48 protein-coding genes (2 of these 48 running past the window's edge) are annotated in these 57,671 nt (G+C 54.1%); 26 read left to right on the forward strand and 22 right to left on the reverse strand.

Annotated features, from left to right (window positions below):
* On the forward strand, nucleotides 1-49 hold the end of the coding sequence (gene rimO / locus HV213_RS19015) for a 30S ribosomal protein S12 methylthiotransferase RimO (RefSeq protein WP_181482894.1). Its footprint begins 1,277 nt before the window's first position; 49 of the gene's 1,326 nt are visible here — the last part of the coding sequence; its start codon lies off the left edge, out of view; its stop codon occupies nucleotides 47-49.
* Nucleotides 50-120: 71 nt separating this feature from the next.
* Here rimO and gsiD read toward each other — a convergent pair whose 3' ends face one another.
* Genes gsiD through iaaA form a run of 5 tightly spaced genes read right to left on the reverse strand, consistent with a single transcriptional unit; the run spans nucleotide 121 to nucleotide 6,390 of the window.
* Complete coding sequence (gene gsiD, locus HV213_RS19020; protein ID WP_110275315.1) at nucleotides 121-1,032, reverse strand: glutathione ABC transporter permease GsiD; 912 nt, start codon at nucleotides 1,030-1,032, stop codon at nucleotides 121-123.
* Between the two features lies 1 nt (nucleotide 1,033).
* Nucleotides 1,034-1,954 (reverse strand): glutathione ABC transporter permease GsiC, encoded by a 921-nt coding sequence (gene gsiC / locus HV213_RS19025; RefSeq protein ID WP_110275317.1) that lies wholly within the window; start codon nucleotides 1,952-1,954, stop codon nucleotides 1,034-1,036.
* 52 nt (nucleotides 1,955-2,006) lie between these two features.
* Complete coding sequence (gsiB, locus tag HV213_RS19030) at nucleotides 2,007-3,545, reverse strand: glutathione ABC transporter substrate-binding protein GsiB (RefSeq protein WP_181482895.1); 1,539 nt, start codon at nucleotides 3,543-3,545, stop codon at nucleotides 2,007-2,009.
* A 37-nt stretch (nucleotides 3,546-3,582) separates the two neighbouring features.
* Nucleotides 3,583-5,436, reverse strand: a complete 1,854-nt coding sequence (gsiA, locus tag HV213_RS19035) for a glutathione ABC transporter ATP-binding protein GsiA (RefSeq protein WP_181482896.1) — start codon at nucleotides 5,434-5,436, stop codon at nucleotides 3,583-3,585.
* Nucleotides 5,437-5,448: 12 nt separating this feature from the next.
* Nucleotides 5,449-6,390, reverse strand: a complete 942-nt coding sequence (gene iaaA / locus HV213_RS19040) for a beta-aspartyl-peptidase (RefSeq protein WP_181482897.1) — start codon at nucleotides 6,388-6,390, stop codon at nucleotides 5,449-5,451.
* Between the two features lie 373 nt (nucleotides 6,391-6,763).
* On the opposite strand from iaaA, the gene moeA reads away from it, so the two are divergent.
* The 6 genes from moeA to HV213_RS19070 all read left to right on the forward strand — a co-directional run bounded on the left by moeA (nucleotide 6,764) and on the right by HV213_RS19070 (nucleotide 14,670).
* Nucleotides 6,764-7,999, forward strand: coding sequence for a molybdopterin molybdotransferase MoeA (gene moeA, locus HV213_RS19045; RefSeq protein ID WP_181482898.1), 1,236 nt, complete (start codon nucleotides 6,764-6,766; stop codon nucleotides 7,997-7,999).
* Nucleotides 7,999-8,754, forward strand: coding sequence for a molybdopterin-synthase adenylyltransferase MoeB (gene moeB / locus HV213_RS19050; protein ID WP_181482899.1), 756 nt, complete (start codon nucleotides 7,999-8,001; stop codon nucleotides 8,752-8,754). Before moeA ends, moeB begins: the two co-directional genes overlap by 1 nt.
* Nucleotides 8,755-8,907: 153 nt before the next feature.
* Nucleotides 8,908-9,807 carry a glycyl-radical enzyme activating protein gene (locus HV213_RS19055; RefSeq protein WP_181482900.1) on the forward strand — a complete coding sequence of 300 codons (900 nt, stop codon included), beginning with the start codon at nucleotides 8,908-8,910 and terminating at the stop codon, nucleotides 9,805-9,807.
* Between the two features lie 4 nt (nucleotides 9,808-9,811).
* On the forward strand, nucleotides 9,812-12,244 hold the full coding sequence (locus HV213_RS19060; protein WP_112214704.1) for a formate C-acetyltransferase/glycerol dehydratase family glycyl radical enzyme: 2,433 nt from the start codon (nucleotides 9,812-9,814) through the stop codon (nucleotides 12,242-12,244).
* A gap of 210 nt (nucleotides 12,245-12,454) precedes the next feature.
* Nucleotides 12,455-13,270 (forward strand): Cof-type HAD-IIB family hydrolase, encoded by an 816-nt coding sequence (locus tag HV213_RS19065; RefSeq protein ID WP_181482901.1) that lies wholly within the window; start codon nucleotides 12,455-12,457, stop codon nucleotides 13,268-13,270.
* A 137-nt stretch (nucleotides 13,271-13,407) separates the two neighbouring features.
* Complete coding sequence (locus tag HV213_RS19070; protein ID WP_181482902.1) at nucleotides 13,408-14,670, forward strand: DUF1479 domain-containing protein; 1,263 nt, start codon at nucleotides 13,408-13,410, stop codon at nucleotides 14,668-14,670.
* Nucleotides 14,671-14,888: 218 nt separating this feature from the next.
* Here the strand turns inward: HV213_RS19070 and HV213_RS19075 are convergent, their stop codons facing one another.
* Entirely contained in the window at nucleotides 14,889-16,481 is a 1,593-nt protein-coding gene (locus tag HV213_RS19075; protein WP_181482903.1) for an ABC-F family ATPase, read from the reverse strand.
* A gap of 179 nt (nucleotides 16,482-16,660) precedes the next feature.
* On the opposite strand from HV213_RS19075, the gene HV213_RS19080 reads away from it, so the two are divergent.
* Both HV213_RS19080 and ldtB read left to right on the forward strand, forming a co-directional pair.
* Nucleotides 16,661-17,443: a tyrosine-protein phosphatase gene (locus tag HV213_RS19080; protein ID WP_181482904.1), complete on the forward strand. Its 783-nt coding sequence runs from the start codon at nucleotides 16,661-16,663 to the stop codon at nucleotides 17,441-17,443.
* 203 nt (nucleotides 17,444-17,646) lie between these two features.
* On the forward strand, nucleotides 17,647-18,561 hold the full coding sequence (ldtB, locus tag HV213_RS19085; protein WP_110275345.1) for a L,D-transpeptidase: 915 nt from the start codon (nucleotides 17,647-17,649) through the stop codon (nucleotides 18,559-18,561).
* A gap of 45 nt (nucleotides 18,562-18,606) precedes the next feature.
* On the opposite strand, the gene HV213_RS19090 is transcribed toward ldtB, so the two are convergent.
* The 5 genes from HV213_RS19090 to mntR form a co-directional block, all read right to left on the reverse strand.
* Nucleotides 18,607-19,323: a GntR family transcriptional regulator gene (locus tag HV213_RS19090; RefSeq protein WP_112214709.1), complete on the reverse strand. Its 717-nt coding sequence runs from the start codon at nucleotides 19,321-19,323 to the stop codon at nucleotides 18,607-18,609.
* Between the two features lie 70 nt (nucleotides 19,324-19,393).
* The gene (locus HV213_RS19095; protein ID WP_181482905.1) at nucleotides 19,394-20,770 is read right to left on the reverse strand and encodes a glycoside hydrolase family 1 protein; all 1,377 of its coding nucleotides are present in this window, start codon (nucleotides 20,768-20,770) and stop codon (nucleotides 19,394-19,396) included.
* 162 nt (nucleotides 20,771-20,932) lie between these two features.
* Entirely contained in the window at nucleotides 20,933-21,973 is a 1,041-nt protein-coding gene (locus HV213_RS19100) for an aldo/keto reductase (protein WP_181482906.1), read from the reverse strand.
* Between the two features lie 107 nt (nucleotides 21,974-22,080).
* The gene (locus HV213_RS19105; protein ID WP_181482907.1) at nucleotides 22,081-23,187 is read right to left on the reverse strand and encodes an anion transporter; all 1,107 of its coding nucleotides are present in this window, start codon (nucleotides 23,185-23,187) and stop codon (nucleotides 22,081-22,083) included.
* Nucleotides 23,184-23,657: a manganese-binding transcriptional regulator MntR gene (gene mntR / locus HV213_RS19110; protein WP_181482908.1), complete on the reverse strand. Its 474-nt coding sequence runs from the start codon at nucleotides 23,655-23,657 to the stop codon at nucleotides 23,184-23,186. The genes HV213_RS19105 and mntR overlap by 4 nt, the downstream gene beginning before the upstream one ends.
* Nucleotides 23,658-23,839: 182 nt before the next feature.
* Between mntR and mntS the strand changes: the two genes are divergently transcribed.
* Nucleotides 23,840-23,965, forward strand: a complete 126-nt coding sequence (gene mntS / locus HV213_RS19115; protein ID WP_110275355.1) for a manganase accumulation protein MntS — start codon at nucleotides 23,840-23,842, stop codon at nucleotides 23,963-23,965.
* 268 nt (nucleotides 23,966-24,233) lie between these two features.
* Entirely contained in the window at nucleotides 24,234-25,811 is a 1,578-nt protein-coding gene (locus HV213_RS19120; RefSeq protein ID WP_181486456.1) for a phosphoethanolamine transferase, read from the forward strand.
* Between the two features lie 71 nt (nucleotides 25,812-25,882).
* Here the strand turns inward: HV213_RS19120 and ompX are convergent, their stop codons facing one another.
* Nucleotides 25,883-26,395 (reverse strand): outer membrane protein OmpX, encoded by a 513-nt coding sequence (gene ompX / locus HV213_RS19125; RefSeq protein WP_110275359.1) that lies wholly within the window; start codon nucleotides 26,393-26,395, stop codon nucleotides 25,883-25,885.
* A gap of 353 nt (nucleotides 26,396-26,748) precedes the next feature.
* Between ompX and rhtA the strand changes: the two genes are divergently transcribed.
* From rhtA to ybiO, 6 genes are all read left to right on the forward strand, one after another.
* A complete protein-coding gene (gene rhtA, locus HV213_RS19130; protein ID WP_142513193.1) occupies nucleotides 26,749-27,636 on the forward strand; it encodes a threonine/homoserine exporter RhtA in 888 nt (295 codons plus the stop codon).
* A 227-nt stretch (nucleotides 27,637-27,863) separates the two neighbouring features.
* Nucleotides 27,864-28,367, forward strand: a complete 504-nt coding sequence (gene dps / locus HV213_RS19135; RefSeq protein ID WP_181482909.1) for a DNA starvation/stationary phase protection protein Dps — start codon at nucleotides 27,864-27,866, stop codon at nucleotides 28,365-28,367.
* Between the two features lie 377 nt (nucleotides 28,368-28,744).
* Nucleotides 28,745-29,488 (forward strand): glutamine ABC transporter substrate-binding protein GlnH, encoded by a 744-nt coding sequence (gene glnH, locus HV213_RS19140; protein WP_110275365.1) that lies wholly within the window; start codon nucleotides 28,745-28,747, stop codon nucleotides 29,486-29,488.
* A 98-nt stretch (nucleotides 29,489-29,586) separates the two neighbouring features.
* Nucleotides 29,587-30,246: a glutamine ABC transporter permease GlnP gene (gene glnP, locus HV213_RS19145; RefSeq protein WP_110275367.1), complete on the forward strand. Its 660-nt coding sequence runs from the start codon at nucleotides 29,587-29,589 to the stop codon at nucleotides 30,244-30,246.
* Nucleotides 30,243-30,965, forward strand: coding sequence for a glutamine ABC transporter ATP-binding protein GlnQ (gene glnQ, locus HV213_RS19150; protein WP_112214715.1), 723 nt, complete (start codon nucleotides 30,243-30,245; stop codon nucleotides 30,963-30,965). Before glnP ends, glnQ begins: the two co-directional genes overlap by 4 nt.
* A 100-nt stretch (nucleotides 30,966-31,065) precedes the next feature.
* Nucleotides 31,066-33,288 carry a mechanosensitive channel protein gene (ybiO, locus tag HV213_RS19155; protein ID WP_442788114.1) on the forward strand — a complete coding sequence of 741 codons (2,223 nt, stop codon included), beginning with the start codon at nucleotides 31,066-31,068 and terminating at the stop codon, nucleotides 33,286-33,288.
* Between the two features lie 4 nt (nucleotides 33,289-33,292).
* Here the strand turns inward: ybiO and rlmF are convergent, their stop codons facing one another.
* Nucleotides 33,293-34,207, reverse strand: a complete 915-nt coding sequence (gene rlmF, locus HV213_RS19160; RefSeq protein ID WP_181482911.1) for a 23S rRNA (adenine(1618)-N(6))-methyltransferase RlmF — start codon at nucleotides 34,205-34,207, stop codon at nucleotides 33,293-33,295.
* A 95-nt stretch (nucleotides 34,208-34,302) separates the two neighbouring features.
* Between rlmF and HV213_RS19165 the strand changes: the two genes are divergently transcribed.
* The 6 genes from HV213_RS19165 to HV213_RS19190 all read left to right on the forward strand — a co-directional run bounded on the left by HV213_RS19165 (nucleotide 34,303) and on the right by HV213_RS19190 (nucleotide 40,600).
* Nucleotides 34,303-34,917, forward strand: coding sequence for a flavin reductase family protein (locus tag HV213_RS19165; protein ID WP_110275375.1), 615 nt, complete (start codon nucleotides 34,303-34,305; stop codon nucleotides 34,915-34,917).
* A 300-nt stretch (nucleotides 34,918-35,217) separates the two neighbouring features.
* Complete coding sequence (locus HV213_RS19170; protein ID WP_181482912.1) at nucleotides 35,218-37,506, forward strand: catecholate siderophore receptor Fiu; 2,289 nt, start codon at nucleotides 35,218-35,220, stop codon at nucleotides 37,504-37,506.
* Nucleotides 37,507-37,551: 45 nt separating this feature from the next.
* On the forward strand, nucleotides 37,552-38,229 hold the full coding sequence (ybiX, locus tag HV213_RS19175) for a PKHD-type hydroxylase YbiX (protein ID WP_181482913.1): 678 nt from the start codon (nucleotides 37,552-37,554) through the stop codon (nucleotides 38,227-38,229).
* Between the two features lie 68 nt (nucleotides 38,230-38,297).
* The gene (locus tag HV213_RS19180) at nucleotides 38,298-38,564 is read left to right on the forward strand and encodes a DksA/TraR family C4-type zinc finger protein (RefSeq protein WP_112214722.1); all 267 of its coding nucleotides are present in this window, start codon (nucleotides 38,298-38,300) and stop codon (nucleotides 38,562-38,564) included.
* Nucleotides 38,565-38,849: 285 nt separating this feature from the next.
* Nucleotides 38,850-39,110: a DUF1471 family protein YbiJ gene (gene ybiJ, locus HV213_RS19185; RefSeq protein ID WP_181482914.1), complete on the forward strand. Its 261-nt coding sequence runs from the start codon at nucleotides 38,850-38,852 to the stop codon at nucleotides 39,108-39,110.
* Nucleotides 39,111-39,496: 386 nt separating this feature from the next.
* Nucleotides 39,497-40,600 (forward strand): endonuclease/exonuclease/phosphatase family protein, encoded by a 1,104-nt coding sequence (locus HV213_RS19190; RefSeq protein WP_181482915.1) that lies wholly within the window; start codon nucleotides 39,497-39,499, stop codon nucleotides 40,598-40,600.
* A 252-nt stretch (nucleotides 40,601-40,852) separates the two neighbouring features.
* Here the strand turns inward: HV213_RS19190 and HV213_RS19195 are convergent, their stop codons facing one another.
* Nucleotides 40,853-42,187, reverse strand: a complete 1,335-nt coding sequence (locus HV213_RS19195; protein ID WP_181482916.1) for an NCS2 family permease — start codon at nucleotides 42,185-42,187, stop codon at nucleotides 40,853-40,855.
* A gap of 194 nt (nucleotides 42,188-42,381) precedes the next feature.
* Here HV213_RS19195 and adeD point away from each other — a divergent pair, with 194 nt between their 5' ends.
* On the forward strand, nucleotides 42,382-44,148 hold the full coding sequence (gene adeD / locus HV213_RS19200) for an adenine deaminase (RefSeq protein ID WP_181482917.1): 1,767 nt from the start codon (nucleotides 42,382-42,384) through the stop codon (nucleotides 44,146-44,148).
* Nucleotides 44,149-44,177: 29 nt separating this feature from the next.
* Here the strand turns inward: adeD and ybiB are convergent, their stop codons facing one another.
* From ybiB to HV213_RS19240, 8 genes are all read right to left on the reverse strand, one after another.
* Nucleotides 44,178-45,146, reverse strand: a complete 969-nt coding sequence (ybiB, locus tag HV213_RS19205; protein WP_181482918.1) for a DNA-binding protein YbiB — start codon at nucleotides 45,144-45,146, stop codon at nucleotides 44,178-44,180.
* Between the two features lie 42 nt (nucleotides 45,147-45,188).
* Nucleotides 45,189-47,333 (reverse strand): ATP-dependent DNA helicase DinG, encoded by a 2,145-nt coding sequence (gene dinG, locus HV213_RS19210; protein WP_181482919.1) that lies wholly within the window; start codon nucleotides 47,331-47,333, stop codon nucleotides 45,189-45,191.
* Nucleotides 47,334-47,496: 163 nt separating this feature from the next.
* Nucleotides 47,497-48,867 (reverse strand): ATP-dependent RNA helicase RhlE, encoded by a 1,371-nt coding sequence (rhlE, locus tag HV213_RS19215; RefSeq protein WP_181482920.1) that lies wholly within the window; start codon nucleotides 48,865-48,867, stop codon nucleotides 47,497-47,499.
* A gap of 193 nt (nucleotides 48,868-49,060) precedes the next feature.
* On the reverse strand, nucleotides 49,061-51,673 hold the full coding sequence (gene adhE, locus HV213_RS19220) for a bifunctional acetaldehyde-CoA/alcohol dehydrogenase (protein WP_181482921.1): 2,613 nt from the start codon (nucleotides 51,671-51,673) through the stop codon (nucleotides 49,061-49,063).
* A gap of 56 nt (nucleotides 51,674-51,729) precedes the next feature.
* Nucleotides 51,730-52,728: a transketolase family protein gene (locus HV213_RS19225; protein WP_181482922.1), complete on the reverse strand. Its 999-nt coding sequence runs from the start codon at nucleotides 52,726-52,728 to the stop codon at nucleotides 51,730-51,732.
* Nucleotides 52,728-53,573, reverse strand: coding sequence for a transketolase (locus HV213_RS19230; protein ID WP_181482923.1), 846 nt, complete (start codon nucleotides 53,571-53,573; stop codon nucleotides 52,728-52,730). Before HV213_RS19230 ends, HV213_RS19225 begins: the two co-directional genes overlap by 1 nt.
* Before the next feature lie 13 nt (nucleotides 53,574-53,586).
* Entirely contained in the window at nucleotides 53,587-54,336 is a 750-nt protein-coding gene (locus tag HV213_RS19235; protein WP_181482924.1) for an SDR family NAD(P)-dependent oxidoreductase, read from the reverse strand.
* Between the two features lie 50 nt (nucleotides 54,337-54,386).
* Nucleotides 54,387-55,718 carry an MFS transporter gene (locus HV213_RS19240; protein WP_181482925.1) on the reverse strand — a complete coding sequence of 444 codons (1,332 nt, stop codon included), beginning with the start codon at nucleotides 55,716-55,718 and terminating at the stop codon, nucleotides 54,387-54,389.
* A gap of 330 nt (nucleotides 55,719-56,048) precedes the next feature.
* Between HV213_RS19240 and HV213_RS19245 the strand changes: the two genes are divergently transcribed.
* Both HV213_RS19245 and cecR read left to right on the forward strand, forming a co-directional pair.
* Complete coding sequence (locus tag HV213_RS19245) at nucleotides 56,049-56,972, forward strand: LysR substrate-binding domain-containing protein (protein ID WP_181482926.1); 924 nt, start codon at nucleotides 56,049-56,051, stop codon at nucleotides 56,970-56,972.
* Nucleotides 56,973-57,043: 71 nt separating this feature from the next.
* Nucleotides 57,044-57,671 carry the 5' portion of a transcriptional regulator CecR gene (gene cecR / locus HV213_RS19250; protein WP_197975045.1) on the forward strand. It continues 50 nt past the right edge of the window, so 628 of the gene's 678 nt are visible here — the first part of the coding sequence; the start codon lies at nucleotides 57,044-57,046; its stop codon lies off the right edge, out of view.

Below are 57,671 nucleotides of genomic sequence, written 5' to 3' on the forward strand. Positions count from 1 at the left end.
GAAAGTCGAACACGCCGATGAATACGACCTGTGGGGTAGCCGGGTTTAATTCCTTCCTCTAAACGTGTCCCGGATTGCGGCGCCAACGCGCCTTATCCGGGCTACAAAATCCTCGAACGCCTACCCCTTTATCTTCGGATCCAGCGCATCGCGCAGGCCGTCCCCTAGCAGATTAAACGCCAGCACCGTCAGAAAAATGGCAATCGCCGGGAACAGCGCCACGTGCGGAGCCATCACCATATCCGCTCGCGCCTCGTTCAGCATCGCGCCCCACTCAGGGGTCGGCGGCTGCGCACCCAGACCGAGGAACGACAGGCTGGCGGCGGAGATAATGGATACCCCGATGCGCATGGTGAAATAGACCACAATCGACGATACCGTGCCGGGCAAGATATGGCTAAACAGGATATTAGCGTCGCTGGCGCCGATACTGCGCGCCGACTCGATAAAGGTCTGCTGCTTGAGCACCAGCGTATTGCCGCGCACCAGACGGGCAAATGCCGGGATTGAAAAGATCGCCACCGCGATAATCACATTCGACATCCCGCTGCCCATGACCGCTACCACGGCAATCGCCAGCAGAATACCGGGGAACGCAAACAGCACGTCGCAGATGCGCATAATGATGCGATCCCACCAGCCTTCGTAATATCCCGCCAGCAGCCCGAGCACGGTGCCAATAACCGCGCCGATTAATACCGCGAACACCCCGGCAGCCAACGAGATCTGCGCCCCCACCAGCACCCGGCTAAAGATATCCCGCCCTAATGAATCGACACCGAACCAGTGCATCATTGACGGGCCGTCGTTAAGCCGATCGTAGTCAAAGTAGTTTTCCGCGTCGAACGGCGCAATCCACGGCGCAACGACCGCAACCGCAATCAGCAGCAGCACAAATATCCCCGCTCCCATCGCCACCGGCTGGCGACGAAAACGTCGCCAGAACTCATGCCACGGCGTGCGTATCTGCCCGGGTTTAATCCCCGGCATCGCGTTGATAACCGCTTGTCTTCTCCAGTTGAGCAATCGCACCTTACTTGTACCTGATAGCTGGGTTAATGGCGGCATAGAGTACGTCCACCACTAAATTGATAAGAATAAACTCCAGCGAAAACAGCAGCACTTCCGCCTGAATCACCGGATAGTCGCGCATCTCGACGGAGTCCACCAGCAGACGCCCAAGCCCAGGCCAGTTAAAGACTTTCTCCACCACGATAGACCCACCGAGCAGAAAGCCAAACTGTAACCCCATCATGGTGACCACCGGGATCATCGCATTGCGCAGGCCGTGCTTAAGCACCACCAGCGTCTCGCTAACCCCTTTCGCCCGGGCAGTGCGCATGTAGTCTTCATGCAGAACATCGACGAACGAGGCGCGGGTAAAGCGCGCCATCACCGCCGCCACCGCCGCTCCGAGCGTCAACGAAGGCAGAATATAGTGCCGCCAGCTGTCGGCGCCCACCGTCGGCAGCCAGCCCAGCTCAACGGAAAACACCTGCATCAGCAACATGCCAAGCGCGAACGCCGGGAACGAGATCCCGGTCACCGCCAGCGCCATGCCTAAACGATCCGGCCAGCGATTGCGCCAGACTGCCGCCACAATTCCCGCCGCCATACCAAACACCACCGCCCAACTCATGCTGGCGAGCGTTAGCCAGAACGTCGGCATAAACCGGCTGGCGATTTCGCTGCTTACCGGACGGCGCGAAGCCATCGAGGTGCCGAAATCTCCCTGCAAAATATTGGTGATATAGTGCCAGAACTGCACGTATAGCGGCTGATCGAGCCCCAGTTGCTGGCGGACCATTCCAACCACCTGCGCATCGGCTTCCGGCCCGGCAATTAGCCGCGCCGGATCGCCGGGCAGCATATGCACGAACAGAAACACCAACACCGCCACAATCAGCAGCGTAGGGATCAGCCCCAGCAGGCGTTTAATCACATAATTGAGCATGCTTCTCCTTGCGTGAAGTCCCCGCGGCCTGCGCCCGGGGAACCGCAGCTATCTACTTTAGATCCGCCTGTTCAAAGCTAAACCCGGTATCCGGTTGGATATAAAAACCAGTCAGGTTTTTACTGTGCGCTGAGACCAGTTTTTCCACCACCAACGGCACCCACGGAGACTCTTTCCAGATAGTATCCTGCGCGTCTTTATACAGCCGCGTTTTCTCCTTCACGTCGGTCGTTTTCAACGCCTCGTTGAGGTCTTTATCGACCTGAGGATTGCTGTAGAAAGCCGTGTTGAACAGGGTCGGCGGCCAATTTTGCGAAGCGAACAGCGGCGACAGCGCCCAGTCGGCTTCACCCGTCGAGGCCGTCCAGCCGGTATAGAACATCCGCACGCCGCTCTCTTTCTGCCCTTTACCTTCCACTTCCGCTGCGCGCTGGCCCGCATCCATCGCCGTCAACTGCGCCTTGATGCCCACCTGCGCCAGCTGCTGCTGGGTAAATTGCAGCACTTTCTGCGCCGTGCTGTGATTATGCGACGACCACAGCGTGGTGTTGAAACCGTTAGGATATCCCGCTTCTTTCAGCAGCTCACGCGCTTTAGCCGGGTCATACGGCCACGCGGTGTAGCTTTCAGCATAGGCAATAGAGGGCGGCACCACGCCAGTCGCGGGGGTGGCATAGCCCGCAAAGGCCACTTTCACCAGCGCCTGGCGGTTGATGGCGTAGTTAATCGCCTCGCGCACTTTAGGATTATCAAACGGTTTTTGCGTCACGTTCATGCTGATATAGCGCTGCATAATTGACGGGCTGGCCACCAGCTCCAGCTTGCTGTTTTTCTCCAGCAGCGGCGCCTGCTCGTAAGGGATCGGGAAAGCAAATTGCGCTTCACCGGTCTGCAACATTGCCGCACGGGTATTGTTATCCACCACCGGACGCCAGGTAATGGAATCCAGCTTCGGCAACCCCTGCTGCCAGTAACCGGCGAACTTCGTCACTTTAACAAAATCGGTCTGGTTCCAGGTATCAAGCTGATAAGGCCCGGTACCCACCGGATGAAAACCAATCTCTTTACCGTATTTCTTCAGCGCTGCCGGGGAAATCATCGCCGTCGCCGGGTGGGCCAGGATATTAATAAACGCCGAGAAGGGCTGCGTGAGGGTGATTTTCACCGTTGTCGGATCTACCGCTTCGGTGCTGGCGATATTTTTATACAGGTTATAGCGCTTGAGATGATTTTCCGGATTGCTGGCACGATCGAGGTTAGCCTTCACCGCTTCGGCATTAAACTCGGTACCGTCCTGGAACTTCACGCCCGGATGCAGCTTAACGGTATACACCAGCCCGTCCGGGGAAACGGTATAGCTCTCCGCCAGCACATTCTGCAATTTCATCTCTTTATCAAGGCCAAATAGCCCTTGATAGAAGGACTTAGCCACCGCCTGCGACAGCGTGTCGTTAGCATCGTATGGGTCGAGGGTCGTGAAGTTAGAACCGACCGCTACCACTATATCTTTTGCGGCAAAGGCCGGAGTTGTCGCCAGCGCCGAAGCGACGCCCAGCGCCAACAGCCATTTGCCTGAAACGCGTTGAGTCATGTTGTTCTCCTGAAATGCTGCGTTATTGGTGTCGTTGTTATCGTGCCAGTACGTCAGCGGCGGGTTCTCTGGCGACAAAATGTCCCGGGCCTACCTGTTGTAACGGCGTACTGATCCCCTCTTCTCCCCGCTTGTAGATATTGCCCGGCAGCTCGTCAGAGAGCAGCACGCGCTGCGGGTGACGATGTGCCGGGTCGGCAACCGGTACGGCAGCCATCAATTTACGGGTATAGGGGTGCTGCGGGTTTTCGAACACGGCGCGCCGCGGGCCAATCTCGACAATCCGCCCGCGATACATCACCGCCACGCGGTGGCTGATGCGCTCAACCACCGCCATGTCGTGGGAAATAAACAGAAACGCGATGCCCATTTCGCGCTGTAAATCGAGCATCAGGTTGATGATTTGCGCGCGAATCGACACGTCCAGCGCCGATACCGATTCGTCGGCGATAACCACCTTTGGATTGAGCGCCAGCGCGCGGGCAATACAGATGCGCTGCCGCTGGCCGCCAGAAAACTCGTGTGGATAGCGCCATGCGTGCTCCGGCTCCAGCCCGACGCGCTCCAGCAGCCAGGCCACTCGCTCACGCGCGGCATCACCTTCCAGCAGCCGATGCACGCGCAGCGGCTCCATAATCGAATACCCCACCGTTTGCCGTGGGTCGAGAGAAGCGTAAGGATCCTGGAAGATAAACTGAATATCACGGCGCAGCGCCTGAAGCTTGCTGCCTGCCAGAGTATCAATACGCTGACCGTTAAACGTAATACTCCCACCCTGGGTTTCCACTAGCCGCAGCAGCGCCCGGCCGGTGGTTGATTTACCACAACCGGACTCGCCCACCAGGCTTAAGGTTTCACCAGGCCATAAATCAAAGCTGACTTTTTCCACCGCATGTACCTCGCGGGTAACGCGGTTGAGAATGCCGCTGCGTAGCGGAAAGCGCGCCACCAGATCGCGGACTTTAAGAATGGGTTCTCCAGCAACAACGGTATTCTGACCCTCTTCCGGCGCGCTTTGGTTGAAGAGTGGGAAGCGACGCGGCAAATCGCTGCCGCTCATCGCGCCCAATCGCGGTACCGCTGCCAGCAGCGCCTGGGTATAGGGGTGTTTTGGCGCACGGAAAATCTCTTCGACGCTGCCCGTTTCCACCGCTTCACCGCGATACATCACCAGCACCCGATCGGCAATATCGGCGACCACGCCCATATCGTGGGTAATAAAGATAACGCCCATCGCCATCTCTTTTTGCAGGACGGCAATCAGCTGTAAAATCTGCGCCTGGATAGTCACATCCAGCGCGGTCGTGGGTTCGTCGGCAATCAGCACCGCCGGACGGCACGACAGCGCCATGGCGATCATCACGCGCTGACGCATCCCACCGGAAAGCTGATGCGGATAACGCGACAGCATCGCTTCAGCTTCCGGGATCCGCACCTGATCGAGCATCTTTTTGGCCTCACGCAGCGCCTCATCATGCTTTAACCCCTGATGCAATCGTATTGATTCAGCGATCTGCTCACCGATGGTGAACACCGGGTTCAGCGAGGTCATCGGCTCCTGAAAGATCATCGCCATATCCGCACCGCGCACGCTGCGCATCTCGGATGCGGATTGTTCACTGAGCGAAATGACCTGTCGGTTACGACGACGTAGCAGCAGCTGATCGCTGCGCACTTCGCTGGTCGCCGAATCAAGCAGACGCATCAGCGCCAGCGACGTTACCGATTTACCCGATCCAGACTCACCGACAATCGCCAGCGTCTCGCCGCGCCGTAGGGTGAACGAGAGGTGACGAACGGCAGAAAAAGCCTGCTGCTGCTGAGTAAACGAAACGTTCAGATCGCGTACCAGCAGAACATCATTAGCATCGATTTCCAGACTATGCGGCAACGCCCTTTCCTCTTATTCGCGATAAATTCCAATCGTGGGCGTATCGCCCGCGTAACACCAGGCACGGTACATACCTTCGCTATTAAATGGCAATACTACGTTGCCTTCTCTGTCGACCGCAATCAGGCCGCCGCTGCCGCCCAGCGCCGGGAGTTTCTCCATCACCACCCGCTCGCACGCGTCGTGCAAACTGAGATTGCTGTACTCCATCAGCGCCGAAATATCATAGGCTGCTAGCGTTCGCATAAACACCTCGCCGGTACCGGTACAGGAGACGGCAACGCTGGCGTTATTGGCATAGCAACCAGCTCCCGGCAGCGGGCTATCGCCGACGCGTCCCGGCAGCTTATTGGTCATACCACCGGTGGAGGTTGCCGCCGCGAGATTGCCCGCCAGATCCAGCGCCACCGCGCCGACGGTGCCCATTTTATGCCGCTCATCCAACGGGGCAGCATGGTGGTCGAGCACGATATCATCGCCCTCCTGCGCCTGACGTAGCTGCAACAGGCGCTCAGGCGTCGAAAACAGGGCGTTATCCACCCGCCTCATACCGTGGGAAGCGGCAAAAACTTCTGCGCCCTCACCAATCATCAGCACATGCGGACTTTGCTCCAGCACCAGACGCGCCGCCAGCACCGGATTACGTAAATGCTTAACTCCGGCCACTGCTCCCACCTGTAAACTGTAACCATCCATGACGCAGGCATCGAGTTCATGAGTGGTATCGCGGGTAAATACGGAGCCTATACCGGCGTTAAATAACGGACACTCCTCCAGCAGTCGCACCGCTTCGGTTACCGCATCCAGCGCGCTGGCCCCGGCCGCCAGCATTTTTTGCCCGCTATCGACAATCGCCGACAGCGCCGCCACGTACTCCCGCTCGCGTTCCGGCGTCAACTGCGTGCGGGTAATTGCCCCAGCACCGCCATGAATTGCTATAACCGCCTTGCCCATTACGCCATTCCTTAACGATAAAGTGTATATACACACCATCATTCGAGATGCATCGAGGCGGCAAGAGAACGACAAATTCGTCGGGAACGAATTTGTACAGCCGCAGGCTGCCCTCGGAGAGAGGCATGGATGCCTCTCATACAATCCCCGGGAGCATAGATAACTATGTGACTGGGGTTTCTGAGCACAGCCAACAAAGAGGCAGCTTGAAGGATAACGTGTATAAATATCATTATCTTGCTGACTGTCCTATACCATTTTTGAATATAGAAAGAGCAGGCGGTGATGTAAAGCTTGTACCCTGGTGGGATATAGCCTGCTTCTCTTTTCTGCCATAATAGGCGTTTTCGATGTTTGCCCGCAGGAGAAACCCATGGATTTTACCGCCGGACTGATGCCACTCGACACAGCCCTGACCCAGATGCTCAATCGCATTACGCCGCTGAATGCGACGGAAACCGTACCGCTGTTGCAGGCCTTTTCGCGCGTGACCGCCCATGATCTCGTTTCGCCTCTCGACGTTCCTGGTTTTGATAACTCGGCGATGGACGGTTATGCCGTTCGCCTGGCTGAACTCACCGATGGCACGGTGCTGCCGGTGGCAGGCAAGGCTTTTGCCGGTCAGCCTTTTAACGACGTCTGGCCCGCAGGCACCTGTATCCGCATTATGACCGGCGCGCCGGTACCGGAAGGCTGCGATGCGGTGGTGATGCAGGAGCAAACCGAACAAAGCGACGGCGGAGTGCGCTTTATCGCTCAGGTAAAAAGTGGGCAAAATATTCGTCGTCGTGGCGAAGATATTGCCAACGGCGCGGTCGTCTTCCCTGCGGGAACCCGCCTGACCGTCGCCGAAGTGCCGGTGCTGGCTTCGCTGGGGATTGCGGAAGTCGACGTGGTGCGTAAAGTGCGCGTTGCGGTGTTCTCCACCGGCGATGAGCTTCAGCTTCCAGGACAACCGCTTGCCGACGGGCAGATTTACGACACCAACCGCCTGGCGGTACACCTGATGCTGCAAGAGCTGGGCTGTGAGGTCGTTAACCTCGGCATTATTCCCGACGACCCGGCTAAACTGCGCGAAGTCTTTATTCAGGCTGACCAGCAGGCCGATGTGGTGATTAGCTCCGGCGGCGTCTCCGTCGGCGAAGCAGATTACACCAAAGAGATCCTCGAAGAGCTGGGTGAAATCGGCTTCTGGAAGCTGGCTATCAAGCCGGGCAAACCTTTCGCTTTCGGCAAGCTCAACCACAGCTGGTTCTGCGGCCTGCCGGGCAACCCGGTTTCCGCTGCGCTGACTTTTTATCAGTTGGTGCAGCCGCTGCTGGCGAAACTCTCCGGCAACGTCGGACAAACCCAGCCTATGCGCCTGCGCGTACGCGCCGCTTCACGGCTGAAAAAATCGCCGGGCCGCCTCGATTTTCAGCGCGGCGTGCTGCAACGCAACCCGGACGGTGAACTGGTCGTTAGCAGCACCGGTCATCAGGGTTCGCACATCTTCAGTTCATTCAGCCTCGGCAACTGTTTTATCGTGCTGGAACGCGAGCGCGATAACGTTGAAGCGGGTGAATGGGTAGAGGTTGAGCCCTTTAACCATCTTTTCGGGGGGCTGTAATGGGCGTGGAGCTGAGCGATGCAGAGATGCTGCGCTACAACCGGCAAATCATCCTGCGCGATTTCGATTTTGACGGCCAGGAGCAGCTAAAAGCCTCCAGAGTGCTGGTGGTTGGCCTTGGCGGATTGGGCTGCGCCGCCGCGCAGTATCTGGCGGCTGCAGGCGTCGGCCTGCTTACCCTGCTTGATTTCGACACCGTGTCGCTCTCTAACCTCCAGCGCCAGACTCTGCACAGCGATGCCACCATCGGCCAGCCGAAGGTCGACTCCGCCCGCGCTACGCTTGCACGCATTAACCCCAACGTTCAGCTCATGCCACTAAACGCACTGCTGGAAGAAGAGGCGCTGTGGGCGCAAATCGCCGCCCACGATCTGGTGCTCGACTGTACCGACAACGTCGCCATTCGCAACCAGCTCAATGCCGGGTGTTTCCGGCATAAAACCCCGTTGGTCTCCGGCGCGGCGATTCGTATGGAAGGGCAAATCAGCGTCTTTACATATCAGGAAGATGAGCCCTGCTACCGCTGCCTGAGCCGTCTGTTTGGCGAAAACGCCCTTACCTGCGTCGAAGCCGGAGTGATGGCGCCGCTGGTCGGTACCATCGGTTCGCTTCAGGCAATGGAAGCCATCAAGGTTCTGACCCGTTACGGCAGCCCTGCTACGGGTAAAATAGTTATGTACGACGCCATGCGCTGCCAGTTTCGCGAAATGAAACTGATGCGTAATCCACAGTGTGAGGTGTGTGGTACACCTTAACCCTTCTCCGGCGGGCCTTGCCGCCGGATTATTTGTGACCGCTCGCAACTTTTTTGCTCCCGCTTTTATCCCCCACTCTGCTTGTTGATTTATATCAATACAACTTTCATTCGAAAGTAATTTAATCTTCATATGCAAAGAAGAGGGTAAATCATGATCTTCAACATTCAGCGTTACTCCACCCATGACGGCCCAGGGATCCGCACCGTCGTATTCCTTAAAGGGTGTTCATTGGGCTGCCGCTGGTGTCAGAACCCGGAAAGCCGCGCCCGCACGGCGGATCTGCTGTATGACGCGCGCTTGTGTCTTGACGGCTGCGACCTCTGCCAGCAGGCGGCGCCGGACGTTATTACCCGCAAACTGGATGGCCTGATAATCCATCGAGAAAAGCTCACCGATGCACATATCAGCAAGCTGCGCGACTGCTGTCCGACTACGGCGTTGACGGTCTGCGGCGAAGAGAAAAACGTCGAAGAGATTATGGCGAAGGTATTGCGCGATAAACCGTTCTACGATCGCAGCGGTGGCGGCGTCACTCTCTCCGGCGGCGAACCGTTTATGAACCCGGAGCTGGCCCGCCAGCTGTTTGAAGCCAGCCACAACGCAGGGATTCATACCGCCGTCGAAACCTGTCTGCACGTCCCATGGAAATACGTCGAGCCTTCTTTACCCTTTATCGACCTGTTCCTCGCCGACCTTAAGCACGTCAATGAGGCTATTTTCCAGCAGTGGACCGACGGCAGCGCTCGCCGGGTGCTGGATAATCTGCAACGCGTGGCGCAGGCCGGGAAAAAAATCATTATTCGCGTGCCGCTGATTCAGGGCTTTAACGCCAATGAAAGCGATATTACCGCCATAACCGATTTTGCCGCTGACCGCTTAAAGGTCGGCGAGATCCACTTCCTGCCGTATCACACGCTGGGAATGAACAAATACCAATTACTCAGTCAGCCCTATACCGCTCCGGACAAACCGCTTGCTGCCCCCGAGCTGCTCGCCTTCGCGCAGCACTACGCTCAGAGCAAAGGTTTAACGGCGACTCTACGAGGATAACCTTATGACAACGTTGAAACTGGATACCCTAAGCCCGCGCATTCAGGCACATAAAATGGCGCTGGTGCATATCGTCAAGCCGCCGGTCTGTACCGAGCGCGCCCAGCACTACACTGAAGCCTATCAGCAGCATCTGGATAAACCGATTCCGGTACGCCGCGCGCTGGCGCTGGCCCATCACCTGGCAGAACGCACTATCTGGATCAAACATGACGAACTGGTTGTCGGTAACCAGGCAAGCGAAGTCCGCGCCGCGCCAATCTTCCCGGAGTATACGGTTAGCTGGATCGAAAAAGAGATCGATGACCTGGCCGATCGCCCCGGCGCAGGCTTTGCGGTCAGCGAAGAGAACAAACGCGTACTGCACGAAGTGTGTCCGTGGTGGCGTGGCCAGACCGTACAGGATCGCTGCTACGGCATGTTTACCGATGAGCAAAAAGCGCTGCTCGCAACCGGGATTATTAAAGCCGAAGGTAATATGACCTCCGGTGATGCGCACCTGGCGGTCAACTACCCGCTGCTGCTGGAAAAAGGCCTTGACGGAATGCGCGCTAAAGTCGCCGAGCGCCGTTCGCGCATCAACCTGACGGTACTGGAAGACCTGCACGGCGAGCAGTTCCTGAAAGCCATTGATATCGTGCTGGAAGCAGTGAGCGAGCACAGCAAGCGCTTCGCTGAGCTGGCGCGCAGCATGGCGGCAACGGAGACCCGTGAATCCCGTCGCGACGAGCTGTTGGCCATTGCCGAGAACTGCGACATTATCGCCCACGAACCGCCGAAGACCTTCTGGCAGGCGCTGCAGCTGTGCTATTTCATTCAGCTGATTCTGCAGGTCGAATCCAACGGTCACTCGGTCTCTTTTGGCCGCATGGACCAGTATCTCTACCCGTACTACCGCCGCGACGTCGAGCTTGAGCAGTCTCTGGACCGCGAGCACGCCATTGAGTTGCTGCACTGCTGCTGGCTGAAGCTGCTGGAAGTGAACAAAATTCGCTCCGGCTCGCACTCTAAAGCCTCCGCCGGTAGCCCGCTGTATCAGAACGTCACCATCGGCGGTCAAAATCTGGTAGACGGCGTCGCGCAAGATGCAGTGAACCCGCTCTCCTACGCGATTCTAGAATCCTGCGGTCGCCTGCGTTCTACGCAGCCAAACCTCAGCGTGCGTTACCACGCGGGCATGAGCAACGACTTCCTCGACGCCTGCGTGCAGGTGATTCGCTGCGGCTTCGGGATGCCGGCGTTCAACAACGACGAAATCGTTATTCCGGAATTTATCAAGCTCGGCATTGAGCCGCAGGACGCCTACGATTATGCCGCTATCGGCTGCATCGAAACCGCGGTCGGCGGCAAGTGGGGCTATCGCTGCACCGGGATGAGTTTTATCAACTTTGCTCGCGTAATGCTGGCGACGCTGGAAGGCGGCCGTGATGCCACCAGCGGTGAAGTTTTCCTGCCGCAAACGCACGCGCTGTCGAAAGGTAACTTTGATAACTTCGACCAGGTGCTGGCCGACTGGGATACGCAGATCCGCTATTACACACGCAAATCTATCGAGATTGAGTATGTGGTCGACACCATGCTGGAAGAGAACGTGCACGATATTCTCTGCTCGGCGCTGGTCGATGACTGTATCGAGCGCGCGAAGAGTATCAAGCAGGGCGGCGCTAAATATGACTGGGTTTCCGGTCTGCAGGTCGGTATCGCTAACCTCGGCAACAGCCTGGTAGCGGTGAAGAAACTGGTGTTCGATCAGGGCGTCATTGGACAACAAGAGCTGGCAAAAGCGCTGGCTGAAGACTTTGAAGGCCTGACCCACGAGCAGTTGCGCCAGCGCTTAATCAACGGCGCGCCGAAATACGGCAACGACGAAGATAGCGTTGATATCCTGCTGGCCCGCGCTTACCAGACCTATATCGATGAGCTGAAGCAGTATCACAACCCGCGCTATGGTCGCGGCCCGATTGGCGGCAACTATTACGCCGGGACCTCCTCCATCTCCGCTAACGTCCCATTTGGTGCGCAGACCATGGCGACGCCGGATGGCCGCAAAGCGCATTCACCGCTGGCGGAAGGAGCAAGCCCGGCTTCCGGTACCGACCATCTGGGGCCGACCGCGGTTATCAGTTCGGTGGGTAAGCTGCCTACCGGTTCAATTCTTGGCGGCGTGCTGCTGAACCAGAAGCTGAATCCGGCAACGCTGGATAACGAGTCCGATAAGCAGAAACTGATGGTGCTGCTGCGCACGTTCTTCGAGGTGCATAAAGGCTGGCATATTCAGTACAACATCGTGTCGCGCGAGACGCTGCTGGAAGCGAAGAAACACCCTGACCAGTATCGCGATTTGGTGGTCCGCGTAGCCGGATACTCGGCATTCTTTACCGCCCTGTCGCCAGATGCGCAGGACGATATTATCGCCCGTACCGAGCATACGCTGTAAGTTAAGTCCCCCGGCTTGCGCTGCGCTTCGCCGGGCTACTGGTTCACCACCGTTTGCGGACCGGTAGCCCGGGTAAGGCGTTTACGCCGCAACCCGGGGATTTTCCTCTGCACATCGGTGAACGCAAACTTTCATTCGAAATAAATTTGTGCTCCACATCACATTGTAATTAGAATGTTGCTGGTCGAAGTTAAGCCAGGAGCATTTGTTATGATTGTTAAAGTTATCGTCACCGATATGGACGGAACTTTTCTCAATGACGCCAAGCAGTATGACCGCTCGCGTTTTCTCGCGCAGTTCGCGCAACTCCAACAGCAGGGTATCGAATTCGTTGTCGCCAGCGGCAACCAGTACTACCAGCTGATCTCATTTTTCCCGGAAATCCGCGAGCAGATCTCCTTCGTTGCCGAAAACGGCGCGCTGGTATATGAACACGGTCAACAGCTGTTTCACGGCGAGCTCACCCGCCACGAATCCCAGATAGTGATTGGTGAATTGCTCAAAGACCCGCAGCTCAACTTCGTCGCCTGTGGCCTTGAAAGCGCTTACGTCAGCGACCGCGCGCCCGACGCCTTTGTCGCGCTGATGTCAAAGCACTACCATCGCCTGCAGCGCATCAGCAACTACCACGATATTGACGATAAGCTGTTTAAGTTTTCGCTTAACCTGCCGGATAGCGAAATCCCGCTGCTTATCGACAAACTGCACGTCTCGCTGGACGGCATCATGAAGCCGGTCACCAGCGGCTTTGGCTTCGTCGATTTGATTATCCCTGGCCTGCATAAAGCCAACGGCATCAGCCGCCTGCTTAAGCGCTGGAACATCTCGCCGCAGGCGTGTGTCGCCATCGGCGACAGCGCGAACGATACGGAGATGTTAAAGCTGGTGAAATACTCCTTTGCCATGGATAACGCCGCTGAGAGCATTAAAGCGATATCGCGTTTCGCCACCGATGACAACAACCATGACGGCGCGCTAAATGTTATTCAGGCCGTCCTCGACCACGCTGCCCCTTTCAACGAATGATCTCTCACCGGAGCATTTCTGCTCCGGTTTTCCGTTTTGTGCTCCTCCGCATAATTTTAAACTTGCATTAACTTAATTTTAACTTAAATTAACGTTTGTAAGATTTATTACTTTCGAATGAAAGATGAGAGGTCATCATGGCTGTTACCCATACCTGTGAAACACTACCCGCCGACCATAAAGCGGCAATCCGCCAGATTAAGCAGGAGCTGCGCGCGCAGATCGGTGACGTGCAGGCGGTGTTCGATCGGCTGACGGCGCGCATCACCGCACGCCTGGAGGAAATTGACGCCCTCAAAGCCAACGGTCAGGATGTCTGGCCGGTCATTCCGTTCAGCGATATTGCGCAGGGCCAGGTAACGGATGCCCAGCGCGAAGCTATCAAGCGTCGTGGCTGCGCGGTCATCAAAGGTCATTTCTCTCGCGATCGGGCGCTGGCGTGGGATAACTCAATGCTGGAGTATCTCGACCTCAACCATTTCGACGACGTCTATAAAGGCCCCGGCGACACCTTTTTCGGCTCGCTGGACGCTTCACGCCCGGAGATTTATCCGATTTACTGGTCGCAGGCGCAAATGCAGGCCCGCCAGAGCAGCGAAATGGCTGCCGTGCAATCTTTCCTCAACCGCCTGTGGACTTTTAACCGCGACGGTAAGCAGTGGTTCGACCCGGATGTGAGCGTGATTTATCCGGACCGCATTCGCCGCCGCCCGCCGGGAACCACGTCGAAAGGTCTTGGCGCACATACCGATTCCGGCGCGCTGGAGCGTTGGCTGCTGCCGGCTTATCAGCAAGTCTTTGCTGACGTCTTTAACGGCAATATCGATGCTTACGACCCGTGGGATGCGGCGCATCGTACTGAGGTGGAGGAGTATACCGTCGATAACACCACCAAATGCTCAGTGTTCCGTACCTTCCAGGGCTGGACCGCGCTCTCCGATATGATCCCCGATCAGGGCCTGCTGCACGTGGTGCCAATTCCTGAAGCGATGGCTTACGTGCTGCTGCGCCCTCTGCTCGACGATGTGCCGGATGATGAACTGTGCGGCGTTGCGCCGGGCAAGGTACTGCCGATTTCAGAGAAATGGCATCCGCTGCTGATTAAAGCCTTAAGCTCTATTCCAGCGTTAAATGCGGGCGATTCGGTGTGGTGGCACTGCGACGTCATCCACTCGGTCGCGCCGGTGGATAACCAGCAGGGCTGGGGCAACGTGATGTACATCCCCGCCGCGCCAATGTGCGAGAAAAACCTCGCCTATGCGCATAAGGTCAAAGTGGCGCTGGAGAAAGGTGTTTCGCCGGGAGATTTCCCGCGTGAAGATTATGAAGCCGACTGGAAAGACCGCTTTACCCTGGATGATTTAAATATCCACGGTAAGCGTGCTTTGGGAATAGTGTAACGAGGCGGCATTCTCCCCGGCTTGCGGCGTGAACGCCTTAGCCGGGCTACAGATCCGGGAGAGTCGATTGACCATTGCAAATCGTAGATTATTTTCCCTAAGTATTTCGCGCTACAGAAAGGCGGCCAACCTGTAAATCCCCGGGAGCTTACATCAGTAAGTGACCGGGGTGAGCAGGTGCAGCCAACGCATCTGTAGCGTGAAAGACAACGGGAAAATTATTCGACGCCTTTGCTGCGCAGATAATCTTCGTAGTTACCGGTGAAGTCCACCACGCGCTCAGGTGTAATTTCGATCACGCGGGTTGCCAGCGAACTGACGAATTCGCGGTCGTGGGAAACGAAGATCAGGGTGCCCTGATACATCTCCAGCGCCATGTTCAGCGATTCAATCGATTCCATATCCAGGTGGTTGGTCGGTTCATCCATGACCAGGATGTTCGGCTTCTGCATCATCAGCTTACCGAACAGCATACGGCCCTTCTCACCACCGGAAAGTACTTTTGCAGGCTTCTTGATATCGTCCTGGCTGAACAGCAGACGGCCGAGGAAGCTGCGCACCACTTGCTCGTCATCGCCTTCCTGTTTCCACTGGCTCATCCAGTCAAATACCGTCAGGTCATTTTCAAATTCGTATTCATGATCCTGCGCGTAGTAACCAATCTGCGCGTTTTCGGACCATTTAACGGTACCGTTATCCGGCGCCAGCTCACCGACCAGCGTTTTCAGCATAGTAGATTTACCCACGCCGTTGGCGCCAAGAATGGCAATCTTCTCGCCCACTTCCAGCAGCAGATTGAATTTTTTAAACAGCAGGTTGTTATCAAAACCTTTCGCCAGCTCTTCGACTGCCAACGCGTTACGGAACAGTTTCTTGTCCTGCTCAAAGCGAATGAACGGGTTTTGACGGCTGGAGGCTTTCACTTCATCAAGTTTGATTTTATCAATCTGACGGGCGCGAGAAGTCGCCTGACGTGATTTAGAGGCGTTGGCGCTAAAGCGGCTGACGAAGGATTGCAGATCGGCAATCTGCGCTTTTTTCTTAGCGTTATCAGACAACAGACGCTCGCGGGCCTGAGTAGCGGCAGTCATGTATTCATCATAGTTACCGGCGTACACGCGCAGCTCGCCGTAGTCGAGATCCGCCATGTGGGTACAAACCATGTTGAGGAAGTGACGGTCGTGCGAAATGATGATCATGGTGCTGTCACGCTCGTTCAGCGTCTGCTCCAGCCAGCGAATGGTGTCGATGTCGAGGTTGTTCGTCGGTTCATCGAGCAGCAGGATGTCCGGATTAGAGAACAGCGCCTGAGCCAGCAGCACACGCAGTTTCCAGCCGGGAGCAACTTCGCTCATCGGACCGTAATGCTGTTCCACCGGAATGCCGACGCCCAGCAGCAGCTCACCGGCGCGCGCTTCGGCAGAATAGCCGTCCATCTCGCCATACAGCACTTCGAGGTCAGCCACTTTGTAGCCGTCCTCTTCGCTCATCTCCGCCAGAGCGTAGATACGATCGCGCTCCTGCTTCACTTCCCACAGCTCGCCGTGGCCCATGATAACCGTATCCAGCACGCTGAACTCTTCAAACGCGAACTGATCCTGACGCAGTTTACCGATACGTTCGTTTGGATCGAGGGAGACGTTGCCAAGCGTCGGTTCCAGATCGCCGCCGAGGATCTTCATAAAGGTCGATTTACCGCTACCGTTGGCGCCAATCAGGCCGTAACGGTTGCCGCCGCCAAATTTGACGGAAATGTTTTCGAACAGCGGCTTACTGCCGAACTGCATGGTGACGTTGCTGGACACTAGCACGGGGTTATCCTGAAAATAGAGAATGAGAAGTGTGATGAACCAGACATTATGCCAGCAAATGCTTCACTTTTCACGGGTCGTAATAAAATCGTAGCGGACGCTTATGTTAGGGTCATTGTCATATTGCGCGGTTACACTGCTTGATGCGTAATTTTTCTCCATAAATTCGGAAGGAACCTATGACCACTCTCTCCCGCCATCCGGCTTTCTTATCGCTACAGGGCGGTATCAACTTTCGTGACCTGGGCGGTCAGCGTACCGCCGACGGTCGCCGCGTGCGTTCAGGTAAACTGCTGCGCTCCGGTTCGCTGCATATGATGACCACCGATGACTTAAGTCACCTGGATACTATTCCTCTTAGCCGGGTCATTGACTATCGCGACCCGGCTGAAGTGAATCGTAGCCCCGATAAGCTGAACGAACTGGCGCACTATCTCAACGCTCCCGCCAACCCGCACGTTCGCGACGTCAATGCAAAAGTGACAGAGCTGAATGCCGCGACGCTGAATGCCCTGAACGGCGAGCAGTTTATGATCGAACTTTATCGCCAGTTGCCGTTTAATAACGCCGCCTATCGCCAGCTCACCGGATGGCTGATGGAGCCTTTCGACGGCGCGCTGCTGCAGCACTGCGCGGTGGGTAAAGACCGTACTGGCGTCGGCTGCGCCCTGACGCTGCTGGCCCTCGGCTGTGATACCCATACGGTGATGGAAGAGTACCTGCTCACCCACGGCATGCTGACCCAGGTCGAAGATTTTATGCTCCACTCGCTCGGCGATGAACTGACCGCTCGCGGGCGGCAAAATCTGGCCGAAATGATGACGGTGCAGGAGTCATATCTCGCCGCCGCGCTCGGCGCAATTAATGAGCGATATACCAGCGTTGATAGCTGGCTGGAAAACGAGTATCAGCTCACGCCGCAGGCGCGAGAAGCGCTTCAATCAAGACTTCTGGAGGGGTAGTCCCCTCGGCCTGGATGCCACAAATTGCGACAACAGCCAACGCCCGCAGGCTACACTCAAAACAGCACGGGGAAAAAAATGTGATTTCGTACACATCTCATTTACCTGTTTGCCGGAATGCACATATAATGCGCTCCCATCGACTCCCTGTTTAATCTGACAAAGGCCTGTGTGGCATTGTTTTCGCCAACGACATAAAGAATATGAAATTATCGACTCTCTTCGCGGCAGCCTTCGCCATCGTGGGCTTTTGCAACACAGCTTCTGCTGTAACCTATCCACTGCCTACCGATGGCAGCCGTCTGATTGGCCAAAACCAGGTCATCACCATCCCGGAAGGCAACAAGCAGCCGCTGGAATACTTTGCCGCCGAATATCAGATGGGCTTATCCAACATGCTGGAAGCCAACCCTGGCGTGGACACCTTCCTGCCAAAGGGCGGTACCGTACTGAATATTCCGCAGCAGCTGATCCTGCCGGACACCGTGCATGAAGGTATCGTTATCAACAGCGCGGAAATGCGCCTGTACTACTACCCGAAAGGCACCAACACTGTGATCGTGCTGCCTATCGGTATCGGTCAGTTGGGTAAAGATACGCCGATCAACTGGGTGACTAAAGTTGAGCGTAAAAAAGCGGGCCCGACCTGGACCCCAACCGCCAAAATGCACGCAGAATATATTGCCGCAGGTGAACCGCTGCCAGCCGTTGTCCCGGCAGGTCCGGATAACCCGATGGGCCTGTACGCGCTGTATATCGGCCGTCTGTACGCCATCCACGGTACTAACGCCAACTTCGGTATCGGTCTGCGCGTGAGCCACGGCTGCGTGCGTCTGCGTAACGAAGATATCAAATTCCTGTTTGACAACGTGCCGGTCGGCACCCGCGTTGAATTTATCGATGAGCCGGTAAAAGCCACCACCGAGCCTGACGGCAGCCGCTTCATTGAAGTTCACAACCCGCTGTCCACCACTGAAGCACAGTTCCAGGACGGTGAAATCGTGCCGATTAACCTGACCAAGTCAGTGCAGGCTATTACTGGCCAGACGGATGTTGATCAGAGCGTGGTTGATCAGGCCATTCAGAACCGTTCCGGTATGCCGGTGCGCCTGAACTAAGCTGATAAGAAAAAACAGAACGGCGGGCCTGGTGCCCGCCATTTTTTATCCGTTATTGACCAGAATAATGCCGCCGTGATCGTAGCGGTAGTGGCAATGGGCATACTCCAGCGGAGTCCCATCCTCCAGATAGATAACCTGCTCAACCTCTAAGACCGGATCGCTCACCTCGCAGTTGAGATGCTCCTTATCCAGATCTTGCGGTTTTATCGCCCGCACTACGCGATACGACCCCATCATTTTTAGCCCCAGCGTCTCCTGCACGTAGCGAAACACCGAGCTTTCCAGATGACTTTTATTCAGGCCGGGCACCAGCGCAACGGGCATCACGGTCAAATCCAGCGATACGGGTTCGTCGTTGAGCAGGCGCAGACGAACGAAATCATAGACCGGGGCGTCGGCGTCGATCAGCAGCGACGTTTGCTCTTTCTCGCTGGGAAAACGCAGCTCAAAGCGAATCACCCGGCTGGTCACTTCCCCTAAATGTTCCCAGGTTTTCGTCGCGCCAAAATAGTCGCTGCCGGGCAGCTCCCACTGCGAAAGCTGGAGAAAATTCTTGCGCACAAAGGTGCCCTGCCCCTTACGGGTGTAGATAAGTCCTTCGACGATAAGCTGGCGCATCGCCTGCTGGATGGTCATCCTGCTGGTGCTGAATTCCGCCGCTAACGCGAACTGGTCGGGTAATGGCGCGCTGGCCGGATACTGTTGGCTGATGATGCGCTTTTTAATTTCCCGCGCGATATTCAGATATTTGGCCGTCATTGCCCGATCCTTTTGCTTTGCTGATGGTGGCTGGCGGGCAGAATACACTATCTGCCCGCCTGACGCGCCGTTACATCTCTTCGCCGTTGCTGTGAATAGCCCGCTTCAGCCAGGCATAGCTTTTCTTCGGTACGCGTTTGAGGTCTTTCAGATCGTGGTTTTCACGATTCACGTAAACAACCCCGTAGCGTTTACGCATATCGCCCTGTGAGCTGAGAATGTCGATCAATCCCCAGCCCAGGTAGCCAATCACCTGCGCGCCATCCTCAAACATCGCTTCTTTCATGGCGTTGATATGATCGCGATGATAGGCAATGCGATAATCGTCAGCCACTTCGTTTTCGCCATCCCAGGATTCAATCACCCCAATGCCGTTTTCAATCGGGAATACCGGCAGCCGCCAGTCGTTGTAGTAGCGGGTGATGATCATGCGAAAGCCCACAGGGTCAATCTGCCAGTTCCACTCGGTGGCCTGCAGATATTCATTCTTTTTATCACCATACTGCATGTAGTTGTTCACCGGGGTGCCCGGCGGGATCGCATCGCTGTCGAGGGCTTTACTGGCATAGTAGCTAAAAGCCAGATAGTCGATTTTTACCGTCGCCATCAGCGCCAGATCGTCCGGCAGATAAATATCGTCGAAGCCTTCGCGGGCCACGACATGCATCACTTCCGGGCTGTAGCCCTCCCCGGCGTATGCGCGCAGCAGGTTCTGGTTTAAGAACTCATCAAGCTGCTGAGCGCAGAGCATATCGCGCGGTTTGCAGGTCGCCGGATAAACCAGCGCGTGGGCCAGCATACCGCCCATCAGGCACTGCGGTTTGCTCTGGTGCAGATATTGCGTCAGATGGACGTGGGCCATCATCACATGGTGCTGAATCTGATAGAGCTCGCGCAGGGTTTTCTCTCCGCGCATATAGCCTGAAATCAGAAACGCGTCCGGCATATGGTAGAGATTCTGTTCATTAAAGGTCAGCCACCACTTCACCTTATCGCCAAAGCAGTCGATCATCTTCTGCCCGTAGCGGATAAAAGCCTCCATTACGCGACGGTCGGTGAAACCGTTGTAGCGCTCCGCCAGCGACAGCGGCATGTCGAAGTGATAGAGACAGATCATCGGCTCGATGCCGCGGGCGATCAGCTCATCAATAAACTGGTGATAGAAGTCGATACCCTCTTCGTTGAATTCGCCATCGCCTTGCGGGCATACGCGGCTCCAGGCAATCTGGAAGCGGTAGCAGTTCATCCCCAAATCTTTCATGAGGTCAAAATCTTCCCGGTAGCGGTGGTAAGAGTCGGTGGCGACCTTCCAGTCGGAAGCAAATTCCGCGGGCTGGCGGATATCATAGACCGACATCCCCTTACCGCCTTCATTCCACGCCCCTTCGGTTTGCATACTGGAGACCGAGTTACCCCATAGAAAATCTGCCGGTAGTGTTTCATTCATGATTCGCACCTTATGACTAGTCATATTAATTTCATGACTAGTCATATAAACGAATTTACGTTATCAAGCAAATTTGCGGATCGTTTTTGTGAGTGCTGCGTATAAAAAAGCCAGGTCGTGGTCTGCACGATCTGGCTTATAGAAAGCTGAAGAAATGGAACGTTACTGCTGCGCGAGCTGACCCCGACGGTATTCACCCTGGCGCTCCAGCATCCAGCCCGGATACTCCCGCGGCAGCGCGCTGACCGCATCCAGCAGTTCCAGTTCGACGTCACTGAGGTGAATCGCGGTTGCCGCGAGGTTGTCTGCCAACTGATCCGCACGCTTCGCGCCGATGATCACGCTGCTCACCGCCGGTTGATGCAGCAGCCAGGCCAGCGCGATTTGTGCCACTGAAACGCCTTTAGCCTCGGCGATTCCACGCATCACATCGATACAATCAAAAGCTCGCGTCTTGTTCACCGGTGGGAAATCAAATTCCTGACGGCGACCGCCGCTTGCGGACTGTCCATCGCGATCATATTTCCCGCTGAGCAGGCCGCCAGCCAGCGGGCTCCAGACCATCAATCCCAGCCCTTCGCTTTGCATCATCGGCACCAGTTCACGCTCAAGATCGCGCCCAGCGATGGTGTAGTAAGCCTGCAACGAAGCAAAGCGCGCCAGCCCAAGCCGCTCGGAAATCCCCAGCGCTTTAGCGATTTGCCATGCCGCCCAGTTCGACACGCCGATATAGCGGACGTGACCCTGCTGCACCAAATTATCCAGCGCATACAGCGTCTCTTCGATAGGCGTTGCCGGATCGAAACCGTGCAGTTGATAGAGATCGATATGATCGAGCTGAAGGCGTCGCAGGCTCTCTTTTACGCTGCCAATAATGTGATAGCGCGAGCTGCCGCGTGAATTGACGCCCGCGGTGCCGGTTTCACCAAATACTTTAGTGGCTACCACCACGTTTTCCCGCGGCACTTTCAGATTCTTCAGCGCCTGGCCGGTGATCTCTTCCGAACGCCCTTCAGAATAGACGTCAGCGGTGTCGATAAAGTTAATCCCCGCATCCAGCGCGCTGCCCACCAGCTGTTCCGCTTCCGCCTGACGCAATTGACCCACTTTCCCCCACAGGCCACCTTCTCCGCCGAAGGTCATGGTGCCCAGGCACAGCTCAGAAACAAACAGGCCGGTATGGCCCAGTTTTTGATATCGCATAGAACTCTCCTTAATCAGGATGATTAACTGCCGGGAATAGTTATACCCCGGAGTCGAAGAGTGCGAATGTGGCGTTCCTGTTTGTTTCTTGCCCAATTCTCTGAAAATCAGCGTTGCAGTAACCCGTAGCCCACCAGCGCCGCCCACAGCAGCATGGGTAGAGAATAGAGATGGAAGCGCCACCAGATACGGCGATCGCCTGCCATGCGCAGCGCAATCAGGTTCGCCAGAGAGCCCGGCAGCAGGCCAAAACCGCCCACGTTGACCGCCCAGGCCAGCAGCACCGAAGGCGGAACGTAGTTAAGCAGTAAAATAGTCGCCGGAACGTTGCTGATAAACTGCGACAAGCCAATCGTCGTGAGCCATAACCCTCCGGCAGAAAGCTGTCCGACGCCGTTGAGCGCATGCTGTAGAACCGGGAGCTGGGTCAGCAGGTGAACGTCAATGAACATCGCCATAAAGACCAGCAGCAGCGACCAGTCGACGTTAATCATCACCGCCCGCGCCAGCAACAGAAAACCCAGCGCAATCAGCACCAGCCCCCACAGCTCTTGCTTCAGCTCTAAGGCGGTCAAAAAGACCAGATAGAACGCCAGGCAGCTCCAGACCAGCTTCGGCCGCCATGAAGGCGATCTGTCGCTACTCTGATAGTTAAGGGGCTTCGCAGGAAAACAGAACCAGCACAGCGCCAGCAGAGTGATCATCATCGCCGCCGCCAGGGGTAGCATCTGACCGATGAAAGCCGGGAAAGAGAGGCCGGAACGCCCCCACAGCAGGATGTTTTGCGGGTTGCCGATAGGTGTCAATAAAGACCCGGCGTTGACCGCCAGCGCTTCAAAAATAATTAATCGGCTGGTTGGAATAGCGCACCATTTTTTTAACGTCAGCGTAAGCGGCACGACGATAAACAGCGCGACATCATTGGTTAAGAAAGTGGAAAGTAGCGCGGCAGCCAGCACCATAAAAATGGCTAACTGGCGCTCGGTCACAAAACGGCGCGCCATTTTGCGGCCGAGCACATCAAAATAGCCGCTAAGTTCGATGCCTTTGGTCAGTAGCATCAGCCCGCTAAGAGTAATAATCGTGTGCCAGTCAATGGCGTGAAGCCAGCTTCTGGGTGCAAACGGGACAAAAAAGCTTAAAACAACGCCAACAATCAGCAGCAGATGTAAAAAGCGGTCGCGGGCCAGCGACTGAACAAAGACGAGATTCATTCCTCTTGTAACCCCTGCTTAAGGGTAAACTGTTTAAACATCGCCAGCGTCTCTTCGCTGACATGGTGCTCCATCCCTTCGGCATCGCGACGGGCTATCTCCGGGCTGACCCCAATCACCAGTAAAAAGTTTTCGACGATCTGGTGACGTTCACGGCTCTCGTGCGCCAGCTTTTCGCCTTCAGGGGTTAAAAAGATCCCCCGCCACGGGATCTGCTCGATCAGCCCAACGCTCGCCAGACGTTTTAACATCTTCGCAACCGTTGGCTGCGAAACGCCAAGACGTGCGGCCATATCTACCTGACGAGCCTCACCCACTTCGAGGATCAGATCGGAGATAAGCTCGACGTAGTCATCAATTAACTCCCGACGATGCGCCTCGCGCACCTGACGAAACCCTTCAACGTGTTCTTCGACATTCACTAGCTGCGTCACTTTTTTAGTTATTGGCTTACCTGCGCGACGGTTCATTGTGCTTCCTCATTCCTGTGACGCATCAAGCATCATCTAAAAGGACCCCCATTGTAATGGATCGTGCACAGAGAACAAAAATTTAACGTTTTAGCCATAGCTATACAATATAGCCTGTGCTATATCTGTATGTAATACACACATCCTTCAAGGAGCGAAGGACGAAATTACAGGAGGTCACCATGAACGAATTCAAGAGGTGCTTAAACGTGTTTACTCATTCCCCTTTTAAAGTTCGGTTAATGCTTGTCGGTATGCTGTGCGATCTGATCAACGGCAAACCTCAGCAGGATAAACCGAAAAACTAATGCGGCGTCGCGGTACGCCGCTTCATTTTTCTGCCACAATTCCCCGCCAAACTGTCCGGTTCCTCCGTATTTCTGCGACTTTTTTCAAGTTTTGTAAGCATCCTCCCAAAACAATCTGTTATGGATAGTTGACCTTAACATTTGCAAGCCCTATCTTTTGTCAGCCCTGCCACTACTGCGGCTCGCAGAGACCCTCTTCAGGCACTGTCCAGCAGGTTTTACCCCTTGATGCCAGGGGACGCACATGGCTCTTTTTTGATTGTTTATTATGAATGTCACGCTGAAAGAAACGCTGGTCGCCCGCGGAGTGGTACTGAACCCATGGACAGGATTCTACTTTTTACAATCGCTATTTATTAACCTGGCGCTTGGCTACGATTTTAGCCTGCTCTATACCGTTGCTTTTACCTGCGTACTGCATCTGCTATGGCGGAGCTTTCCGCGTACGCAAAAAGTGGTGATTGGCGCTTATTCGCTGTTAGCTGCCATGTACTATCCGTTTGGCCAGGCCTACGGCGCGCCAAATTTCAATACGCTGCTGGCGCTGCATGCCACCAATATCGAAGAGTCCACCGAGATCCTGACCATCTTTCCGTGGTACAGCTATCTATTAGGCGTATTCATCTTTGCGCTCGGCGTGATTGCCGTGCGCCGCAAACCGCAAGCGTCAACGCGCTGGGGTAAAATCGACACCCTTGGCCTGCTATTCTGCATCGGCATTTTCTTCCTGCAACCGGTGCAAAACCTCGCATGGGGCGGCGTCTTTAAGGTTATCGACACCGGCTATCCTGCCGTACGCTTCGTGAAAGATGTGGTGGTGAATAATAATGAAGTGCTGGATGAACAAGCGCGGATGGCCCAACTGGCAAACATAAAAGATAGCTGGCACGTGCTGGCGGTGAAGCCAAAATATCATCTGTACGTGGTGGTCATCGGAGAAAGCGCACGCCGCGATGCGCTCGGCGCCTTCGGCGGCCATTGGGATAACACGCCGTTTGCCAGTTCGGTAAAAGGTTATCTGTTTAATGACTACATCGCCGCCAGCGGTTCAACGCAGAAGTCGCTCGGTTTAACGCTCAACCGCGTCGTCGATGACAAGCCGCAGTTTCAGGATAACTTTGTCACCCTCGCCAACCGCGCCGGTTTTCAGACCTGGTGGTTCTCGAATCAGGGACAGATTGGCGAATACGACACGGCAATTGCCAGTATCGCCAAACGCGCTGATGAAGTGCAGTTCCTCAAAAATGGCGATTTTGAAGCCAATAAAAATACCCAGGATGAGCAGCTCTTAAAACTTACCGCACAGGTGCTTGCCACCCGTCGTACCCAGCCGCAGCTGATTGTGTTGCATCTGATGGGCTCGCATCCGCAGGCCTGCGATCGCACCAAGGGAAAATACACCGTTTTCGTTCAGTCGAAAGAGACCTCCTGCTATCTCTACACCATGACGCAAACCGATACGCTGCTGAGCAATCTTTATAGCCAGCTACAAAACTCCGGCGACACTTTCTCGATGACCTATTTTTCCGATCATGGTCTGGCGTTCAAGGAGCGTGGGAAAGAGGTGCAGTACCTGGCGCACGATGATAAGTATCAGCAGAACTTCCAGGTGCCGTTTATGGTGCTGTCCAGCGACGATAAAGCGCATAAGGTCATTAAAGCGCGGCGCTCGGCCAATGATTTCCTCAGCTTCTTCTCGCAGTGGACCGGGATCAGCGCTCAGGAGATTACCCCGCGCTATCGTTTTATCTCCGAGCAGAAAGCCGGGGCGACGTACATCACCAACTTCCAGCTGAAGAAAGTTGACTACACCCATTTGGGCACCGACGCTTTCACCGTCAATTAAGTCTGGCGACCTGAAATCGCAGGCAAAAAAAATCCGCCCCTTGAGGCGGATTTTTTACATCACCGAAGTGATTAGAAGCGGTAACCTACGCCAGCAATCCAGGTGCCAACGTCAACGTTACGAATGCGAGACTGCTCGTAGGAGAAGTCCAGAGCAACGTTTTCGATCGGGTTGAACTGCAGGCCAGCACCGTAAGAGAAACCGTAGTCGCTCATATCAGATTTGTTCGGGTAGCTGTTGTCCTGGAATTTACCGTAACCAACACCCACTACACCGTAGATGCTTGCCCAGTCATTCAGACGGTAAGCCGGACCAGCGGTGATACCGTAGTACTGGCCTTTCTTGTAAACGCCATCTTCGGTACGATCTTTAGCGGTATAGGTGAAAGAACCGATAACGCCCAGCGGGTTATTGTCTTGCTCGTAGCGGTATTTCAGGTTGAAACCACCTGCTTTGTTCGCTTCGCCCTGCATGTCGCTCTGAGCGTAACCACCGGTAACGGTAGACGTTGCAGCGAAAGCAGTGGTGCCTACGGATGCAGCCAGTACAACGGCCAGTGCTGAAAAACGTGCAATTTTATTCATAACCACCTCAAATGTGTTTCTAATAAGTCCTAAGCCTTAAATATATCAAAAACTTTTGGGAAACTCTTTTCACTTTACACTGTCTAACGTACTTTTTCATGTAACCAAAAGTTTCCACACTTCTATAACAAACTGGAAAACAACCTTTTTTAGCGGATACATACATATTAAGGCTCACAAAGCGCCCGATATGCATCCAGATTATTCCTAATCATCTGGTGAATTTATCTTCGCACCTCATCTCATTGTACTGCTCCCGGGGCGGATTATTTCAACATTAGCTAAACCGCCGCCGGGTAATTCCTTTACACTGGAACCTTTACCGCGTTTGACAAAATTTGACAGGAGAAAGGATGCCCGGCTCGTCCCGCAAAGTACCGGCATGGTTGCCGATACTGGTTATTATCATCGCCATGATTTCCATCCAGAGCGGCGCATCGCTCGCGAAATCGTTGTTCCCATTAGTGGGTGCACCTGGCGTCACCGCCCTACGTCTGGCCCTGGGAACCTTAATCCTGGTGGTGGTCTTCAAGCCCTGGCGCCTGCGTTTCGCCCCGGAGCAGCGTTTACCGCTGCTGTTATACGGTCTGTCGCTTGGCGCCATGAACTACCTGTTTTATTTATCGATTCAACATATTCCGCTGGGGGTTGCAGTCGCGCTGGAGTTTACCGGGCCGCTGGCCGTGGCATTATTTGGCTCTCGCCGCCCGCTGGACTTTGTGTGGGTGGCTCTGGCGGTGCTCGGACTGTGGTTCCTGCTGCCGCTGGGGCAAGACGTTTCGCAGATAGATCCGATGGGCGCGCTGTTGGCGCTTGGGGCAGGAGCCTGCTGGGCAGTCTACATTCTCACCGGCCAGCGTGCCGGGGAAGAGCACGGCCCGGCAACGGTGGCGATGGGTTCGCTTATCGCCGCAGTGGTTTTCGTGCCGATAGGGATGATTCAGGCCAGCGATACGTTATTTCAGTGGGCGCTACTGTTGCCAGGGCTCGGGATCGCTATTTTGTCGACCGCTCTGCCCTACTCGCTGGAGATGATCGCCCTTACCCGCATGCCCAGCAAAACATTTGGTACGCTGATGAGCATGGAACCGGCCCTTGCCGCGCTTTCCGGGATGGTATTTCTTGGCGAGATGCTAACCCTCGTGCAAACGCTGGCGCTGGGGGCAATTATCCTCGCCTCAATGGGCTCCACTTTGACGATGCGTCGGGAAAGTAAAATAAAAGAAGTCGACATTAACTGATCGCAGGCTCTGCTTGATGACAACCCATCATGCAGAGCCTTAGTTAATTGATTTATAAGATATAAAAACCGTCCAACAGACCTGTGCTATCAGACCGATAGAGACTACCGACACTGCAAACATCATATCCGTTGCTATACTTAATCCCGCAAGTTATTGGGACGAGACGCTCCGCATAATTCAAATTTGAAGTATGACGAGTACAAATATCAAGAGGATATGAAACTATGAGTACCGCAAAACTGGTTAAAACTAAAGCAACGAATCTGCTCTATACCCGTAACGACGTCGCAGATAGCGCGAAGAAGGCGACCGTTGAGCTGCTGAATCGCCAGGTGATCCAGTTCATTGACCTGTCGCTGATTACCAAGCAGGCTCACTGGAATATGCGCGGTGCAAACTTCATTGCCGTTCATGAAATGCTGGACGGCTTTCGCACCGCGCTAGTCGACCATCTTGATACCATGGCCGAACGTGCCGTACAGCTTGGCGGCGTGGCGCTGGGGACCACTCAGGTCATCAATAGCAAAAGTCCGCTGAAAAGCTACCCGCTGGATATCCATAGCGTGCAGGACCATCTGAAAGAGCTGGCCGATCGCTACGCCATCGTCGCTAACGACGTGCGTAAAGCCATCGAAGAAGTAAAAGATGAAGATACTGCCGATATCTTTACCGCAGCTTCCCGTGACCTGGATAAATTCCTGTGGTTCATCGAAGCCAATATTGAGTAATGCCAACTGCCGTCAGCCCCGCTGGCGGCTTTTTTTGTTCCACCACCCCAATCGCCTTAATGCACCATATCAGTGCACGAAAGTGTTCAAAATACGCACCAAAGTAAATCAATTGTAATAATCACCTCACACAATCGTTACGGCGAGATTGTTTTCCCCTCTGGTTTTGCGTTAAAAATGCTCTTGTTATGCGATGTGCTTATGATGCACCAAAACAACGCCCCACAACGGTGCAATTAGCGTTATCCGTTATCAAAAGCGTGCAATGAGATTCATCCTGGTTGTTGTAAAACAACAAGTTGTAAAACTGGCACGATTTTTTCATAAGACTATTCGTTCTCGCAGGGGATCATCCCGTGGATAAAAAAGGAAATGCTATGAAGTCTGTATTTAAAGTTTCACTGGCTGCACTGACCCTGGCTTTTGCGGTTTCTTCTCACGCCGCTGATAAACTGATTGTCGCGACCGATACGGCATTTGTTCCGTTCGAATTCAAGCAGGGCGATAAGTACGTTGGTTTCGACGTCGACTTGTGGGCTGCCGTCGCCAAAGAGCTGAAGCTGGACTATACCCTGAAGCCAATGGACTTCAGCGGCATTATTCCGGCGCTGCAAACCAAAAATATCGACCTCGCGCTGGCGGGAATTACCATCACTGAAGAACGTAAAAAAGCAATCGACTTCTCTGATGGCTATTACAAAAGCGGTCTGCTGGTGATGGTCAACGCCAATAATAATGACATCAAAGATGTTAAAGATCTGAACGGTAAAGTGGTGGCAGTGAAAGGCGGTACCGGCTCCGTTGACTACGCGAAGGCCAATATCAAAACCAAAGATCTGCGTCAGTTCCCGAACATCGACAATGCCTATATGGAACTGGGCACCGGTCGCGCTGATGCTGTACTGCACGATACGCCGAACATTCTTTACTTCATCAAAACTGCGGGTAACGGCAAGTTCAAAGCGGTCGGTGATTCACTGGAAGCGCAAGACTACGGTATCGCCTTCCCGAAAGGCAGCGACGAACTGCGTGAAAAAGTGAACGGCGCGCTGAAAACGCTGCGTGAAAACGGCACTTACAACGAAATTTATAAAAAATGGTTCGGTACTGAACCAAAATAATAATTAGCGTTTTCTCTTCCAGGCCTGCGGATAAGCAGGCCTGAATGATTTTCTCAGAGGGTCTCCTCTGTTTTCGACACGGTAACAGGAACACATTTATGCAGTTTGACTGGAGTGCCATCTGGCCCGCCATTCCAATTTTGCTGGAAGGCGCCAAAATGACGCTGTGGATTTCCGTCCTCGGCCTGGTCGGCGGCCTGATAATCGGCCTGGTGGCTGGTTTCGCCCGCTGTTTCGGCGGTTGGATAGCCAATCACACCGCGCTGGTTTTTATCGAAATCATTCGCGGCACCCCGATTGTGGTGCAGGTGATGTTTATCTACTTCGCCCTGCCAATGGCGTTCAATGATTTACGCATCGACCCGTTCTCCGCAGCGGTGGTTACCATTATGATCAACTCCGGCGCCTATATTGCAGAAATCACCCGCGGCGCGGTGTTGTCTATCCATAAAGGCTTTCGCGAAGCGGGCCTTGCGCTGGGCCTTTCACGTCGTGAAACCATCCGCCACGTGATCCTGCCGCTGGCGCTGCGCCGTATGCTGCCGCCGCTGGGCAACCAGTGGATTATCAGCATCAAGGATACTTCACTGTTTATCGTCATCGGCGTTGCCGAGCTGACCCGCCAGGGCCAGGAAATCATTGCCGGTAACTTCCGCGCGCTGGAAATCTGGAGCGCCGTTGCCGTCATTTATCTGATCATCACCCTGGTGCTGAGCTTTGTTCTGCGTCGTCTCGAAAGAAGGATGAAAATCCTGTGATTGAATTTAAAAACGTTTCCAAGCATTTTGGCCCAACTAAAGTGCTGCATGATATCGATCTGAAGATCAACCAGGGCGAAGTGGTGGTCATTATCGGGCCGTCCGGATCCGGTAAATCAACCCTGCTGCGCTGTATCAACAAACTTGAAGAGATTACCAGCGGCGAACTGATCGTCGATGGCCTGAAGGTCAACGATCCTAAAGTCGACGAGCGACTGATTCGTCAGGAAGCAGGCATGGTGTTCCAGCAGTTTTATCTGTTCCCGCATTTGACGGCGCTGGAAAACGTCATGTTTGGCCCGCTGCGCGTTCGCGGTGCCAGTAAAGCGGCGGCGGAAAAGCTGGCGAAAGAGCTGCTGGAAAAAGTGGGGCTGGCGGAGCGTGCACACCACTATCCTTCTGAGCTTTCCGGCGGTCAGCAGCAGCGCGTGGCGATTGCCCGTGCGCTGGCCGTAAAGCCGAAAATGATGCTGTTTGATGAGCCGACATCTGCGCTGGACCCCGAACTGCGTCACGAAGTGCTGAAAGTGATGCAGGATCTGGCCGAAGAAGGCATGACCATGGTCATCGTCACCCACGAAATTGGCTTTGCCGAAAAAGTGGCTTCGCGCCTGATCTTTATCGATAAAGGGCGTATTGCGGAAGATGGCGATCCGCAGGTACTGGTTAAGAACCCGCCAAGCCCGCGCCTGCGCGAGTTTTTGCAGCACGTAGCCTAATGCCCAACGGCTCTCCCCATTCGTGGGAGAGCCGCTTTCCAGAATCATCCCAACCCTTTCCTCCAGATATCGTCTTCTATACTTATCGGTTTGAGATGCAATGGAGGTGCCTGTGCTGCGGATTCTGTTACTGCTCGCCATGCTGTTTACCACCCCGCTATTCGCCGCAACGCTGCCCGGCGTACCGGCTGCCACGACTGACCAGCCCAGCAGCAGCGAACCCGATCTTGAGCAGAAGAAAGCCGCCTACGGCGCGCTGGCCGACGTGCTCGAAAACACCGATGCTCGTCAGGAGCTTATCGACCAGTTGCGTAAAGCCGCCGCCACGCCTCCGCCTGCCAGCACGCCAAAGCTGACGCCGCCCGAAGTCGAAGATGAGACCACGGTGCTGGAAAACGTTACCCAAATCAGCCGCGAATATGGCGAGCAGCTCTCGTCGCGTTTCTCCCAACTGTGGCGTAACATCACCGGCTCTCCGCATAAGCCCTTCAATTCACAAACGTTCGGCAATGCCGCATACCATTTTTTACTGCTGGCGGGGCTGGTTTTTGCCTTCTGGTGGCTGGTACGCCTGGCGGCCCTACCGCTGTATCGCAAAATGGGCCACTGGGGGCGACACAAAAACCGCGATCGCAGCAACTGGCTCCAGCTTCCCTCAACCATTGCCGGAGCTTTTATCTTTGACCTGCTTCTGCTCGCGCTGACGCTATTCGTCGGTCAGCTGTTAAGCGATCGCCTCAACGGCAATAATCCCACCATCGCCTTTCAGCAAAGTCTGTTTCTGAACGCTTTCGCGCTGATTGAGTTTTTCAAAGCTCTTCTGCGGGTGATTTTCTGCCCACGGATCCCTGAACTGCGGCCGTTCAATCTCAGCAATGAGGCAGCGAAATACTGGAATTTGCGCCTGAGCGCCCTGAGTAGCCTGATTGGCTACGGCCTGATCGTCGCGGTTCCCATTATTTCCAATCAGGTCAACGTCCAGGTTGGCGCGCTGGCCAACGTCATGATTATGCTGTGCATTACCCTGTGGGCGCTGTACCTGATTTTTCACAATAAGGCATTGATTACTCAGGGGCTTATTCAGCTTGCCGATCGTTCATTGGCCTTCTTCAGTTTGTTTATCCGCGCCTTTGCCCTGATCTGGCACTGGCTGGCCTGCGCCTATTTTATCGTGCTGTTTTTCTTCTCGCTGTTCGATCCCGGCAATAGCCTGAAATTTATGATGGGCGCGACGTTACGCAGTCTGGCGATTATCGGCGCTGCTGCGCTGGTTTCTGGCATCTTGTCGCGCTGGATTGCCAAAACCATCACATTGTCGCCAGAAACCCAACGCAATTACCCCGAGCTGCAAAAGAGGCTTAACAGCTGGATATCCGCTTCCCTAAAAGTCGCGCGGATATTAACGGTCTGCGTGGCGATCATGCTGCTGCTCAGCGCCTGGGGACTGTTCGATTTTTGGAGCTGGATCCATAACGGTAGCGGGCAAAAAGCGGTAGATGTTCTGATTCGCATCGCGCTGATCCTGTTCTTCTCGGCGATTGGCTGGACGCTGCTCGCCAGCCTGATAGAGAACCGCCTGGCGTCGGATATTCACGGCCGCCCGCTGCCCAGCGCCCGCGCCCGGACGCTGTTGACGCTGTTTCGCAACGCGCTGGCGGTGGTGATCAGCACCATTACGGTGATGATCCTGCTTTCGGAAGTGGGGGTGAACATCGCCCCACTGCTGGCCGGTGCCGGGGCGTTGGGCCTCGCGATTTCGTTCGGTGCGCAAACTCTGGTCAAAGATATTATTACCGGGATTTTTATCCAGTTTGAAAACGGCATGAATACCGGCGATCTGGTCACTATTGGGCCGTTAACCGGCACAGTGGAACGGATGTCGATTCGCTCCGTCGGCGTGCGCCAGGATACCGGCGCCTATCATATTATTCCGTGGTCTTCGATAACCACCTTCGCCAACTTCGTGCGCGGCATCGGTTCAGTGGTCGCCAACTATGATGTCGACCGGCAGGAGAGTCTGGATAAGGCCAATCAGGCATTGAAAGAGGCGGTAGCGGAAGTGATGGCACAGGAAGAGGTTCGCGGGCTGATCATTGGCGAACCGTCTTTCGCCGGACTGGTGGGCTTGAGTAATACCGCCTTCACCCTGCGGGTCACCTTCACCACCCTGCCGTTGAAGCAGTGGACGGTTCGTTTTGCCCTCGATACCCAGGTGAAAAGACATTTCGACCTCGCTGGCGTCCGCGCACCGGTGCAGACTTATCAGGTGCTGCCAACCCCGGTACCTGCCGGGCCGCCGGCTCCTGCGGAGCCGACGTTATAGCAGATTAAAACGGACGGCGGCGTTTGGCTTCGTCCATAAAGGTCCAGGCGATAAAGCGGCTTTGCTTGTTGCCCTGGGCCATCTCTTTTTTCACCACTTTTACCGCGCCGACGTCGGTCAGCGCGCGATACAGCAGCGGCAAATTGTCACCACGGGAAACCAGTGAGGTAAACCACTTCACCTGACGGCCAAACTGCTGGCTCTCCTGAATCATCTGGGTGATAAAGGCTACCTCGCCTCCCTCGCACCACAGCTCCTGCTGCTGGCCGCCAAAGTTGGTTACGCTATCTTCGCCTAGTCCCAGATTGCGACGTTTGCGCTCGCCGCCTTCCCGCGCGCTGGCGGCGGAATCATGGAACGGTGGGTTGCACAGGGTCGCGTCGTAAGTTTCGTTTTTATGAATAATTCCGGTCAAAATCGCTTTGGTATCTTTTTGGCGACGCAGGCGAATCTGGCGAGTCAATCCAGGATTACCGTTGACGATAGCCTGCGCGCTGGCGAAAGCTTCAGCATGCGTTTCACTGCCGGTAAAACGCCAACCGTATTCGTGTACGCCAATCAGCGGATAGATGCAGTTTGCGCCGACGCCAATATCAAGAATGCTGGCCTGCGAGGGAATAGTCCCAGTGTCCAGCGCCAGCAAATCGGCGAGGTGATGAATGTAATCAGCTCTTCCCGGCACCGGCGGGCAGAGAAAGCCCTCAGGGATATCCCAGTGTTTCACCGCGTAAAAATGCGCCAGCAGCGCTTTATTCAGCGCCTTCACCGCCAGCGGGTTGGCAAAGTCGATGGTCTGCTCACCCACCGGATTGAGGGTGATAAAGGCCTGAAGCTCAGTGTGGGCCTGGCACAATACGGGCAAATCGTAGCGTTGGTGGTGGCGGTTACGCGGGTGTAACCCCGGTTTCTGGGCTTTCATGGCAATCTCCTTTGAACAGCCGCGTAAGATACCCGTTGACGGCGGCGCGGTAAATAAGTGAGTCTGGATATCTACTCTTTCGTCATGGGTTTCGTATGTACTTCTATCAACCTTCGCACGGACACGGTCTGCCGCACGACCCGCTTAATGCCATTATCGGGCCTCGGCCCATCGGCTGGATCGCTTCGCTGGATAGCTGCGGGCAGCGCAATCTCGCACCCTACAGTTTTTTTAACTGCTTTAACTATCGGCCACCGATTATCGGTTTTGCCAGCAGCGGCTGGAAAGATAGCGTGCAGAATATCGTCGAGACTAAAGAGTTCGTCTGGAACCTGGCCACTCGTCCTCTGGCGGTAGCGATGAACGAAACGTCCGCCAGTATACCGCGTAATGAGGATGAATTTTCACGCGCCGGGCTCACGCCCGCTGCCAGCCGTATTGTCAGCGCCCCACGGGTTGCCGAAAGCCCGGTGAACTTCGAATGTCGCCTCTCGCAGTGCATCCAGTTGACCACCGCCGACGGCATGGCGGTTGAAAGCTGGCTGGTGCTGGGCGAAGTGGTGGCGGTGCATATCGACGAGTCGCTGCTGGAGGAAGGGATTTACCAGACCGCTAAAGCCCAGCCGATTTTGCGCGCCGGAGGCCCCAGCGCTTATTACGGCATCGATGAAAGCTTGCGCTTTGATCTTGTTCGTCCGGACGCACGCTAACTCCTTTATCCTGAATTACGCAATCTGCAATATAGGGCCCACATCCAGGTTGGGCTCGTTCCGCTTTTATCCTCGCCCATAGCGCCCCTTCTTTATGTAGAAAAAATGCAGTCAATGTAAATAAATGTATTTATTTTTTTATAAATGAGTGATAAAAATTCGGCCGTTGTTTGATAATGATTATCACAATCATTATCAAAAGCATTGCTTTTGTTAAAAATCACCTGCAGTGGTCGGGGCGAAGCATCGCTTCGTCTGCGGTCGTTATGGCCTAATTAAAACTATAAGTCACTTATTGATATGGAAAAAAATAACAATTTGCCGTTCAGCAGTTTCAACTCACTGACAATCTTCACCGGTTTATGCCTGAGTCTCTCTCCGACCGGTCAAGTGCTTGCAGCGGACAGCACTGAAAAGAATGCTGGCGAAACGCTGGTGGTCGAAGCGCAAACTCCATCGCTGTATGCGCCGACTCACTCCGCCGATCCTAAATTTTCTCGTCCGATCGCCGATACCACGCGAACGGTCACCGTTGTCTCTGAGCAGGTGATGAAGGATCAGGGCGTCACCAACCTCACCGATGCGCTGAAGAACGTTCCCGGCGTGGGCGCGTTCTTTGCTGGTGAAAATGGCAACTCCACCACCGGCGACGCCATCTACATGCGCGGCGCAGATACCTCCAACAGTATTTACGTCGACGGTATTCGCGATATCGGCAGCGTCAGCCGCGATACCTTCAACACTGAACAGGTTGAGGTCATCAAGGGGCCGTCTGGTTCCGACTACGGTCGCAGCGCGCCGACCGGTTCAATCAATATGATCAGCAAACAGCCGCGTCTGGACTCCGGCATCGATGCTTCCGCAAGCGTAGGTAGCGCCTGGTTCCGTCGCGGCACGCTGGATATCAACGAGACCATTGGCGAAACCAGCGCGGTGCGCCTGAATCTGATGGGTGAAAAAACTCACGATGCAGGCCGCGACAAGGTGAAAAACGAGCGTTACGGCGTGGCGCCATCGGCGGCGTTCGGTCTTGGCACTGAGACCCGCTTGTACCTGAACTATCTGCACGTGACCCAGCACAATACGCCAGATGGCGGCATTCCGACTATCGGTCTGCCAGGGTATTCCGCCCCCAGCGCCAGCACCTCGGCGCTGAATCACTCCGGTAAAGTAGCCACCAGCAACTTCTACGGCACCAATTCCGACTACGATGATTCCACCACCGATACCGTGACGATGCGCTTCGAACACGATCTGAGCGACACCACGACCATTCGGAACACTACCCGCTGGTCTCGCGTGAAGCAGGATTATCTGATGACCGCGGTGATGGGTGGAGCATCAAACATCACCCAGCCCAATCCTGGCGATGTCGGCAGCTGGACCTGGTCACGTCTGGCAAACACCAAAGACACCAGCAACAAGATCCTCACTAACCAGACTAACCTGACCTCGAAGTTCTACACCGGTTCCATCGGCCATGACGTCAGCACCGGTGTGGAATTCACTCGCGAAACGCAGACCAACTACGGGGTTTATCCGCTAACGCCGCCGGCGGTGAATATTTATCACCCGAACAGCGATATCTCCATCGGCGGCCTGGACCGCAGCGGCGCCAACGCCAACGGGCAAACGGATACCTTCGGCGTTTATGCCTTCGACACCCTGCAAATTACTCAGGACTTCGAACTTAACGGCGGGATCCGTCTGGATAATTACCAGACCAAATACGATAGCGCGAGCCTGTGCGGCGGAACCGGACGCGGTGCTATCGCCTGCCCGACGGGCGTAGAGAAAAATACGCCCGTCACCACCGTCGATACTTCCACCAGCGGTAACCTGGTAAACTGGAAAGCCGGTGCGCTGTATCATCTGACCAATAACGGCAATATCTACGTCAACTACGCCGTTTCTCAGCAGCCGCCGGGAGGCAGCAACTTCACCCTCGCGCAAAGTGGTACCGGCAACAGTGCCAACCGTACCGACTTTAAACCGCAGAAAGCAAAAACCAGCGAAGTCGGAACCAAGTGGGAGCTCATGGACAAGCGCCTGCTGCTGACCGCCGCCCTCTTCCGTACTGATATTGAAAACGAAGTCGAACAGAACGACGACGGCACCTATTCACAGTACGGTAAGAAACGCGTGGAAGGCTATGAGATCTCTCTGGCCGGTAACATTACTCCTGACTGGCAGGTTATCGGCGGCTATACCCAACAGCGCGCCAGCATTAGCGAAGGCGCGAATACCGCCCAGGATGGCACCAGCGCGCTACCGTATACGCCAGAGCACGCATTTACCGTCTGGAGCCAATATCAGGCCACTGACGCGCTCTCCGTTGGCGCTGGCGCACGCTACGTCGGCAGTATGCATCGCGGCAGCGACGGCGCGGTCGGTACGCCGTCCTATACCGAAGGCTACTGGGTAGCGGATGCCAAGGTGGGTTATCGTATTAACCGTAATCTCGACCTGCAGCTGAACGTCTATAACCTGTTTGATACCGACTATGTCGCCTCTATTAATAAGAGCGGCTATCGCTATCACCCGGGGGAACCACGGACCTTCTTGTTAACCGCCAATATGCATTTCTGATCCACGATGGGGCGGCAACGCCCCGTTTCTTCAGGAGACAAAATCATGATGTACCATATCCCCACCGTCCTTAGCCCACAGGAAGTGGACTATTTCACCGCCCAGCTCCAACAAGCCGATTGGGTTGACGGCCGCGTAACTACTGGCGATCAGGGCGCTCAGGTCAAAAATAACCAGCAGGTAGACACCCGCAGCAGCTTGTATGGTGAACTTCAGGCAACGGTAGTCGCAGCGCTGAATCGCAGTTCGCTGTTTTTTGCCGCCGCGCTGCCGAAAACCCTTTCCAGCCCGCTGTTTAACCGCTATCAGCAGAGTGAAACTTATGGATTTCACGTTGATGGTGCGGTGCGCAGTCAGGCCCAGGGCGGCTGGATGCGTACCGATCTCTCCGCCACCCTCTTTTTATCCGCCCCGGAAAGCTACGAGGGCGGCGAGCTGGTAGTTAACGACACCTATGGCCAGCACTCGGTTAAGCTCCCGGCTGGCGACCTGGTACTCTATCCTTCAAGTAGCCTGCACTGCGTCACCCCCGTTACAGTGGGTACCCGCGTGGCCTCATTCTTATGGGTTCAATCCATGATCCGCGACGATAAGCGCCGCGCCATGCTGTTTGATCTGGATGGCAATATTCAGAAGTTAAAAAGCCGCCACGGTGAAAGCGACGAAGTGCTGTCTCTGCTTAATCTGTACCATAACCTACTGCGCGAATGGTCAGAGATCTAAGCCTTGTCTGGTCATTTTTTATCCCCATATTCTCTATACTAAAGAGAGACGAGATAACGAGGTGAACCATGGCATCAGGCTGGGCAAATGACGACGCCGTGCAGGAGCAAATCGACAGCACCATTAATGATGCCATCGCGCGGGCGCGAAATGAGCTTTCATCGGGTGAAAGCAACAAATTTTGTGAAGAGTGCGGAGAGCCGATTCCGGAAGCGCGTCGGCAAGCGGTTGCGGGAGTGAGATACTGTGTAAAGTGCCAACAAGATAAAGATTTACATAACAATACATTTTCAGGATATAATCGCAGAGGATCTAAAGATAGCCAGCTTCGCTGACCGTCATTTACCTTTCATTACCGCAGATCGCGTTATCTTTTCGCGCACGTTTTTTGGCAAACTGAGTGGCAAAATGTGCCCTTACCGCCCCGTGAACTTCGCTTCAACCCGTTTTCTCTTCGCGGGCTAAAATAATTTATTAATATTCAATAAATTAATAATCATTCAAAAAATTAGATTGAGATTGTTAATTTCCTTCGATTTTATCTCTCGCTCAAAACCGTGATACTTCTCACATCGACGAAACATCGTCACCTGTACAAGACAACCTGCGAGAGATTAATTATGAAAACTATCAAATATGCTGCCGCCGCCATCGCCCTTTCCGCTCTGTCCTTTGGTGCTTTCGCCGCTCAGCCGGTAACATCGGCCCAGGCAGAAAGCATGAACAAAATCGGTGTGGTTTCCGCTGAAGGCGCAATGACGCTGGATGGTCTGGAAGCTAAGCTGGCAGAGAAAGCCGAAGCCGCTGGCGCAACCGGCTACAGCATCACCTCTGCTAACACCGCGAACAAAATTAGCGGTACCGCGGTTATCTATAAATAATCGCCACAAATTCCTGTAGCAAGTAAGACCCTGTAACGCCACTGTTTCAACCCTGTAAGACCCTTTAATACCCTTGCCTTGCCCGTTCATCTACTGGACGGGCTTTTTTTTAACGCTGCGTCAACATTTTCACCCCTTCCTACTTTTTATTGATATTAAACTCAACAATTAATAAATAAGTGTTTTTGATATTTTTTTATTTACATATAAAAAACTGACAGACCCCACACTTTTAATTTTTTCACTTCCCATCCATTTTAGAATCCATGTTTAACTATGATGCGGTTAACGGTAACGCCATCTGAAATACCCCCATAAAACCGGCACATTCTAATCACATAAAATACAAATGTAACAATACATTTTCATTGATAAGGATATAGCTCATGAAATATTCAAAGATCATCCCCTTAATTCCGTTATCATTAATGCTATGGGCAACAGGAGCATTATCAGCGTCTCAGGAAGTCAAATTCATGACCTGGAACATCTGGCACGGTTCGCAGGACCGCCATCTGGCGCACGATATTGAATCTTTGCAGCCTAACGTGATGGTGCTTCAGGAGACTTACAGCCGCCAGGACACGATTAAGGCGGCATTTGCGAAGGCTAATAATATTAAGCCGGAGAACGTGTTCAGTTACACTGTATCTTGTTTTTCCAATAAGCAACATAACTTTACCGGCGCTCAAGACAGCTGTTTTCCTGGAAATTATGAAACCAACTCAGGGAATGGCTCTGCTGATAATCTGACCATCTGGTCTATCTATCCCATTACCGACTATAATACATTCGATGTTACAGAGACGGCAGTTAACACCCCTAAAATTAATCAATTTAATTACGGTGCGGTAAAACTAGATGTAAAAGGTACACCGTTATGGGTTGCTAATTTCTGGCTCACCTCATCCTATGGAGCAGAACAATATCTGAATCAACTTTATATTGATAAACGTGATGTTGAAATACGTCATTACGACAGTATGATTGATGAAAAGCAGGCCATAAAAGGAATACTCGACAAAGAAGCACACCGCGCCGACCAGGCACAGCAGGTTGTCGAAAAAAGCAAAATACTGCTGGATAACGCAGACAAAGAGCCCATTATTATGGCCGGAGACGGCAACTCCTTCTCTCACCTCGACTGGGCAGAAAAATGGCGCGACGGGCACTACGGTTTAACGATACCTTTCCCGGTGTCTCAGGTATTCATGGCGGCCGGCCTGAAGGATTCGTACAGAGAAGCTCACCCAAATCCATTGATTTACCCTTGCTCAAGCTGGCAACCGCAGGCTGCTGATACACCTAAACCACGCACATGGTCAGATCGTGAGCCAACCATGACCGCTCCCGGACGTATTGATTACATTTATTATAAAGGCAGTCGCTTATCCGTGAAGGAATCCGTCTGCGTGGGTAGCGTTGGCGGCGGCGCGACGGGAGGAACATCCGATCATGCAGCCGTCATGACCACCTTTATTCTTAATTGATTCTCCGTAGAAAGCGCGGCAGGGGAAGAAATTCCCACGCAACCTTAAATAATTGAGCAAGAGCCCGTACGCAGGTACGGGCCCAGAGTACTGACAAAGTACATTCTTCAGGGATTCCCCCGGCGATGCGGCCCTACACGGGCCTAAAGAGAAACCGTAACATGATGATGTTATGGGTTTTGTAGGCCGTGCAAGGCGCTAGCCATCACCCGACAGAAATGCGAGCACAATATCTAAAACAGAACACGTTTTTTAGTCCACCAGTATAATTTTCAACGCAAACAGCATTGCAACTGCAATAACGCACAGATTCAGCTCACGCCATCGTCCGCAGAAGATTTTCATGATGCAGTAAGCCAGAAAGCCAAGTGCAATCCCCTCGGTGATAGAGAACGTGAAAGGCATCATTACCGCCGTGATAAAAGCCGGAACTGACTCGGTAAAATCATCCCAGTCGATACGAGCGAGGCTGGATGTCATCAACACGCCTACGAAAATTAAGGCTCCAGCCGTTGCGTATCCCGGCACTATTTCAGCCAGCGGCGAAAAAAACATCACCAGCAAAAACAAAACGCCGACAACCACCGCTGTAAGACCGGTCCTGCCTCCCACCGACACACCAGCCGTACTTTCGATATAAGCGGTCACCGATGAAGTACCTATAAAAGCACCGGCCACTGAACTCAAACTGTCAACATACAGCGCCTTATGCATATTGGGGAATTTCCCCTCTTTGCCAATTAAACCCGCTTTATCCGTCACGCCGATTAGCGTCCCTGAAGAATCAAAGAGATTAATCAGCATGAATGAGAAAATAATACCGGCCAGATCCAGCGATAAGGCACCGCGTATATCCACTTCACCAATTACCCCGCTGATACCAGACGGTGTGGAATAAACACCATTAAAATGAACATCGCCAAAAAATAATCCACAACATGATGTGACGACAATTGAAACCAGCACTGCAGCATGGAAATTTCGTGAAGAGAGAACGGCAATAATAAAAAAACCAACAATCCCTAATAACACGCTATGTGAACTCAAATCGCCAATGGCAACTAACGTATCTTTATTTGCAACAATGACACCTGAATTTTTCAGCCCCATCATTGCAATAAACAACCCTATTCCGCTGGTGATACCTATGCGCAAACTTATTGGGATGTTTGCAATCATCCAGTAACGAATGCGAAAAAGCGTTAATAAAAACAACCCCACAGCGCCCCAGAATATTGCGCCCATCGCGGTCTGCCAGCTCATCCCCATCGCCCCGACAACCACAAAGGCGAAAAAGGCGTTTAGCCCCATTGCGGGTGCCAGCGCAACAGGAAGATTTGCAATAAGTCCCATGGCAATGCTACCAATACCGGCAATCAAACAAGTGGTGACAAAAACGACCTTCGCATCCATATGCGCCGCAGCTAGAATTTGTGGATTAACAAAAACGATATAAACCATCGTTAAAAACGTAGTGAGCCCGGCGATCGCCTCGGTGCGCACACAGGTATTATGCTGCTGTAGTTTAAAAAAACGGGAAAGACTGCTAGTACTCTGATGAATACTTTCGCTGCGTTCATTTTTCATGTTTTTCATCCGCTGATGAAGAATAACTTCATGATACACCCACTGACTTTACTCTTTTTAAATCATACCTAACTCATAATTCAGTGATAGCTATCACATCGTAAAAATCTATTTATCGATAAAATAAAAAACCACCACAGATGATAAAATGATAATTAAAGAATCAATTTGATAAATCAAAATGAGAAAATAAAATGATAAATAAAATTAACTTTAAACATCACCAGATTAGTCGTCAAAACAGACAAGAATTGCTCGCCGTATCACGTGGAGAGGATATTGCAGATTATATTATTGATAATGTCACTGTACTTGATTTAATTAATGGCGGGAGTTTCGCAGGCCCCATAGTGATAAAAAACCAGCATATTGCCGGTATTGGCCCAGAGTATGCCGATGCTCCGACTCACCAGCGTGTCGATGCCCGCGGAGCAACAGCAGTACCTGGCTTTGTTGATGCCCATTTGCATATTGAATCGAGCATGATGACCCCCGTTGCTTTTGAAACGGCAACTCTGCCGCGCGGCCTGACAACCATCGTTTGCGATCCCCATGAAATCGTCAATGTGATGGGGGAATCCGGCTTCGCCTGGTTTATTCGCTGCGCCGAACTGGCACAACAAAATCAGTATATTCAGGTTAGCTCCTGCGTCCCTGCCCTGAAAGGTTGCGATTTAAACGGTGCCGACTTTACCCTTGAACAAATGCTCCGCTGGCGCGACCATCCCCTGGTCACCGGGCTCGCGGAGGTAATGGACTATCCCGGCGTTATCGCCGGAGAGCACGAAATTGCGGATAAAATAGACGCGTTCCTCCCCCTGACGATAGACGGTCATTGCCCGGGCCTGAGCGGTAAAACGCTTAATGCATATGTTGCTGCTGGCGTCGAAAACTGCCATGAAAGCTATTCTCAACAAGAGGGCCATGAAAAGCTACGGGCGGGAATGGGGTTAATGATCCGCGAAGGATCCGCTGCGCGAAATCTCGATTCGCTCGCGCCGTTAATCAATGAAATAAACAGCCCACAATGTATGCTTTGTACCGACGATCGTAACCCCTGGGAAATTGCCCATGAAGGCCATATCGACGCGCTTATCCGCCGCCTTATTATCCAACACAATGTACCGCTGCATGTCGCTTACCGTATTGCCAGCTGGTCAACCGCGCGCCATTTCGGCCTGAAACATCTCGGACTGCTGGCACCGGGAAAACAAGCGGATATCGTCCTGCTTAGCAATCCTCAGCAAGTTGAGGTACAGCAAGTGTTTATTAAGGGAATGCCTGTCGATGAACACGCATTACTGCGCGCCGAGTCTGCAACGTTAGCAAAAACGCATCCCCCCTTAGGCAACACGGTTGCACGCCAGCCGGTATCCGCCGCCGACTTTTCCTTCGATTTCACTCCCGGCAGGCGCTATCGCGTGATTGAGGTCATTCCTAACGAGCTGATCACCGGCAATGGAGAGAGCCTGTATACCGGGGAAGGATTTGATCGAGAAGATATTTGCTTTATCAGCGTCCTGGAACGTTATGGCAAGCAAACCCCGCCTGCCTGCGGTCTACTGAGCGGCTTTGGCTTACGTGAGGGAGCGCTGGCGGCAACGGTTAGCCATGACAGCCATAACATCGTTGTTATTGGCCGTAGCGCGCAGGAGATGGCTACAGCGGTAAATCAGGTTATCTCAACCGGCGGCGGGTTGTGCGTCGTGCATAATAACCAGGTAGCGGCTCATTTGCCGCTACCTGTCGCCGGGTTAATGAGCACCGAAACGGCACAAACGCTGGCGCAGCAAATAGGTTTGCTCAAAGCTGCTGGTAAACTCTGCGGCACTCTTCCCGACGAACCTTTTATCCAGATGGCGTTTTTATCACTACCGGTTATCCCAGCGCTCAAGCTAACCAGCCAGGGACTCTTCGATGGCAGTAAGTTCGATTTCACGTCGCTGGAAATCACTGAGTAAAGCAGCGCCGCCCACAATGGCGGCGATGATTACCAGTGCTCAGCCACTTTTGCCAGTCCCTGTTCCAGAGTGGCTGCTTCCCCGGCAGCCACCAGACAGCAGGCCAGCTGGATTCTCAGCGACAGGGGTAGCGGTTCGCTCCCTGTCACACAGCGTTCAATCCAGCGCGCGGTAACCTCCGGGTCTTTTGACTCTGGTAGCGCAACAGCCTGCGCTGTACCCATATCCTGACGCTCGTTCAGCACACGCGTTCCAGCGGCATCAATCAGGCTAATCTGCGGGCAGCGCTGCGGGTTAGCATAGACTTCGCCTTCAGTACCGTGCATCAGCAATGCCCGTCCGCCGATTTCAGTAAAGAATTTCGCCACCCGGGTGACGTATTCCGGATGAGAGACGCTCGACAGGCGCAGCGCCGCATCTTCCGCAAACGGCGTCGCCAGCTTGGCCAGAGTATGCGCGCTGTTGCGCACGCCCATACGCCAGCGTATCGCTAACTGTTTCTCCAGCGCTGGACAAAGCGCACCTATCGGGATGTAAACCGGCTGATGGCTGTCCAATCGCGCCTGGGCCTGACCCGCGTGTCGCGTGGCAGGAATCCCCATCAGCTCGAAAATCGTTTCTGTGAGCACGCGGGTTGGATCATGACTCACGCCGTGCACCACCACCGGGAAACCGAGTTTATGCAGCAGGATGGCGATCAGCGGGGTCAGGTTTGCCTGTTTGCGCGCACCGTTATAGCTGGGGATGACAATCGGCATAGGTTTACCTGGCGGCGGCGTCAGGCTTAGCGTCTGCTGCTGCATCGCCTCGTAGAAGCCCTTCATCTCCGCTTCGCCTTCACCCTTGATGCGCAGGGCGATAAGGATGCCGCCCAGTTCGAGCTCGGGCACTTCGCCGCTAAGCACCCGCGAATAGAGCGCGCGGGCCGTTTCGACATCCAGGTCACGGGCGTGGTTTTTCCCGCGCCCAACTTCTTTAATGATCTTGCTGTAGTCCATCGAAGGCTCCTTTGAGCTTCTCACATCGTCGACATTGCACCATTAACGCCGTTTGCGACGCGTCGGTTTTGCTTTAGTTTTTACTATAACCTCAGGGACGGCAGGCTGCTCTATCGGAAATACGGGTAATGCATTCAATAAGCGTTGGCCGTAGTTTTTGGTCAACAGTCGCTTATCGTAAATCACCACTTCCCCCCAGCAGCTATGGCTACGGATCAGGCGCCCCACCTGCTGAATCAGGTTGAAGGAAGCACTCGGCAGACTTTGAACTTCGAACGGATAGCGATTGAGGCTTTTGAGCCATTCGCCTTCGGTAATCACCACCGGGCTGTCTATCGGCGGGAAGGCGATTTTGTGGATGTGAACCTGGCTCAGCAACTCACCTTTTAAATCGAGCCCTTCGGCAAAGGATTGCAGCCCGACCAGCACGCTTCGCTCTCCGCCTTCAACACGCTTACGATGCAGTTCCACCAGCCGATAGCGCGGCTTATCACCCTGCACCAGCAGCAGCAAGCGCAAATCGGTCACGTGCTCAAGAAAACGCTGCATCGCTCTTCCGCTGGCAAACAGCACCAGCATGCCGAGATGCTTTTTACTCTCAACCTGCTCGCGAAAGTAAGCCGCCATCTCGGCGATATGCTGTTCTTCGTGGTCAATAAGCGGTTCGTAGTGCATCTGTGGGATGACAATTTTACCCTGTTCGACGTGGTTAAACGGCGAATCCAGTGCCACAAAGCGGTCTCCCGCCTTCTCTTTCAGTCCGCTCATCTCCTGCAGGCGAGAAAAGCTATTCAGCGAACGTAGCGTCGCCGAAGTGACAACAATATGCGGGACGCTGCGCCAGAGCAGCCTTTCCAGCTGATCGCTGACGCGGATCCCCACGCAGTGGAACCAGATATGCATCTGACCGTCACGCAGGTCGCGGGTGGCCCATTTGGTCACCGGCGCGCCTGAAGACTGCGCCAACGATGCCAGACGCCACAGTTTGCTCTGACTCTCAAACATCCCCAGCGCGCGGTTCATCTGCAGCAGAACCCGGTGTAGACGCACCACATCATGACTGCCTGTTTTTTCGCCAAGATCGTTGAGGAACAGCTCCGCCAGCCCGCGCAGCGTTTCCGTCAGCTTCGCCAGCCGCTGGCAGATCTCCATGACTTCCTGCGGCAGCTCGCCCATCGGAAAGCGGTGTTCCGCTTCCTGACCTGCAGGCATATACAGGTTAAGAATATTATTTAGCGAGGAGATAAGCTCAAACAGCTCCTCGCAATGCGCGTTCAGGCGCTCAGGATTCGCCAATGGCGGTGTGGTTTTAGGCCGGAACTGTTCCATGCAGGTGGCAACCAGCTTAGTGAACAGATCCAACTGCAGGCGATACCACGGAGCGGTGATTTCAGCGCTCATTTCCAGCGCATCGCGGGCGACATCCGGCAGGTGGTGGCCTTCATCAAGCACCAGCAGTAAATTCTTCGGATCCGGCAGCACCGCCTCGCTCTCCATTGCCGCCATGACCAGCGCATGGTTTGCCACCACCACTTCGGCTTCCTGAATTTCTCGCCGGGCGACGAAAAATGGGCATTCGCGATAATAGTGGCAGTTGCGGTTCAGGCAGCTGGCTTTATCGGTGCTCAGGCGGCTCCACAGCGAATCATCTATGTTTTTATCGGTATGATCGCGCAGACCATCCCATTTATAACTATCAAGATCCGTTTTAAGCGTCGCACACAGCTTCTGTTCCGCCTGGTTATTCGGCGTGAGATCGTCATCAAGGAAGGCAAGCAAATCCTGCTGTGTCGGTTCCGTACTGGCGAGAGCGGCCAGGTTACGCGTACAAACGTAGCGCCCACGACCAAAGGCAGCGGTAAAGCGCAGATCGGGAATAATTTTACGCAGCAGCGGCAGGTCTTTGCTGTAGATCTGGTCCTGCAGCGCCACGTTGGCGGTGCTGACTACCAGCGTTTTTTGCTCTTCACGGGCAATCGCGATGCCGGGGATCAGGTATGACAAGGTTTTGCCGACGCCAGTGGGAGCCTCAATCGCCAGATGCCGCCCCTCTTCCCCGGTAAGCGTCTTCGCAACATCGGCGATCATCTGCCGCTGCGGGGGACGGGGAATAAAGTCCGGAATCTGTTCCTGAAGCGCCTTATACCAGGCGGCGATTTGCGCTTTTAGCGCTGCGGTCAAAGCCATGAGAGAACCTGAATACTGTATAAACAGCCACTATTGTGCCATTTTTTCGCTGCCGGGAGGAATGTGTTTCTGAGCAAACTGGAATCACGCTCGAGGTTTAGCGCAAGTCTGAAGCGTTCCGGGCAGGAATATTGCCCGGAACCGCTGGAATGAGGTGAGGATACTATTCAGCCGACGCCGGTTTGCGCGGGCGACGACGCCGTGGAGGTTTACCGTCTGCAGTACGTGCTTTCGGCGCTTCACCATCGTTGCGGCGCGGAGCAGATTGCTGGCTACGACCCTGACTCTGGCCAGCGCGGCCCTGGCTTTGGCCACCACGACTCTGGCTTTGACCACCGCGGCCACCGCCACGCTGCTGCTGGCGACCGTTCTGAATCGGCTCGGCTTTGATGGAAGGATCCGGTTCATAGCCCGCGATGGCGATACGTGGGATCTCTTTTTTCAGCAAGCGTTCGATATCATGCAACAGCTTATGCTCGTCAACGCAGACCAGCGACAGCGCTTCGCCAGTTGCAGCCGCGCGACCGGTACGGCCGATGCGGTGCACATAATCTTCCGGTACGTTTGGCAGTTCGTAGTTCACTACGTGCGGCAACTCCTCGATATCCAGACCGCGAGCGGCGATGTCGGTTGCCACCAGCACGCGGATGCCACCGGATTTAAAGTCAGCCAATGCGCGAGTACGCGCGCCCTGGCTTTTGTTACCGTGGATTGCGGCGCTGCGAATACCATCTTTATTAAGCTGCTCTGCCAGATGGTTTGCGCCGTGCTTGGTGCGGGTGAAGACCAGCACCTGCTGCCAGTTACCTTCACCGATCATCTGCGACAGCAGCTCGCGCTTGCGTTTTTTATCAACAAAATGCACTAACTGGCTCACCTGCTCAGAGGCGGTGTTACGGCGGGCAACTTCAATTTCCAGCGGGTTATGCAGCAGTTTTTCCGCCAGTGATTTAATGTCGTCGGAGAAGGTTGCAGAGAACAGCAGGTTCTGGCGTTTCGCAGGCAGTTTCGCCAGCACGCGGCGAATATCGTGGATAAAGCCCATATCCAGCATACGGTCGGCTTCATCCAGTACCAGCACTTCAACCTTATCCAGGCTGACGGCATTCTGATGTTCAAGATCCAGCAGACGTCCCGGCGTGGCCACCAGAATATCGACGCCGCTGCGCAGCTTCATCATCTGTGGGTTAATGCTTACCCCGCCGAAGACGACCAGCGAACGAATATTCAGATACTTGCTGTAATCCCGTACGTTCTCGCCAATCTGAGCTGCCAGCTCGCGCGTTGGAGTCAGGATCAAAGCGCGCACCGGGCGACGACCTTTAGCATGCGGTTCTTGTTGGATCAGATGCTGAAGCAGCGGCAGCGTAAAGCCTGCCGTTTTACCGGTGCCGGTCTGGGCGCTGGCCATCAGATCGCGACCCTGTAATACCGCAGGAATAGCCTTCTGCTGGATAGGGGTTGGCTCAACATAGCCCTGTTCAGCGACCGCGCGCAGGATTTCAGGATTCAGGCCAAGGGAATCAAAAGACATAACAACTCCGAACCGCCCCGGCCCGTCACAGGCGTAGTCTTCAGGGAGATTATTGCGAAAGAGATGGCAAAAACCACAATGCCATGAAGTGGCGCAGTCTAGCAGATTTTGTGACGAACCGCATAAAATCTCCCGAAGAGAATACTCTGACTAACAAACCACTGCTCCCCGTCCTGTAGACGAGGAGCGGTAATTACGCTTCGCGATAAATATCCCCGTAATAGCTGGCGAGCAGTATCTGACGCAGCTCAGCTACCAACGGATAGCGTGGGTTGGCGCCGGTGCACTGGTCATCGAAGGCGTCTTCGGACAGCTTATCGACGTGGGCGAGGAAATCGGCTTCCTGCACGCCTGCCTCGCGGATCGATTTCGGAATGCCCAGCTCGGCTTTGATGCTCTCCAGCCACGCCAGCAGCTTCTCGATTTTCGCCGCGGTGCGGTCTCCCGGCGCGCTCAGGCCTAAATGATCGGCAATCTCTGCGTACCGACGGCGGGCCTGTGGACGGTCGTACTGGCTGAAAGCCGTTTGCTTGGTCGGGTTGTCGTTGGCGTTATAGCGGATGACGTTGCAGATCATCAGCGCATTCGCCAGACCGTGCGGAATGTGGAACTGCGAGCCCAGCTTGTGCGCCATGGAGTGGCACACCCCAAGGAAGGCGTTAGCAAAGGCGATCCCGGCGATGGTTGCCGCATTATGGACGCGCTCGCGGGCCACCGGGTTTTTCGAGCCTTCATGGTAAGAGGCCGGCAGGTACGCTTTCAGCAGCTTCAGCGCCTGTAGCGCCTGGCCATCGGAGAACTCGGAGGCCAGCACGGAAACATAGGCTTCGATAGCGTGGGTCACCGCATCCAGGCCGCCGAAGGCGCACAGGGACTTCGGCATATCCATTACCAGGTTAGCATCGACAATCGCCATATCCGGGGTCAGGGCGTAGTCCGCCAGCGGATATTTCTGCCCGGTGGTATCGTCGGTCACCACCGCAAACGGCGTGACTTCGGAGCCGGTACCGGAAGTGGTGGTGATCGCCACCATCCGGGCTTTGACGCCCATTTTCGGGAAGGTGTAGATACGCTTGCGGATATCCATAAAGCGCAGCGCCAGCTCTTCGAAGTGGGTTTCCGGATGCTCGTATATCACCCACATGATTTTCGCCGCATCCATCGGCGAGCCGCCGCCCAGGGCGATGATGACGTCGGGCTTGAAGGCGTTAGCCAGCTCTGCGCCTTTGCGCACGATGGTCAGCGTCGGGTCGGCTTCCACTTCAAAGAAGACTTCGGTTTCGACGCCCGCCGCTTTCAGCACCGAGGTGATCTGGTCCGCGTAGCCGTTGTTGAACAGGAAGCGGTCGGTGACGATCAGCGCGCGCTTATGGCCATCGGTGATCACTTCATCCAGCGCGATGGGCAGAGAGCCGCGGCGGAAATAGATCGATTTCGGAAGTTTATGCCACAGCATATTTTCAGCTCGCTTTGCCACGGTTTTCTTGTTGATCAGATGCTTAGGCCCGACGTTTTCCGAGATAGAGTTACCGCCCCAGGAGCCGCAGCCCAGGGTCAGGGAAGGTGCGAGACTAAAGTTATAGAGATCGCCAATGCCGCCGTGGGAGGTCGGGGTGTTAATCAGGATGCGTGCGGTTTTCATTTTTTCGCCAAAGGTCATCACCCGCGCGGCCTGGTTATCCTGGTCGGTATAGAGGCAGGAGGTGTGGCCGATGCCGCCCATATCGACCAGCTTCACCGCTTTTTCTACGGCGTCGGCGAAATCTTTTGCCCGGTACATGGCCAGCGTCGGGGAGAGCTTTTCATGAGCAAAAGGCTCGCTGTCGTCGATAGCTTTAACTTCACCAATCAGAATTTTGGTATCGGCAGGCACGCTGATCCCGGCCATTTCGGCGATTTTCACCGCCGACTGCCCGACAATCGCCGCGTTTAGCGCGCCGTTTTTCAGCAGGATCCCCTGAACCGCTTTCAGCTCTTTTCCCTGTAACAGATAGCCGCCGTGGCTGGCGAAACGCTCGCGCACCGCGTTATAGACGGTATCGACCACCACCACCGACTGTTCGGAGGCGCAGATCACGCCGTTATCGAAGGTTTTGGACATCAGGATGGAGGCCACCGCGCGTTTTACATCAGCGGTTTCATCAATGACCACCGGGGTATTGCCTGCACCGACGCCAATGGCCGGTTTACCCGAGCTGTAGGCGGCCTTCACCATACCCGGTCCGCCGGTGGCGAGGATCAGATTGATATCCGGGTGGTGCATCAGGCGGTTGGACAGATCCACGGTCGGTTCATCAATCCAGCCAATGATGTCAGGCGGCGCACCGGCCTCGACTGCGGCGCGCAGCACAATTTCTGCCGCCCGGTTGGTGGCGTTTTTCGCCCGCGGATGCGGCGAGAAGACGATGCCGTTACGGGTTTTCAGGCTAATCAGCGATTTAAAAATAGCGGTAGAAGTTGGGTTGGTAGTCGGGACGATCCCGCAGATCAGCCCAATGGGCTCGGCGATGGTCATGGTGCCGAAGGCTTCGTCTTCGCCAAGAACCCCGCAGGTTTTTTCGTCTTTATAGGCGTTGTAGATATATTCAGACGCGAAGTGGTTTTTAATCACTTTATCTTCCACGATGCCCATGCCGGACTCGGCGACCGCCATTTTCGCCAGCGGAATGCGGGCATCAGCGGCGGCTAAAGCGGCTGCGCGGAATATTTTGTCAACTTGTTGTTGCGTGAACCCCGCGTACTGACGCTGAGCTTTTTTGACGCGCGCAACCAGCGCGTTTAATTCTTCAATGGAATTAATCGACATGGAAACCTCGAACGGAAACAGTAAAGCGCCGCCGCAGAACGCGGCGGCGAAAGCGATTAACGCAGACGATATTTGATTTTTTCAACCATCATGGCGGTGGAAATACCATAGCGGTCATGTAGCGTCGGCAGCGCACCAGCCAGCAGGAACTCGTCGGGCAGGCCAACCGTATCCAGCTCGCAGCGCACGCCTTTACGCATCAGCAGCGCAGCGACCGCTTCTCCCAACCCACCGACTGAGGTGTGGTTTTCCGCAGTGACCACCAGACGGCCTGGCTTCGAGGCTTGCTCAATAATCGCTTTTTCATCAAGTGGTTTGATTGTCGGCACGTGCAGCACCGCCACGCTGATATTGTCGGCGCGCAGTTTCTCCACCGTTTCAAGAGCGCGCATGGTCATCAGCCCGGAAGATATAATCAGCACATCGTTACCATCCTCCAGCAGCTTCGCTTTGCCCAGTTCGAACTGATAGTCATATTTATCCAGCACCAGCGGTACCCTGCCGCGCAGCAGGCGCATATAAACCGGGCCGTTATGATCGGCGATCGCTGGTACTGCCTGTTCTATCTCCAGCGCATCACAAGGGTCAACTATCACCATACCGGGGATGCCGCGCATAATCGCCAGGTCTTCCGTTGCCTGATGACTTGGCCCGTAACCGGTGGTGAGACCCGGCAACGCCGCGCAAATTTTCACGTTCAGATGCTCTTCGGCGATAACCTGATGGATAAAATCATAGGCCCGGCGGGTGGCAAAAGCGGCGTAGGTGGTGGCGAAAGGGATGAATCCCTCTTTCGCCATTCCCCCAGCGGCACCCATCAGCAGCTGTTCCGCCATCCCCATCTGGAAGAAGCGATCCGGAAAGGCCTGGGCGAAAATATGCAGGTCGGTATACTTCGACAAGTCGGCGGTCATACCGACGATTTCCGGGCGTTGTGCCGCCAGCTTCGAGAGCGCGACACCAAACGGAGCAGGAACAGTCACCTGATCTTCATCGGCAATGGAAGCGATCATTGCAGACGTTTTTAAACGGGGTTTCTGAGTAGTCTGGCTCATTACAGCACTCCTTCCGGTTTGTTGGCATCCAGCACCGCAATCGCTTTTTGCCATTCATCGGCATCGACGCGTATAAAATGGTTCTTATCGCGGGTTTCAAGGAACGGTACGCCTTTACCCATTAGCGTGTCGCAAAGAATGACTCGCGGCTGTTCGCCTGGATGGTTTTTCGCGTTGTCAAAGGCGGCAATCACCGCAGCCTGATCGTTGCCGTCCACACGCTGCACGTACCAGCCGAAGGCGGCCCATTTCTCGTGTAGCGGTTCAAAGCCGAGAATTTTGCGCGAATCGCCATCGGCTTGCTGTTTGTTCACATCGACGATGTTAATCAGATTGGTCAGCCCATAGTGGGCCGCAGACATCGCCGCTTCCCAGGTTGAACCTTCGTCCAGTTCACCATCCGACATCGAGTTATAGACCCACGACGCGCTTCCCTTTTGCCTCAGCCCCAGAGCCATTCCTACGGCAATAGACAGCCCTTGTCCCAGAGAGCCGCCAGACATCTCCATCGCTGGCGTATAGGTAGCCATTCCTGACATCGGCAGGCGGCTATCATCGGAGCCGTAGGTTTCCAGCTCCTCTTCCGGGATAATTCCCGCCTCCAGCAGCGCCGCGTAATAGGCGATGGCGTAGTGACCGTGAGAGAGCAGGAAGCGGTCGCGCCCTTCCCACTCAGGGTCTTGCGGACGATAACTCATTGCATGGCTGAACGCGGTCGCCAGCACATCGGCATAACCCAACGCCTGGCCAATATAGCCCTGCCCCTGAACTTCGCCCATTCTCAGGGCATAGCGACGGATACGCCACGCCGCTGCGGCAACTTTTTGTGATTCGGTCATATTCATCTGATTGCCTCGTTTAGTGGATTAACATGCCGCCGTTGACGTCCAGGGTAATACCGGTGGAGTAGGACGAGAGGGAGCTGCCCAGGAACAGCGCGGCGCGCGCGATGTCCACGGCGTCGCCAAGGCGATTCATCGGGATCCCGGCAAGAATATTGGTGGTCATTTCATCGGTCAGCTTACCGGCGGTGATATCGGTCTGAATCAGCCCCGGAGTGATGCAGTTGACGCGGACGTTATCCGGTCCCAGCTCACGCGCCATCGCCCTCGCCAGCCCCAGCACGCCAGCTTTTGCCGCGCTGTAGTGCGGGCCGCCGAAGATGCCGCCGCCGCGCTGGGCGGAAACAGAAGAGATGCAAACAATGCTGCCGGATTTTTGTGCCCGCATAGTCGGAATAACCGCCTGCGACATCAGCAACGTGCCGCGCAGGCTGACGTCCAGCACCGCATCATAGTTGGCGCGCTTAATATCCATTAGCTTCAGCGGCTGAGTAATGCCTGCGTTATTGACCAGCACGTCAACCCGACCGTATTTCGCCATAATTTGCTCAATCGCCGCCTGCACCTGAACTTCATCAGTGACGTTTGCCGCGAGACCAAGATGGCTTTCGCCTAATGCCGCAGCTGCGGCTTTACTGGCTTCGCCATTGAGGTCGATAATGACTACTTTGGCGCCGTTTTCGGCAAATAATTTCGCTGTTGCAAAACCCAAACCGCGTACGGAAGCCGCGCCCGTAATAATGGCGACTTTATCTTTTAATAACATATTTTCACTCCATGACTTTACGTCATATTAATTGACAGGAATATTTTCCATTACTGTGGTTCATCGAGAAATAAAATAACCACCAGACCTATTGCGGCGCAGATACCAAAATAGGTGAAGACTGAATTAAAGCTACCAGTTTGGTCGAGTAAGAACCCCGCAGCCATTGGGGCAACAAATCCGCCGAGGTTGCCGCCGCTATTAATAATAGAAGAGGCGATCGGATATGTTTTCGTATCCGAAACAGCCATACCGTAGGCGGTAAAAGCAGGCCAACCAATATTCAAACACAAACCGACAAAGAATAACCCAACGCAAACGGCCCAGGTACTTGCCGGAATATTTAGCATAATTAACATCATGACGACCGTTGAGATAGCCGTGAACATCATGGTCGGCTTACGACGACGTCCTAAGACTTTATCAGAGAACCATCCACCGCCAATTGCGCCAATAAAACCACCGATGCACGGCATACTCGCCACAAATCCCATGCTCATCACATCAAAACCACGTTCTTTGACTAAATACAGCGGGATCCATGTTAATAAACCATACAGCACACTCACCATCATAAAATAGGCCAGACAGTCGCCAAGAATATTTTTGGAGGTAAACAAGCCTTTTGCTGTATCAATAGGCGCCATCTTTTTGACGCGAATTATTTTATCGAGCCAGGTAAATTTATCGGCAATAAGGATATTTTCGCGCTCGGCACTTTTATTTTCATCACGCCCGGCATTAATCTCATCCAGTTCACTTTGCGAAACAAAACCACTCTCGGAAGGTTTTGATTTCACCAGCAGATACCAGGCAATTGCAGCAAAAATTCCTGGGATCGCAAAGGAGAAAAACACCCAGCGCCAGCCCCAGGTGACCGCAATCCACACCGCCAGCGGCGGTACGATGATCGGCGCAAACATGGTGGCTGCAATGTAAACGCCCGTTGCCGTGGCTTTCTCTTTCGGTGGGAACCAGTTATTAATCGTCGAAGCCAGCCCCACCGGACACGGTCCTTCGCTAAGTCCCAGTCCCAAACGCACCATCTTCAGGCCAAAAACCGAACTCACCGTGCCCATCAGCCAGGTAAAAGCGGAAAAGCCGAAAATTGACAGCGAAACTAGCCCCCGTGTGCCGCGCTTCGCGATAAAGAAACCCGCCGGGATCTGACTTACCGCGTAGCCAAGGAAAAACATACTGGCGATGGCCCCGGCTTCAAAGTTGTTGATATGAAACTCATCAATGATGAACGGCAGCACCGCACCGATATTCGTTCTGTCGGCATAATTTATTGCATACACCAGGAAAATCATCGTTAAAACCACGAACCGATATTTTGTTTTCCTGGCGTCAGTACAGACTACAGTATCCATACGTGACATAGGGTATCCTCATTATTGTTTTATGTTTTTTCGCGAACCTTACCGTATCGCGCCTTGTTATCAGGCCTGTGGTTGCAATATAACAACCCCAAAAAGAAAGGGTATTCAAAAAACCTCAATTATGAGTGAGAAAAATTTACTTCGTGACTACACTCAAATTCCTGTGAATTACCTGGATGCTTGGTTCTGCGTTTAAAAGTGTTAACTTCATCACGGATTCCTGGGTAATTTATTTTCCGGCTATGTTATGCTTGCCCACAATTCCTGCGATAATTGGCTTATATACTCCTTTGGGGTAATAAAAATTTATCCCGTTCACAGGAGGAAAGGATGAGTCAACCGCTTCAAAATAAAAGCTTGCCAATGCCATCGTTACGCAATATTCAGGCATTTATTGAAGTAGCCGATACCGGTAGTCTCAATCTGGCAGCAGAAAATCTCAACATTACGGCCTCAGCAGTAAGTCACCAGATAGCCAGCCTGGAACAGTATTTGGGAAAGAAGCTGTTTTCTCGCAGCAGTAAAGGGGTGATATTAACCACTATTGGTGAAAAATATCTTAAAGAGGTTTCCGGGGCATTAAATATTATTGGTCAGGCCACTAATCAGGTGATTAATGATATCCACCAGGATTATTTGCGTATTCACTCAGCACCCAGCTTTGGCTTATTATGGCTCATGCCCCGTCTTAATAAATTTCGCCAGACCTGGCCTGAACTCAAGATTAGCCTGACCTGCTCTTATGAAAGCATTCAGTTTTCTCGCGATAATATTGACATCGATATTCGCCACGGGCTTTCGCAGTGGCCAACCCTGGTGGTCAAAACGATAAAGAATGAGCGCGTGCTCCCTTATACATCATTATCTTATTTAGCTAGCCATAATATACAGACCATCGAAGACTTACTGGCCTGCGATCTTATTCATTCAGATAGCACGTTGATCAACTGGAGCAACTGGTTGTCCTGGCACAAGGTTCGCGGCTGGAATAAAAACTTTATATTCAATTTCGACCGTTCATATATGAGCATTGAGGCGGCGCGTATGGGGATGGGCATTATTCTGGAAAGCAATCTGCTGGCCGGGCAGAACATTAACCAGCAGCATCTGACCGCCGTTTTTACCAACGATGTGAGTATGCCGGTTAACGCCCATCACTTCGTTTTACCGCACACCAACGAGCAAAAAGAGAAAGTGAAGATCTTCTTTAATTGGGTCTCTGAAGAGCTGAGTCGAGAAGGATTTTATATTTAACATCCGACGGTGGACAAACTTCCGATGCGCGCCTAAAGTTAATCAATCGATTGATTAACTTTCCCAGAGCGATGACAACGACCCCCATTACCAGCAAAGGCGAGCAGGCGAAAAGCCAGCTTATCGCCGCCGCTATCGCCCAGTTCGGCGAATACGGTCAGCACGCCACCACCCGCGATATCGCCGCCCAGGCCGGGCAGAATATCGCCGCTATCACCTACTATTTCGGTTCGAAGGACGATTTGTACCTCGCCTGCGCCCAGTGGATTGCCGACTTTATCGGCAATAATTTTCGCCCCCATGCGCAGGCGGCAGAGGAACTGCTGGCCCAGCCCGCTGCGGATAAAGCCGCAATGCGCACTCTGATTCTACGCGCCTGCCAGAATATGATTTTACTGCTGACCCAGGAAGACACGGTCAATTTGAGCAAATTCATCTCCCGCGAGCAGTTGTCGCCGACACCCGCCTATCAGCTCATCCACGACCAGGTCATTGCTCCACTACACTGCCACCTAACCCGTTTAATCGCCGCTTATACCGGCCTTAACGCAGACACCACGCAAATGATCCTTCACACCCACGCGCTGCTGGGGGAAGTTCTCGCGTTTCGTCTTGTTCGGGAAACGGTGCTGCGTCGCGCCGGTTGGGCCGAGTTTGATCAAGAAAAAACCGAGCAAATCATTCAGGTCATCACCTGCC

Source organism: Klebsiella sp. RHBSTW-00484 (assembly GCF_013705725.1).
GTDB lineage: Bacteria > Pseudomonadota > Gammaproteobacteria > Enterobacterales > Enterobacteriaceae > Klebsiella.

Excerpts from the sequence above, each read along its gene's own strand:
- gsiC (WP_110275317.1), bottom strand. The coding sequence starts at position 1,954 with ATGCTCAATTATGTGATTAAACGCCTGCTGGGGCTGATCCCTACGCTG.
- gsiB (WP_181482895.1), bottom strand. The coding sequence starts at position 3,545 with ATGACTCAACGCGTTTCAGGCAAATGGCTGTTGGCGCTGGGCGTCGCT.
- iaaA (WP_181482897.1), bottom strand. The coding sequence starts at position 6,390 with ATGGGCAAGGCGGTTATAGCAATTCATGGCGGTGCTGGGGCAATTACC.
- moeA (WP_181482898.1), top strand. The coding sequence starts at position 6,764 with ATGGATTTTACCGCCGGACTGATGCCACTCGACACAGCCCTGACCCAG.
- moeB (WP_181482899.1), top strand. The coding sequence starts at position 7,999 with ATGGGCGTGGAGCTGAGCGATGCAGAGATGCTGCGCTACAACCGGCAA.
- HV213_RS19055 (WP_181482900.1), top strand. The coding sequence starts at position 8,908 with ATGATCTTCAACATTCAGCGTTACTCCACCCATGACGGCCCAGGGATC.
- HV213_RS19060 (WP_112214704.1), top strand. The coding sequence starts at position 9,812 with ATGACAACGTTGAAACTGGATACCCTAAGCCCGCGCATTCAGGCACAT.
- HV213_RS19065 (WP_181482901.1), top strand. The coding sequence starts at position 12,455 with ATGATTGTTAAAGTTATCGTCACCGATATGGACGGAACTTTTCTCAAT.
- HV213_RS19070 (WP_181482902.1), top strand. The coding sequence starts at position 13,408 with ATGGCTGTTACCCATACCTGTGAAACACTACCCGCCGACCATAAAGCG.
- HV213_RS19080 (WP_181482904.1), top strand. The coding sequence starts at position 16,661 with ATGACCACTCTCTCCCGCCATCCGGCTTTCTTATCGCTACAGGGCGGT.
- ldtB (WP_110275345.1), top strand. The coding sequence starts at position 17,647 with ATGAAATTATCGACTCTCTTCGCGGCAGCCTTCGCCATCGTGGGCTTT.
- HV213_RS19090 (WP_112214709.1), bottom strand. The coding sequence starts at position 19,323 with ATGACGGCCAAATATCTGAATATCGCGCGGGAAATTAAAAAGCGCATC.
- HV213_RS19095 (WP_181482905.1), bottom strand. The coding sequence starts at position 20,770 with ATGAATGAAACACTACCGGCAGATTTTCTATGGGGTAACTCGGTCTCC.
- HV213_RS19100 (WP_181482906.1), bottom strand. The coding sequence starts at position 21,973 with ATGCGATATCAAAAACTGGGCCATACCGGCCTGTTTGTTTCTGAGCTG.
- HV213_RS19105 (WP_181482907.1), bottom strand. The coding sequence starts at position 23,187 with ATGAATCTCGTCTTTGTTCAGTCGCTGGCCCGCGACCGCTTTTTACAT.
- mntR (WP_181482908.1), bottom strand. The coding sequence starts at position 23,657 with ATGAACCGTCGCGCAGGTAAGCCAATAACTAAAAAAGTGACGCAGCTA.
- mntS (WP_110275355.1), top strand. The coding sequence starts at position 23,840 with ATGAACGAATTCAAGAGGTGCTTAAACGTGTTTACTCATTCCCCTTTT.
- HV213_RS19120 (WP_181486456.1), top strand. The coding sequence starts at position 24,234 with ATGAATGTCACGCTGAAAGAAACGCTGGTCGCCCGCGGAGTGGTACTG.
- ompX (WP_110275359.1), bottom strand. The coding sequence starts at position 26,395 with ATGAATAAAATTGCACGTTTTTCAGCACTGGCCGTTGTACTGGCTGCA.
- rhtA (WP_142513193.1), top strand. The coding sequence starts at position 26,749 with ATGCCCGGCTCGTCCCGCAAAGTACCGGCATGGTTGCCGATACTGGTT.
- dps (WP_181482909.1), top strand. The coding sequence starts at position 27,864 with ATGAGTACCGCAAAACTGGTTAAAACTAAAGCAACGAATCTGCTCTAT.
- glnH (WP_110275365.1), top strand. The coding sequence starts at position 28,745 with ATGAAGTCTGTATTTAAAGTTTCACTGGCTGCACTGACCCTGGCTTTT.
- glnP (WP_110275367.1), top strand. The coding sequence starts at position 29,587 with ATGCAGTTTGACTGGAGTGCCATCTGGCCCGCCATTCCAATTTTGCTG.
- ybiO (WP_442788114.1), top strand. The coding sequence starts at position 31,066 with ATGGAGGTGCCTGTGCTGCGGATTCTGTTACTGCTCGCCATGCTGTTT.
- rlmF (WP_181482911.1), bottom strand. The coding sequence starts at position 34,207 with ATGAAAGCCCAGAAACCGGGGTTACACCCGCGTAACCGCCACCACCAA.
- HV213_RS19165 (WP_110275375.1), top strand. The coding sequence starts at position 34,303 with ATGTACTTCTATCAACCTTCGCACGGACACGGTCTGCCGCACGACCCG.
- HV213_RS19170 (WP_181482912.1), top strand. The coding sequence starts at position 35,218 with ATGGAAAAAAATAACAATTTGCCGTTCAGCAGTTTCAACTCACTGACA.
- ybiX (WP_181482913.1), top strand. The coding sequence starts at position 37,552 with ATGATGTACCATATCCCCACCGTCCTTAGCCCACAGGAAGTGGACTAT.
- HV213_RS19180 (WP_112214722.1), top strand. The coding sequence starts at position 38,298 with ATGGCATCAGGCTGGGCAAATGACGACGCCGTGCAGGAGCAAATCGAC.
- ybiJ (WP_181482914.1), top strand. The coding sequence starts at position 38,850 with ATGAAAACTATCAAATATGCTGCCGCCGCCATCGCCCTTTCCGCTCTG.
- HV213_RS19190 (WP_181482915.1), top strand. The coding sequence starts at position 39,497 with ATGAAATATTCAAAGATCATCCCCTTAATTCCGTTATCATTAATGCTA.
- HV213_RS19195 (WP_181482916.1), bottom strand. The coding sequence starts at position 42,187 with ATGAAAAATGAACGCAGCGAAAGTATTCATCAGAGTACTAGCAGTCTT.
- adeD (WP_181482917.1), top strand. The coding sequence starts at position 42,382 with ATGATAAATAAAATTAACTTTAAACATCACCAGATTAGTCGTCAAAAC.
- ybiB (WP_181482918.1), bottom strand. The coding sequence starts at position 45,146 with ATGGACTACAGCAAGATCATTAAAGAAGTTGGGCGCGGGAAAAACCAC.
- dinG (WP_181482919.1), bottom strand. The coding sequence starts at position 47,333 with ATGGCTTTGACCGCAGCGCTAAAAGCGCAAATCGCCGCCTGGTATAAG.
- rhlE (WP_181482920.1), bottom strand. The coding sequence starts at position 48,867 with ATGTCTTTTGATTCCCTTGGCCTGAATCCTGAAATCCTGCGCGCGGTC.
- adhE (WP_181482921.1), bottom strand. The coding sequence starts at position 51,673 with ATGTCGATTAATTCCATTGAAGAATTAAACGCGCTGGTTGCGCGCGTC.
- HV213_RS19225 (WP_181482922.1), bottom strand. The coding sequence starts at position 52,728 with ATGAGCCAGACTACTCAGAAACCCCGTTTAAAAACGTCTGCAATGATC.
- HV213_RS19230 (WP_181482923.1), bottom strand. The coding sequence starts at position 53,573 with ATGAATATGACCGAATCACAAAAAGTTGCCGCAGCGGCGTGGCGTATC.
- HV213_RS19235 (WP_181482924.1), bottom strand. The coding sequence starts at position 54,336 with ATGTTATTAAAAGATAAAGTCGCCATTATTACGGGCGCGGCTTCCGTA.
- HV213_RS19240 (WP_181482925.1), bottom strand. The coding sequence starts at position 55,718 with ATGTCACGTATGGATACTGTAGTCTGTACTGACGCCAGGAAAACAAAA.
- HV213_RS19245 (WP_181482926.1), top strand. The coding sequence starts at position 56,049 with ATGAGTCAACCGCTTCAAAATAAAAGCTTGCCAATGCCATCGTTACGC.